The organism is Sulfurovum sp. (assembly GCF_041562805.1).
In the GTDB taxonomy this organism is placed as follows: domain Bacteria; phylum Campylobacterota; class Campylobacteria; order Campylobacterales; family Sulfurovaceae; genus Sulfurovum.
In genome coordinates, this window is record NZ_JBFFOH010000002.1 from 1 (window position 1) to 57671 (window position 57671).

The following is a 57671-nucleotide window of genomic DNA, read 5'->3' on the forward strand; positions in this document are numbered from 1 at the left end:
ACGTAAACGCCAAGTACTCAATGGAACTTCATTTTCCACTTTACAAGCAATCTCACAACCTTTACAACCCATACATAGGTTAAGGTCAACTAAGAAACCTAATTTCATGCTTCCTCCTTAAATTTAGCTAATCTTATAATAATTATAAGTATCCATTAATCTTAACAGACCAAGGATAACGCATGGATTAATATTATAGAAGTTTGGTTTAAAAAATGGTTATTTGGGTAAAGAAAGACTAAGTTTTTATTTGGATGTTTCAAAAGGAAATCAATGCATCAAAATAGTTGAAGACTGTCATCAATTAAATACGAAAAGAAAATGTAGAACCCTTCTCTTCTTCACTCTCTATCTCTAATTCTGTACGGTGTAAGGCAAGGATACTCTTAACAATGGAGAGCCCTAAACCCATAGAATTATCCCAACTGTGTGTACCTGAACGATAAAACTTTTTGGTGACTTTTGAAATATCAGAGGAAGAGATACCTGCACCTTTATCTATCACAGATATTTGACCCTCATCTATCTTGACCAAGACTTCATCTTTAGAATATTTAAGTGCATTTTCCATCAGGTTTTTAAGTACAACTTCCAAAAGTGTGCGGTCTGCATCTACCAAACAGGTACTTCCCTCTAGCTCAATTTCTCTTTGCGGGTATTTTTCTTCCAATGATGTTTTAACTTCCTGTATTAAAACATACAGATCAAAATTGCTTGGATGCAATGTTGCTTCACCACTCTCAAATTTATTCCATAAAACAAGTCTACTGAGAAGTGCTTCTATTTTTATTCCGTTATTATAGATCTTACCGAGAAATTTTTCTTGTAATGCCTGAGGAATCTCTTTGTCCTCTTCCAATGTTTGCGCATATCCCATAATGGAGGCTATAGGGTTACGAAACTCATGAGCGATCGCGGAGATCATATCCCCACGCTGACGATTTTTAAGTTTTAGCTTTGCATTATAACGCTGTTTGATCTCTTCACGTTTTTTGGAACTGTTAAGCGCTTTAATAAGATTCTGATTGATATCTTCAAACTCTTGGGTAAAAAAATGCGCTTTATAGTCTATCTTCTCTGCTTTATCCATGTTATCCAGGTATTTATTGATAATGAGCAACTCATTTTGCATACTTTTTGCACCACGATATATGGCAAATATAAATATGGAAAATCCCAATAGTAAAAGAGTTATAGCAATGAGCGCAATATCATTTTGAGGGATAAACATCAACAACAGAATACTGAAAACCACACCCGTAGCAACAGCAAGTGTCACCAGTCTCGCCATGATAAATTCTGTAAAAATCGGTCGTCTAAACATAATAATAAAAATTCCTAATTTTCTTCATCAATATCGTTCAGATAACCTAAGAAATCTTCTGTAACAAAATAACCAACCACAGATTCAAACAACTCTTGATCGGGATGCATGAAATAAAAGCTTGGGACAGCACCGGAGAAATCTTTAATACGCTTAGCAGTTTTTTTATCTGACCTTTCCACTTTCAGTAAAATATACGATTGCAATTTATCTATTACACGTGGATCTGACAATGCACCTTTTTTCATTTTTATACACCATGTACAAGATGGATCTTCTACCATGACCATCACATTTTTATGCTCTTTTTTTGCACGGTCCAAGGCATGATCCATATCTGTTTCCCAGATCAGTTTATCAAATGCACTTAAAGCTACTTCTTTTTTTTGTGTTTTTTGGGTGAGTGTATTTATATTGGACGATTTTGATTTTTCATCAGCATACCCTCCTACAAGGAAGAGACAAAAAAATAGAATACCCAATATTATTTTTCTCACGTTTAACACTTATTTTTTCTCGACACCATCAAGAGCAGCAGTAAACTTTCTTACGTTATGATATCCCAAAATCGTTTCTGTAACTGTTTTGTTTTCATTCATGAAGAAAACCGTAGGTACACCTTCTATCGGTGGTAATACTGACGTAGCAGATGGGTCCTCTCTCATCACTTTGACTACAACAAATTTTTCAAGTCTTTTCTCTACATCTTCATCTGACAATGTACGGTGTTTAAATTTTTTACACCATCTGCAGTTTTCACCTTCTACAAGGATCATTATATTTTTATGCTCTTTTTTTGCCAAGGCAAATGCTGTATCCAAATCTTTAACCCACTCTATGGAAAAAAGCGTACTTGAAAAAATCAAAAGTCCCAAGATTATATTCTTCATATTGTTCCTTTATTTAATTGAAATGTTTGACAGTATCTTTAAACACAGTGTAAAGATCTTCAACTTCTTTGATGGATGTTCTTTCATTTGGTGCATGGATCGTATCATTGATCACGCCAAACTCTACAACATCTATACCAAAAGCACCCATGAATCTAGCATCACTCGTACCACCGGCAGTAGAAAGTTTTGTCTCAATGCCAGTGACATTTTTAATACTTTCAGAAAGTTTTTTTACGATCTTAGAATCTCTTGTGGTAACAAATGGATATGAACCTTGCGTCAACTCTAAACTATAGTCCAACCCGTCAAAACATTTAGCAATGTGAAGTTTAACCTCTTCTTGTGTAGTATTAGTGGAATTACGCACATTAAACATCATTTTCAATGCACCGGGTGTTACATTTGTAACCTCCATGCCTGCACGAATATCAGTAATTACCATTTTACTTGGGGCAAAATCATCATCACCGTTATCCAGATCAATACCGGCAATTTTGTCTAAGACAGAAGCAATCTGGTGTACCGGATTGATTGCTTTTTCCGGATAGGCAGCATGTCCCTGTTTTCCGTTTAACGTTAAATATCCGTTAATGGATCCTCGTCTTCCTATCTTAATGGCATCACCAAATGTAGTCTCACACGTTGGTTCTGCAACGATGCAGTAATCCGGTAAAAAGTCTATCGCTTTGAGATGTTCAAGCATTACAACAGTACCATATTTGGCATCTCCTTCTTCATCAGAAGTAAGGAGTATGGAGAGTGTACCCTCAAAATGTTCAACATCTTTACAGGTCTGTACAAAAGCAGCCAGACCGCTTTTCATATCTTGTGTGCCACGTGCATAGATCTTACCCTCTTTTATGACCGGTACAAAAGGATTTGTATCCCAACCATCACCTGCAGGAACTACATCTACATGCCCTGCAAAACAAAGATGCGGTCCATCAGCAAACTTTTTACTTAACATCAGGTTTTTAACACCCTCTTTATTTACATAGATTGCTTCATAGCCATCAAGATACTCTTCTATGAACTTTAAAGAACCTGCATCATCAGGTGTCAAAGATTCAAAACTCAACAGTTTGAGCAATACGTCAACTACATTCATTCAGACTCCATATTATATTCTCATGTAAGATGAACAAAGTCCATCCTACATTCAGTCACTTTTGCCCAACAGGCTTATACAGGAAATCACTAAATGATTTCTCGTAAAAGCTTCGCCTTTGGCGAGAAGCAATCATTTTGCTTTCTTTTGTATAAATTTTTCTATCATCGAGAGATACTCATCTAGATTTTCAAAACGGTGATTCCCACCATACTCAACGATAATTTTCTGTTTATTATAGAGAGATTGTGCTTTAGTATAATCTAATACTTCATCCTCGCTTTGTAAAAGGAGTAGATATTCACCCTTACTGGGAGCAGTTCGTAACATTTTTAGTTGTTCCAAATAAACAGATTTAAATTCAAATACCTCTTCATCACAAAAACGTTTTTGCCACCCTGTATATGCAGCTAACGTCTCCCATGGTTGGGTTGATGGGTTAAGAAGTACTGCTTTCATGCAGTACTTCTCAGCTAGAACTGTCGCATAATATCCGCCTAATGACGAACCTATGAGGATATCGATCTTTGAAGATCTTAAAATCTCTTCTATTATATTTAGAGCATCTATAGGGGAAGGAGGCAGGTCCGGTGCGATCACACTGTCTGCACCAAAATAAGCTTTGAGAAGTGTTGATTTATTCCCTTCTCCACAAGAAGCAAAACCATGAAGATAAAGGATCTTTGACATACTATTTTTCTATATCGCCACGATACGTAACAATACCGCCAAAGTGGTTAAGGACACGGTTATGCCCATTTTGTCTAAATATATTTTGTACCTGTCCGCTTCTGCTGCCTGTACGACAAGTCAATACAACTGCTTTATCTTTCGTTTCATTAAGAAATTTTTGTGCCCATTGCTGAAAAGAAGAAGTAGGTTTAAGCATATCAACACCTTTAATGTGTCCCATGTCATACTCCATATCTTCCCTTACATCAACCAACAGGAAGTCTATTTGTCCTTCCTCTCTAGCTTCCAATAAAATTTGGAGTTCTTCTGAGTTGACATCATTTTGTTCAAGTAAAGTTTGCATGTTATTGTCTCCTGACATTAAAATAATCGCGTATTATAGTCAATCATTATTATAACCTGCTGTTAATTTAAAAATATCTTCTGCTTAACTATGTTCTGCTCTGTACTCAGGTGTACAAAAAATCTGACAATGACACACACCATTTTCAGGGATCTCTTTTTCCATCGCAGGTTTACATGGACAGATTCTATCATCTGTACTTTTGAATTTACCTGGTTTTGACTCATCTGGTTCAACCATAAAGCAAGGACAAAACCTTTTACCAAAAAGTAATTTATGACGTGCAAGTCCCATGATCACACCTTCATTCACATCTTCATTACTGTTATAGACCCATCCTCTACTTTCACATACTTTATCCGCGAACTTTTGTGTTTTTTTCAATTCAGTTTTAAACTCTTCCGAATTCATATCTAATTGCTGCATACTTTTATCCTTGATATGTCATTTTATAGTTCTAGTTATATCTTAAACTAAATTAATATATAATAAGAGAAATCATAAATTGAACTATGTAAGGCACAGTATGCAAATAGATAACACCGTTTTAGCTAAACTTGAAAAACTCTCACATCTAAAAATCGATGAGTCTAAAAAAGAAGAGGTCATAGAACAACTTTCAGGTATCCTAAATTACGTAGATAATCTTAATGAACTTGATACCGACTCACTGGATCCTTCATTTTCAACACTTGATGGTGGTACGCCTTTAAGAGAAGATACGCCTAGAGAAGCAAATAATATTGCAAAAGATATCTTGTCTCATGCGCCACAAGCTAAAGATGATTTCTTTATCGTACCCGCCATTATTGAATAGGACGGAAAATGAGCAAAGCCCATTTTACTACGCTAACGCTGAGTTTCCTTCAGCAGGATGCTCAAGTGACTAGTCACTTTTTAGGTTCTAGTTCATGTTAAAAATTTATGGTATTAAAAACTGTGACAGTGTCAGAAAAGCAATAAAATATCTTAAATCTCATGAGATAGCTTATGAATTTATAGATTTTCGTGAAACCCCAGTAGATCAAAACACTATAGCTTCATGGTTAAAACATACCGATATTAAAACCCTCTTCAATACCAGAGGCACAACCTACCGAACATTAAAACTCAAAGAACTTTCTCTTTCTGACGAAGATAAACAACTTTGGCTTGCAAAAGAGAACATGCTTATTAAACGACCTGTTATTGAGCTTGATAACAAGCTAATAGTTGGGTATAATGAGTCTCAATATCTAGAAACTATACATTAAACAAAGGATAATCATGGCTGCTTTTGATATCAAAAAACTGCTTCAAAGTGTTGTAACACATGGTGCATCAGACCTCCACCTCGTAAGTCGTACCGAACCACAAATAAGACTTGACGGTGTACTTAAACCCGTAAATCTTCCTCAACTTACAGGAGATGATATCGAAGAGATGTGTTACTCACTCATTACAGAAAAGCAAAAACAACAATTTGAAGAGTATGATGAACTTGACTTCGCACTTTTACTTCCTGGTATAGGACGATTCAGAGCGAACTATTATCGTACATTAGGTGATACTGCTGCAGCCTTCAGGATCATTCCAATCGATGTACCTTCACTTGATGATCTTGGTGCTCCTGAAGTTTACAAAAGTCTTATAAAGAGAGAAAAAGGACTTATTTTGGTAACTGGGCCAACGGGTTCTGGTAAATCAACAACACTTGCTGCGATGCTAAATGAGATAAACCTTCACGAACAAAAGCACGTCATCACTGTTGAAGATCCTGTGGAATTTATCCACCAAAACAAAAAATGTGTATTCTCACATAGAGGTGTCGGTGAAGATACGGCTTCTTTTGCAAAAGCACTCAAATATGCGATGCGTCAGGATCCCGATATCATACTCATCGGGGAAATGAGGGATAAAGAAACCATTGAAGCTGGTCTTACAGCGGCTGAAACAGGTCACCTTGTATTTGGTACGCTGCATACCTCTTCTGCCCCTGGAACTATCAACCGTATTATTGATGTATTTACAGGAGATGAACAACCACAGATCAGAGCGATGATCGCTTCTTCTTTGGTTGCGGTTATTGCACAGGCACTTCTTCCTAAGTTAGGTGGTGGTCGTGTTGCTGCTTCAGAGATCCTGGTAACCAATCACGCGATCTCAAACCTTATCCGTGAAGATAAAGTACACCAAATATACTCACAAATGCAACTGGGTCAAGGTGACACCGGTATGCAAACGCAAACACAGGCACTGCTTAAATTCCTCAAGGATGGGAAGATAAGTCGTGCCATTGCTTTACAATATGCAAATAGACCAGACGAAGTTTCAAAGCAAACAATGATGTAAGTAAAAATATCTCTAAAAGCATTTTTAGAGATATATAGATACAATACGAAGAATTTTAGTAAAAAACAGGGGATAATGATATGGATTTTTCAATGGAAAATTTTTCAATGATGGACTTTAACTACTTTGATGTCACGATTGCAGCAATCATACTGATACTTGGGATCAAAGGTTTTATGCAGGGCGTCATAAAAGAGGTATTTGGTCTTCTAGGTCTTGTAGGTGGTGTCTACTTTGCCTCTAGACTTTCTGATAAAGCTGCAACATTTATTGATACAAACTTTTTACACTTGGAAAATGCATCTTTACTTAAACTGATCGGATTTCTTGCCATCTTGATCGTTATTTGGTTGAGTGCTACTATACTTGGTTCCATATTTTCCAAACTTACAAGTGAAAGTGGTCTAGGTTTTCTCAATCGCCTTTTTGGTTTCATCGCTGGAGGAGGAAAATATTTCCTTATTTTTGCACTGATCGTAACGGCACTCTCTAATGTAACACTGGTTAAAGACAACTTGGAAAAATATGTAAATGATTCTGTACTCTATCCATACCTTACAGAAGCAGGTTCATATCTTATCAATCTTGATACATCTGCTATGGGTTTAACTGTCTCTGACACAACAAAGATCGTAGCTCCTGCAGATATGAATACTTCAGTTGAAACAAATATTTCAGTTGAAACAAATGCTTCTATAACTGAGCCCGACAACACTACAAAAAACTAAGGTTCAATATGATTGCATATCCTCTACTTTTAGAAGAGTTCCAAACACTTCTAAAAGAAAACTCACTGAAGTTCACAAAACAACGTGAACTTGTATTAAAGTTCCTTTATGAGAATGATGGGCACTTTACACCTGAGGATATTTATACTTTACTTAAAGAAAAATACCCTGACGTTAATATCGGTATTGCTACTGTATACCGTACGCTTACACTACTTGAAACGTCACATATCGCCAGTTCTATCTCCTTTGGTGTACAAGGGAAGAAATATGAACTTGGACTCAAAAAACACCATGATCATCTTATTTGTACAAAGTGTGGTGATATTATAGAATTTTTCGATGAGTCCATCGAAAATAAACAAGAAGAGATAGCCAAAAAATTCAACTTTCACATGACAGACCACACGATGAAGATCATAGGTCTTTGTGAGAAGTGTCAATAATAAAACTGAACACGTTCATAAAACACAACGTTACAAATAGTCCATAGAGTTTCTCTATAGACATTCAATAATAGACTAAAAACAGGAGACAGCTTGATATTTGAAAATCAATATATTCAAGAACGAATCAAAAAAACAGAGAAGCTAAGAGAAGAAGGTATCAATCCTTACCCTAACCAAATACAAAAGGGAACCCCTTCTACACAGTTTTTAGAAGAGTGTGCTTATATCAAAGAGCAAGAGAGTGATGAAAAAAAAGATGAGACCAAAACATACTCACTCACAGGTAGACTCAAGTTTATTCGTATTATGGGAAAAGCTGCTTTTGCCAAAATGGAAGATACAGAAGGTTTGGTTCAGATCTATTATAATAGAGATGAACTCCCGGAAGGTTTTTATAATAATATAGCAAAGAAACTCTTTGAGGTTGGAGATATCATCGAAGCAACAGGATATCCATTTGTTACGCAGACAGGGGAACTCACCCTTCACTGTAAAGATATGAAGATCGTTTCCAAAGCTATCTCTCCACTGCCTGAAAAGTTCCATGGACTACAAGATCATGAGACTAGATATAGACAACGTTACCTTGACATGATCATGAATCCGGATGTCAAAAAGAATTTTGTCATGAGATCCAAGATCGTTTCTATGGTAAGAAGATTTTTTGAAGAGAAATCATTTCTAGAAGTTGAAACACCTATGATGCACCCTATTCCTGGTGGTGCAAATGCAAAGCCATTTATCACGCATCATAATGCTTTGGATGTGGAGCGTTATCTGCGTATTGCACCTGAACTTTACCTCAAACGTCTTATCGTTGGTGGTATGGAAGCTGTCTTTGAGATAAACAGAAACTTTAGAAATGAAGGAATGGACCATACGCATAACCCTGAATTTACTATGATAGAGTTTTACTGGGCATACAAAACATATATCGAACTCATGGAGATCACTGAAGAGTTATTTGATTACCTCTTTGATAACCTTGGTCTAGAAAGAAAATTGCCATATGGTGAAGTAGAAATAGACTTTGCAACACCATTTGCGAAAATACCATATATTGAGTCACTCACAAGCATAGGTGGTGTACCCGCAGATGTTTCTACAGATAAAGAAAAAGCATTGGCTTATCTTAAAGAACACAATGTCAAAGTAGCCCCTAACCTTACATTAGGTTACCTGCAGGCTGAACTCTTTGATGAGTTTGTTGAAGGGAAGCTCATTAATCCTACTTTTATCACAGACTTCCCTGTAGATATTTCACCACTTGCAAGAAGATCTGATGACAATCCAGATATTGCAGAACGTTTTGAGCTTTTTATGGCTGGCAAAGAGATAGCCAACGGTTTCTCTGAACTCAATGACCCTATCGATCAATATGAGAGATTTAAGGGACAAGTTGATGCTAAGGAAGCTACTGGAGATGATGAAGCAATGCATATGGATACTGACTATGTTAAAGCGCTTAGCTACGGTATGACGCCAACAGCCGGTGAGGGTATCGGTATAGATAGACTTGTCATGATGCTTACCAACCAACACAGTATCCGTGATGTACTTTTATTCCCTGCTATGAAACCAGAAGCCCCAAGAGAAGAACTGGCACCCATCTGTGAAGTTGAGAATAAATGTAAAAAGTGTGGTAACGAAAATATAGATGAACTTAAACCTGCTAAAAAAGGTAAAGGTATGTTCTGTATAGATGTACCCGCATGTAAAAAAAGAATGCAAGAGAAAAGTTAAACCCTCTTGTTTCTCTTCTAAATAGAGATGATCTTCTGATGGATCAGGAGATTATCTCTACTGTTTTTTGAACTAGCACTTCCACTAACATACAACAACAATCTATTTTATTTAAAACCAAAACATCTGTACAAGATTCAACGTAAACATTGTAATGAATCCTACTTTATAAACCATCATTTCATTACGTTCTATAAACGAAATACTTTTATCAAAATAAGGTTTTACCTTCACAGGATTACTCACTTCATACTGCATTTCTGAGTAGTTTTTGTAACGTTTATCTGTATTCGGATCCAGTGACCTTAAGATCACACTCTCTAACCATTCAGGTATTTTTGGGTTGAGCTTACTTGGTGACTTGATACGTTTATCAAAAGAAGGGTTTTGAAAAGGTTCTATTTCTCCAAATGGAAACTTTTGTGTGAGTGCTTCATAAAGTGTAACCCCTATGGCATAGATCTCAGTCTGTTCATTTACAGGCGCTTGAGCAAAACGTTCCGGTGCAAGATATGATGGTGTACCAGCCCGTGTGACATTGGAGTAGGCTTCTGTAATACTTCCAAAATCCACCATTTTAAATACCAACTTACCTTTACGATCTGTCAATATGATATTTTCAGGCTTGATATCACCATGCACTAAATCATGTTTCATCAGGAAATGTGACATCTTGAGCAAAAAAACAGCCAATTCAACACTAAGGTCTACTGAGAGTGGTTTTTTTGCACTGTACTCTTTGAGTGTTGTCCCTTCTACAAAACTCATGATGTAGTAACGGTGTGTACGGTTTTTTGGAATAACTGCTTTGGGGAAAAATCCTGCTTTAAGTCTCTTAGCCATCCAAACTTCTTTAACAAACAGGTCAAGCATCACCTCATCATTCATCGCCTCATATGGTACGAACTTGATGACATACCTTAGTCCTCTTTTTTCACAAAGCCAGGTACGTTCATTTTGTATAAGTGATTTTATCAGGGTGTAGCCATCTATCACTTGCCCTACTTTGTAATGCTCCTGTACAATGAGATCACTTTGTTTCATTCTGAGTCTAGGGTCAACTTCTTTGATCTCTATCACTACGGCAGTAGTATCATCAGGGAGATCATCATGATGCAGTTTACTCGCTTTTTTTACCAAATATGAAGCACCCATTTTCATACCGGAACTAAGGTCTTCTTCTGTGAGTTCATTATAGAGTCCATCACTACAAAGCAATATCTGGTCACCTGGCTTGAGATTATTTTCAAAATAGTATGGGGCTACATTTTCCTCTAATCCCATGGCTGCCATCAGTACATTTTCCATACCCTCTTCATCCATAGAATGGTCATCTGAGAGTTGGGTAAGTTGTGCAGCTCCATCAATCGTTCTATGCAGATAGATACGACTATCTCCAACATTGGCACCATAGAGTCTGTCACCTTCTATGACCACTAACGTTAGTGTTGTCACAAGCTCTTCACGCTCATACTCTGCCATGGACTCAAGATAGAGTACTCTATTTATATTTTCGATAAAGTGTTTTATGGATTTCTCCATCGTCCAGCTTTTGGGTCTGTTCTTAAGAGAATTTATCAAGAAATTAGTGGTGTGTTTGGCTGCTTGTGCTCCCTGAAGCGCAGACCCTACCCCATCACAAACAACTGCAACAGTGATGTTTTCCATCACCTTCACTTCAAAAAAATCATCACCTTTGAGCTGTGTACCTTTTGCAAGTGTAAAACCTGATGTTTCAATGTTTTGTTTCGACATAAGTTGCCTTTGTAATTATTCTAAATTATATGATAAAGAGTATGACATAATTTAAAATAAATCATACACAGCATGACATCTCTGTCATACTGTAAGTGTGGAGTAAGATTATATAATACCGCCTGCTTTAACACCCCAAGTTGTTCTCCATCTTGTTTTTACCAATGAAATACCTGCAATCGCGATCAAAACTACAGCTGCAAATATCATGAACCCTGTAGCATATCCATCAAAAGCACCTTTTGACCAACCAAGTGTCTTAATAAGTGCTGTACCACCAAGACCACCTGCTGCACCGATGATACCGGTCATAATACCAATGTCCTTACCAAATCTTTGTGGAACAAGCTGGAAGACTGCTCCATTGGCCATACCGAGGTTTGCCATGATAAGGAAAAGAACCACGATCGCTAACCAAAATGGTAAAGGAACTAAAGCGTTCACCATAGCCAATACTGCAACCGTACCAAAGAAAATATAAAGTGATTTTACACCACCCATTTTATCGGCTATCGCACCACCTACTGGTCTAAGTACTGCACCTGCAAAGATACACAGTGCACCAAAGTAACCAGCAACTACCTTTACATTCCCCTCATCCAATACATCAAGTCCAAAAGCACTCATGTCTACCTGATATGTGTTCATCAAATAGACTTTCATATATCCTGCAAATCCTACAAAACCACCAAAGCTCACTGCATAAAAGAGGTTAAACCACCATGTATCTTTATTTTTAAGCAGTTTTCCATAATCTGAAAGTTTTTTAGGTCTTGCTTTATAGACTGATTCAGGTGCATTTTTTGCAATAAAAGCATAAGCGATAAATACCACGATAGACATTGCAGCACCTACACCAAACACAGATTCCCAACCCCATAACTCTGCAATCTTTGGTGCAAACAGGAAGTCGATCACCACACCAATATTACCGGCTCCAGCAATACCAAGTACGATACCTTGTGACTTTGGTGGATACCATTGTCCGGCCTGCGGAAGTGCCACAGCAAAAGAAGCACCTGCAAAACCAAGTCCTAATGCAACGATAAGCAAGGCGTTATATGTGATAGACTCACCCATAAAGTAAGCAGTTAAAAGTGCTGCAATAACAACAGATTGAGCCATCAGTGCTGTCACTTTAGCTCCAAGTTTATCTACACCAAAACCAAGTAAAATTCTTAAAAATGCTCCTGCTAAAATAGGAAGTGAAAGTAAAGTAGCTTTTTCTCCTGCTGTCATAATATGACCACCAAGTGCCAATGCCTCAGAAATTTCTGTACTCAATGGGCCAAGCATTGTCCACACCATAAAACTCATATCGAAATATAAAAAAGCCATGAACAATGTCGGTGTGTGACCTTGCCCTTTTAATGCTCTAAACCCTGCCATCTTTTTCTCCTTAAGATAAATATTGAGGAAGTATACAACGATACAATACTAAATATCAGAGAGATTATGATTAAATTTTAATCAATTATAATGAGGCTGTAGATAGCCTATTATATAGTTTAAAAAGTATATACAGAAATAAGATTGATTAAAAAATATACAATTACAGAACTCACGTATGACCTTTTACAGATATAATCATTGCATTATAAAGAGGATAAACATAAAGATGAATCAAAGACAAACTTTACCTATATTATTGAAAGAACAACATATTCTTTTAATCGGTGGCGGGAACGTAGCATTGCAAAAAGCAGAAGTATTGTCGCATAATAATATCTCTTTTACTGTCATATCAAAAGAGGTACATCCTAAAATAAAAACACTCTGTAATGATATACAGATCAAAGCCTTCAAAACCAAAGACATTCAAGAGACTCTCATAGTCATAGATGCAACTGGAAATGACAAAGTCACAACAAAACTTCTAGCGTATAAAAAGAAACACCCACTTTTATTGAATGTTGTAGATCAACCTAAAGTTTGTGACTTTTACTTTATGGCTCTGACTCAGAATGCACCGCTGCAGATAGCTGTTTCCAGTTCTGGTGCCAGTCCTACTGTAGCGCAGTACTTTAGGGATAAGTGTCAGGCACTCATACCTGATGATATGGAAACTTTTATAGAAGAGTTACAGGCACAAAGAGAAAAAGGTGTCATAGCAGTAGATAAAACCCTCAAAAGAATGCGTAAAATATCATCTAAAGCTTATTTAGTCGGTTGTGGACTTGGAGATCCGGAACTGCTTACCCTCAAAGCATATAATATTATAAAACGCATTGATGTCGTACTGTATGACCATCTCATCTCCGATGAGATCATGGCCCTCGTTCCCAAAGATACAAAAAAGATCTTTGTAGGAAAAGAAAAAGGGTTCCATACAAAACCCCAGGAAGAGATCAATAAACTCATACGAAAGTACATCAAAAAAGGTTACTCCGTTGCCCGCTTGAAAAGTGGTGATCCGTTTATCTTTGGTCGTGGAGCGGAAGAATTGCTCTACCTTACACAAAAAGGTATTAGCACTGAAGTGATACCAGGTATCTCTTCTGCTATCTCAGGACCACTCATGGCAAATATCCCCATTACAGCAAGAGACTATAGCAACTCCTTCACAGTAGTCTCAGCCCACTTAAAAGGCAACTCTGTCAATCTTGATTGGGTACCGATGTTAGCACATAAAGATCATACCGTCATCGTCCTCATGGGACTTACCCGTGTGAATGAGATAGTTCATGAAGCTAACAAACTTGGTATAGACAGGCAAACCCCTTGTGCCATCGTTTCCAATGCAAGTAGAAAGAGCCAAAGTGTACTCACTACTACGCTAAAAAATCTCAAGGAGGTTTCTCTTGAGGCTTCAAGACCTGCCATACTGGTCTTTGGAGATGTTATACACTATACAAACAAATTAAAAGAGAGTCAAAAATGAGTATTTTAGAAAAAGCCTTAGAGGCTAGAAGTAAAAAAGTCAATAAAGTAGAAACAACCAAAGCAATCAAAATGCCTATGGATGTACATGCTAAATTAGAAGAGATCGCTGCAGCCGGATATGAAGGTCTAGCAAAAGAAGACAGTGCCTACTTTTTAAAATGTTTTGGACTTTTTGACAAAGGTGAAGACTTTATGCTCCGTGTTCGTGTACCTGCGGGGCAATTGAACTATGAGCAAACTTTACGCATCGGTGAAGTAGCACAAAAATATGGTAATGACTACATAGACCTTACAACACGTATGCAGCTTGAACTGCGTTTCTTACAGATAGCAGACATTGCCAAAGTCTTACAGGAACTTAAAGAAGTAGGTATCTCAACGTTTCAAACAGGAGTGGACAACCCACGTAACATCGTTGCCGACCCACTTGATGGCATCGCTTATGATAACATCATAGATACAAAACCACTCATCGATGAACTACAGGATATATTTGGAGAGAATCCTGAATGGATCTCTGCATTACCTCGTAAATTTAACACAGGTATACTCGGTTCACTTTCAAATTCTTGTAATATCTTTGGGCATGACTGTTGTTTTGTCTTAGCACAAAAAGAAGGTGCATTTGGATTCAATATATACTTAGGTGCTCGTGTAGGTGTACAGGCAAAAGATGCAAACCTATTTGTAAGTATAGAAGAAGTCCCTCTCTTTTTCAAATCACTTCTTACTGTTTTTAAAACCTACGGATACAGAGACAATCGTAACAAAAACCGTTTAGTCTTCCTTATCAATGATGTAGGCATAGATAACTTTGTAGAGGCTGTACAAAAAGAAGCAGATTGTGAATTCACTACAGCCGGCATAACGATGGTACAGTCCCAATCCATTGCTTTAGGTTCGAACAAAGTGCTTGGGCGTAATGGAAAGTTTGCGTATAAACTAACTGTGCCTTCTGGTATCTTCTCTGGTACAGATATGATAAAAGTCTCACAAGCTGCTAAAACATTTGGTTCAGGAGATGTGAGACTCACCTATGATCAAAATATTTATATTATCAACGTAGCAAAAGAGTTACTTCAAGAGTTAGAATCTACAGATCTTATCAAAGCGTATGCAAAATTCAACAACCTTTATTTTAATGATATGATAGCCTGTGCAGGAACAGCTACCTGTAGTTTTGGTGTAATTCCAAACAAGCCTGATGCCATAGAAATGGCACACTTTCTCAACTCAGAAGTACCTATAGAAAATGCAAATGTCAGGATGAACTGGTCTGCCTGCCCTAAAGGGTGTGGTGTCAACGGTATTGCCGACATAGGATTTGAAGGATGTAAAGCCAAAGATGATGAGGGCAACCGTGTAGATGGTGTACATATATATGTAGGTGGAAAGATCACCCGCGTAGCCAAAGAAGCACATATTTTACACAAAGCCCTACCCTTGACTGAAGCGAAGCACCATGCAAAATACCTGCTCAAAAGCTATGCAGATTTCAAACAAAGGGGTGAAACCTATGAAGCCTTTGATGACAGATATTTAAGTGCCAACTACTCTTTTCAAGCCCTTGGTTTTTACACAAAGATAAACTATATACTCAATGAAAAATTGGGTTTAAATGTAGACTTTGAACTTGAAAATGAACCTAAAACATTTAAAAAAGAGGAGTTTGAGCTTTTTAATTTCGGATTGAAACTTTTTAAATTGCTTACAGGTGAAAAACGTTATGAAGCTGTAGAAAATTTCCAACCGGTTCTTACCAAACCTAGAAAGATAACGAGAGATGAAGTCTCCAGACTCAATCCTAAAGTACCCGCTAAACTCTCTGAAGTCATCTATAACATGACACACCAAGAAAAAAGAGAAAGAGCACAGGTTTTTTCAGAATTACTGGTAGCTCTTAAAGAGGTATAGATGGTAGAAGCACTCAGTAAACATACCCCTCTTGAAGATTTTATAAATCATAAAACAAACACGGGTATGCAGTGTGGTAACTACAGCATAGACTTACCTGATCTTGGAGAGGGAGAACAGTACCGTTTTCACTTTGATGCAACTGCCTGTGTCGGATGTCACTGTTGTGAAGTGGCTTGTAACGAACAAAATGCAAATCCGGATGACATTAAATGGCGTAGAGTGGGAGAGATGGAAATGGGTGAATTTCCAGATACCCTGCAACTCTTTAACTCTATGAGCTGTAACCACTGTATAGAACCAGAATGCCTCATAGGGTGTCCTACAAATTCATACATTAAATTTGACAACGGTATCGTATGGCATGATGACCCTTCGTGTATAGGGTGTCAATACTGTACATGGAACTGTCCCTATGAAGTACCCACCTTTAATGCAGACAGAGGTATCGTAACAAAATGTCATATGTGTGCCGATAAACTCGAAGTAGGACAAAGTCCTGCCTGTGTTCAAGCCTGTCCAAGTAATGCCATAGAGATAGAGGTATTCAATGTCAAACAATGGTTGGAAGAAGACATGGCTTCTCAAGGTGTAGCACCTCACTTACCAGACATCGAGATCACCAAGCCAACCACACGATACACGTTACCAGAACTACAAGAAGGAGAGGAACTACGTGTAGCAGATGAGCATTTACTCAAGCCTGCACATCCTGAACTCCCACTTGTCTTTATGACGGTACTGACCCAGGTTTCTTTAGGTGCCTTTTTAGCACTCTTTTTAGGACAGTTACTCTATAGTTTAGGATTTAATCTTCCTGAACCTACATTAGTTATGGCTATACTTGCATTTTTACCTGCAGCGATTGGATTGCCCCTTTCAGCACTTCACCTTGGACGTCCTATTAAAGCCATGACTGCGATGAAAAACTGGAGAACTTCTTGGCTTTCCCGTGAAGCCATTGCTTTGGGTGCATTTACAGGTTTGGCTACATTGGTTGCTGGACTATACTACCTAGATATCAAAGGCTTTACTTTACTTCTTCTAGAAGCTATCACTCTGACTGTAGGTATCTATGGTATCTATGCCCAGTCGATGATATACCGTATAAGAGCACGTCCTGCATGGAACAGAAAGTCTACGACCAAACGTTTTTTCGGTTCAAGTTATATAGGATTTTTACTTATTTCCACTGCCCTACTCGTTTCCAACGGCAAAGAAGGTGCTATGGTACTTTTAGCTATCACACTTCTTACTGGTATGGGACAGGCTTTGGTTATACTTGAAGAGGTCATGTTCTATAAACATCTAGACAAAGAAGACACACTTTATTACCAATACAACAGAAGTCGTATCCTACTCCAAGAACATTTTGGTACGGTAAAGACGTTTAGAGTCTATTCTTTAACCTTGTTTGCTTTAGCATTACCACTCTTGGCGATCTTGTTTACCGCAAGTGGGCTCATACCTTTAGCTATCGGAACTTTAGTCGTAGCTACACTCGGTGCATTCGTAAGTGAATTAGCAGGAAGATACCTGTTTTATAGAACAGTAGTACCATTGGGGTTGGCAGGAAATTTCTTTGCCGGTAACCAGAGACACTAGAAAGGAACACATAATGAGCATCATACAAAAAATAAAAAACTTTCTAGGTACAGACATCAAGGAAGATAAATACGCTTTAGTCGATGATCCTATCTTCGGAAAAGTAGCTAAAGAGAAAGCACCGGATAAATGGGTACGTTCAACTTGCGGATACTGTGGTGTAGGCTGCGGTATGTACATCGGTGTGAAAAACGGTAAAGCGGTTTACTCCAAAGGTGATCCTTTGCATCCTGTCAATATGGGTACACTTTGTCCTAAAGGGCTTAGTGAACACAAGATGGTAGAAGCGGACTCTCGTGTGCCTGCTCCTCTCATAAGAAAAGATGGAGAACTTACTCCTAGTACATGGGAAGAGACTTTTCAAAAAACCTCTGACGAGTTTAAACGCATACAAGCAGAACATGGGAAAGGTGCTGTAGCGGTCATTTCTACAGGGCAACTTCTTACTGAGGACTTTTATGCTTTAGGGAAATTTGTTCAGTTAGGCTTGGAAACAAACAACTATGATGGAAACACCACACTTTGTATGGCTTCTGCGGTCATGGGATATAAACAGACTTTTGGATCAGATGGTCCAACCGGATGTTATGAAGACTTTGAGAAAGCAGATGTGATACTACTCATAGGGGCGAACATTGCAGACAATCACCCTATTTTAAAGCTTCATATTGCAAAGAACCAGTCAGTCACCGGTAAAAAACCTATTATTATCGTCGTGGATCCACGTAAATCTAAAACCTCGCAGATGGCAGATATCTTTGTTCCGTTGGCCCCACGAAGTGACCTGGCACTGCTCAATGGTTTATGTTATATCATCATGGAACAGGGATGGGAAGATGAGAAGTTCATCAACGCACGTACCAATGGATATAAAGAGTTTAAAAAACATATTATGGCGAACTACCCTCCCCAGGAAGTAGCACAAATTACAGGCATAGATGTCAAAGATCTCTATAATCTGGCAAAAGTGTATGCCGCAGCTGACTCTGCGATGAGTGCCTGGACTATGGGTGTAAATCAAAGTAGTATAGGAACAGACACAGTCTCTGCGATCTGTAATCTTTCACTCATTACAGGAAATCTTGGTCGTGAAGGTGCTGCACCAATGTCTATCACAGGTCAATGCAATGCAATGGGTACAAGAGAATTCGGATTTACTTCTTCTATTCCTGGGTACAGAAACTATGCAAGTCCACAGGACAGAAAAGCATTTGCAGATATCATTAACGTACCCGAAGCACTGATACCTACAGCAAGAGGTTATGCCTATCCACAGATCATTGATGCGATTAACCGAGGTGAGATCAAAGCACTTTGGATCGTAGCTACCAATCCACTCGTTAGCTACCCTGATCAGAATGCCTTACGTGAAGCTCTAGCTAAACTTGATATTCTTGTCGTACAAGATGCATTTATGTCTGACACTGCACAAATTGCTGATGTTGTTTTTGCTGCAGCCACGTGGAGTGAAAAAGAGGGATGTTATACAAACTCAGAAAGACGTTGTAACTATGCTAAAAAAGCTGTAGAACCATTAGGTGACAGCAAAGCAGATCTGGATATTGTGAAAGAATTTTCTACTTACTTTGAGGGGAAACATGATCTTCTGTTTAAAGATCTAGAAACACCAAGAGATGTCTTTAACGAAATTAAACGTGTGAGCAAAGGACAACTCTGTGACTATTCAGCCATGAGTTACGAGAAGATCGAAGAACTAGGCGGTATACAATGGCCATGTAATGACAAAGCCCCAAATGGAACAAAACGTCTTTACAGTAAAGATATGGAATGTAACACAACTGACGGCAAAGCTAACCTACTGCCAGTAGATTGGAAACCACTCTCCGAAATGGCATGCGAAGGCTTACCACTTATGCTCAATACGGGAAGAACCGTAGAACAGTTCCATACCAGAACAAAGACAGGCACCATAGGTATACTAGAGTCACTTGCTCCTGAAGCATGGGTAGATATGAGTCCTAAAGATGCACAAAAACTCCTGGTAAAAAGTGGTGACCGTATAGCACTCTCTGGTACACGGGGGCGGGTTGAAGATGTCATTGTAAAGATAAGTGAAACCGTAAGAGAAGGGGATATATTCGTCCCTTTCCACTTCAATGAACAGCTTATCAACAACATTACCATCCCAGAGTTTGATCCCAAATCATTTGAACCAAATTACAAACAGTGTGCGGTTCAAGTACATTCCAAGGATGTACCTGAAGGTATCGTATACGATAAGGAAAAAATATCTGGATATTTAGAAGGTATAAAAGTATATGAAGAAGAAGTATTTAGTGATGAAAAAGTTAAAAATATTTCACCATAGGCACTTTTCCATTATGACAAGACTTCTTAGATCTCCTCTTATATACTCTAAAACCTAATGGCTTATGAGCGCGTCTCAATAACCTTATAAAATCATCTATATAGCACATTTTATAAGGTTTTAGATTCAAGAGTACAGATTTATACCTCGCAAACATCGCTACAGCGAGAAACGTTATAAAATATGTTAGATTATAAGGTTTTGATTTTCGAAATTATTACACAAGCAGTTGCTCAGTTCATATTATCTATACTACTAATACTTCAAACCAAGGGTGATAGGACATTATATTCTTCTAATAAATACTTAGACTAAAAATATTAAAATAAATAGGACATTCAAGGAACAACATGAGTAAATATCAATTTTTACCTTTAAAAGATGAAAAAGAATTTGAATCCTTAGTTAATGACCTAAGTATTGAAAAATACGGTGTTGAATTTCAAGTTTATGGAAGAAAAGGTCAAAAGCAAAAAGGGATAGATGGACTCTCTTTTTCAAAAGATGAAAAACAAATAGTTTATCAATGTAAAAATAAAATAATTACTAGAGAAGATAAAAAAATTCAAGTAGAACTTTTAAATGATATTGAAAATGAGGTAAAGTCAGCTAGTACTGAATTCCAAAGTATTGATACGTTTATTTTCGCAAATTCATTCAAGCAAGATACTGTTTTACAAGACAAGGCAATAGACCTAACTAACCAATATGGATTTACAGTTATTGTATGGAGCTGGGAAGAGATTGAAAGTTTACTTGAAAAGCATTTGAATATAGCAAAACAGTATTACCCAGAGATATTTCATAACAATATATTGTCAGAAAGTGATATTAAACATAAGTTTCAAGAAAATTCTGTGACATTACTTTCTTCAATGAATTTTTATATAGAAAAAAGTTTTATTGATATGCCCGAAATTGACAAACTAGTTGATTTTATAAATAATGAAAACTTTGATGATAAATTATTAGTTTTAACAGGTAAAGCAGGTATCGGTAAAACAGCAATATTAAGTAAGATGCAAAGTATTCTTCTAGAAAACAACACAGTTCACTTAAGTATTAAAAGTGATCAATTTGAAATAGAGAGTAAAGAGTCATTATCCAATTTTTTTGGAGTAGACAATATTTTACTTTCTATAAAAAAGTTAGCAAGAAAAGAGAAAGTCATTGTATTAATAGATCAACTTGATGCTCTGTCTTTAACTATGTCATCAAATAAAAAAGTAATCAACATAATTTTAGAGTTCATAGAACAGTTAAAATATATTGCAAATGTGAAAGTGATAGTTTCTATTAGAGAGTATGATTTAAAAAACGATCCTTTGTTTAAAAGTTTGGATGATACAAATATTATAAATACACAGCTGTTAAACTTTGACTATGTCAGTAATAAATTAAAATCTTTTGTTAAAGAATCTACAAAATTAAATAACACTTTAATTGAATTATTAAGAACACCGCTACATCTTTCGATTTTTATTGAGCTATACCCTAATGATAATAGTTGTATATCAATCAAAACTCTACAAGATTTATACAATAAGTTTTGGGAACAAAAAATTCAAGATAGGAGTTTAGATAAAGCTTTTAGACGAAATACTGTTGAAGTGTTAAAGTCAATAGTTAATAAAATGAACGAATTAAATAAAATAGAAGTTCCTAAGTTATATTTTGAGGATGAGTTTGAAGATGAACTTGCTCTTTTATTAAGTAGGGGTATTCTAAAAGAAGAAAACAGAAAAATATCTTTTTTTCATCAAACTTTTTATGATTATGTATTTGCAAGGGATTTTGCACAAAAAGACATGTCTCTGTATGAATATATATTAACAACTACTCAAGACTTAAACATAAGGGAACAGTTTAAACAGATTATTCAATTTTTAAGAGGGACAGATGAGGATAAATACTTGTCTGAACTTGAAAATATACTCTATTCAGATGAAACAAGATTCCATATAAAACTGCTATTAATCTCTTATCTTGGAAGTATAGAAAGTCCTACTGTTGAAGAGTTCACTTTTATTCAACAACTTTTTAAAGAGAAGGCAGATTATGAAAAGTATTTTATTGAGAGTTGGATATCTTCTGATTGGCTTATATATTTAAAAGAAGCAGATTTTTTTAATACTGAAAATTTTAAAAAGTACAACCTACAAAATAGATTAGAAACTTTTGTAAATAAAGAAACAGATTTGATATTTGACATATTAGATAATTGCAAATGTGAAGAGAAAATAAAAAATGTTTCAATAATCAATAGTTTAAATAGATTAGATAACTGGAGTGACACAAGTTTCGAAATATTGAAAAAATATAATAGTTTATTATATGAAGGTGACATTCATTACTATGACTTGAAAAAGCTTTATATGAGAATCTACCTACTAGATCAACAATACTCAATTAACTTATTTTTCAATTATTTGAATAATCGTATTAAGGAAGTAGATGACCATGATAAAAAAGAGTTATTAGACCATGATTGGTATGAAATATTTAATTTTTTATTGGGACAAAAAGAGATAGATATATTAAAAAGGCTTTTAGAATCAATCCAAAAAATCAGTAATAAGTTTAAAAACGAATACCCTAAAAAAGAATTTTTAATTACAGATAAAGTTTTTGATTCAATAATGTGGCAATTTGATGATTTACATAATAGTTCTTGGGGACTATATAGGAAAACACTAGATAAAGTATCTCAGTTAGCCGTAGATGACAAGGAGAGTTTTTTAAAACTTACCCAACCTTATCAAGACACTCATTATCTTGCACTCATTACATTTCTTATATTTGGATATTCTAAAGACCCTAAAGAATATAAAAATGAAATATTGAGCTTATTTACAAATGTAAAGCTTTTAGAAGAATTAGATTTCTCTTACGATAATGGATATGAGTTTGCATTACTAGTAAATAAGTCCTTTGTACTTTTTGATGAAATAGAGCAGGAACAAATTTTTAACACTATAGTCCAAGTAAATCCGCAATGGCAAAATACTTATTATGTAGGCAAATGTCACGGAACATATAAAGGGTTACAAAAATATGAACTTTTATTTCAACTTGATATAGAAGATATAAAAAAATTCGGTTATTTTAAAGAGTTTCAAGAACTGCAAAGAAAATTCCCTTGGTATAAATTTAAAAAACCTCATAAATCAAATGGTGGCTGGGTTGGAACACCATTAAGTAGTGATGCTTACTCAAAAATGAGTTTGAGTAATTGGCTTCAATCAATGAAAGTATTTAATGGTACTAAATCAAGGAATAGTACAAACAGTTTTTTAAGAGGTAGTAAAACTGAACATCATAGGCAATTTGAAAAAGAAGTGACGGAAAATCCAGATAAGTTTTTTGATTTTTTATTACAGTTGAAATCTGAAAATATTCATCCAGATTATTTATCTGCTGGATTAAGCGGACTTATAGCATCAAATTATAACGAAGAAAAAGTATTACAAATAATTCATTTATATTCAGATATTGATGATAAATGGTTAAAACGAACTATACTCAAAGCTATAAAATATTTGATTAGTAAAAATAATTTTGATGTGAGTTTATTAGATATTTTAGAATCTAATAAAGATATAAAATATGAAGGTTTAGTTAGGGATGCAACTAAGTTTCAAACTATACATGACCACATGTCTAGTTCAATAAATTCTTTTGAAGGCGATTTTGCAGAGCTATTGCCTTTAGTTTATAAACATGCATTTGAAGATGAAAATGCAAAAAAGAGAGTATTAATTTTAATTAATGAAGTTGTTGAAAATAATATTGACTTTGTAATATTTGGGTTACTAAGAACAATAGGTAAGATCGAACCTGTTGATAAATCCTTGTTTACAAAGCTCTTGGTTGATTTAATTGAAAAAGATGAAATAGGACAAGTTGCAATTTATTCTTTACAAAATTTTCATTATCTATATATGAATAAATTTGTTTCTAAAGAAGAAGTGGTAGTTTATATCAGAAAATGTATATCTTTTGCAAAAGTTGTAAAAGATAGAGAAGATTCAAGCTACATTAATAATTTGGGAATGTATTTATATTTTTACTATTTAAATGAAGATGATGAGATTTTTGAGAAACTACTTAACGAAGCAATAGATTCAAACCCCCAAGTTATTCATGGAGTGTTACGTCAAATTTTTGAACAAGAAATACGTTCAAAAGACAAAGGAAAAGTTGAAAAATCAAAACAGTTTATTCTAAGATTTAAAAACAATGAAGACAATGACTATTTTTATACACTTGATTTGCTAAAAATGAATGGATTAAACTTTATTCAAGATGATTTTGAATTTGTAAAAAGTTTAGCATCGTCTATTCATATAAAGAAAGATGTAAAAAGTTTTATTGAGTATCTTCAAAATGAATATCATGCAGATACAAATATTGCTGAAAAAATATTTGAACTTTTGGAAGAGCTTATACAAAAAATAGATTCTTCAAAAGAGACTGGATATTATGAATCAAGACCATTAATTGAGTTTATTTTGGAACTTAATACAAGAACTAAATCTGATGAACAAAAAGTAGATATTTTAAACTTGATAGACAAATTTTTAATAAGTGACACACTAAGATTTAGTACTAAGTCAGCTATTGAATAGGATTAAATAAGTACTAGTAGTGAATACTGAAGCGTTACTGAAGACAAACGTTAATTTAACCTCTAATTGGAAACCTTATAAAATATATAACTTTATAAGGTTTCTATTTTTAAAAGAATCATAATTGTATACAGGATGATATAAATGCATATACAAACTTGTTATAATAAAGAAATCCCATTTCAAAGGTAGCGTTAATATACATGGCATTTGATTTTGAACTGAGTGAATTAGCATTAGACAGAGCATACAAAAAGACACAAAATATAGTAGATGATGTAAGAGCTTCACTTCAAGAAGGTTCGGATAGTATACCTGAATCACTGATACTTGTTACAAAGCGTGAGATAGACAGGATCTTTGATGTAGATATAAAAGAGGAACATGTATGTAAAATTGTAAGTGAACTATTCTATAGTCCTGAGCTAGAAGTAGAACTTGAAAAGAGAATAGAGCATTATAATATTGTTTTGCATGTAGTTAAGACAGCACACTATTTAACAGACGAAAAGATAAAACGTACAATGAAGATACTTGAAGCATTGGATACAGATATACCAAAAGAATTGTATATAGCTAACTACGTACGAGAGAATTACCAAGAAAATCAACGTAGAAAAGCTTTAAAAGATGCAGTAAAAACTATTTTCCCATCAATTAACAATAATATCATACTAAATGAAATCGCAAATAAAGCTTTGTAGCTGAGTTTTTCTCAAACAAAAGATATTCTCCTGAATTTAGGAGTTGCAGTATGAATGGATAATAAAAACCTACCGCTATAACGACTACACTTTTCATAGGAGAATTTAGCTACTGCCTTTGCTTCTATTCTCTTTCAACGCCTTTTCGTAAAGTCTCTTATCTAATATGTTTAGAGGAATATACAGGATGATAGCTCCTAATGCTACATATCCTGCGAAAGGAGCTATCTTGATCCATAAACTATTAGATTCTTGACCTAGTTCATCTTTAATTGCATCAGCAAATGCAGCATAAGTTCCAAAGACCATTACTACCAAGAGCAAAAAGCCCATGATATTTTTCCTGATCTTGTAGTTATGTAGATAATTCATACTGTGTCCTATTTTTTAAGTGAGGGATTATATCTTTCTTTCAGAGGTTCTAGAAATAATTCTACAAGTGAAAGTTATTTCCACACGCACTTCTCGGTTTGGTTACCACACTTCTCACAAATCTCGATCTTTCGCGTGCATTTATATAACACTGCAATAATATAAATTAGTGTTATTACTGCAGATAATACCATGGTTGCTGCTAGACAAACATCATTTGGAGTACCATGGCAGCCATCAATCCCAAATATTGACCCAATAAGCAAAAGTATCACGAATGAAACTGGATAGACGACAACCATTAGAGATAGCATGATAACTTTACGCCCTATCTTTGTCTTTGTCTTGGGCTTCCCGATATGATGACACTTACTACATGTTGTCATTTATCGCTGCCTCACAGTGGTAAACAATTCTGATAATATCTCCGTGCTCATTAAGCACTTGTTTAATTGAACTATAGATTTCATAGTTATAGTGTATCAAAAAATGTCTTGTTATAAAAACCTTATATTATAATATAAGGTTTTTATTGATCAAATCATAAATATAGAACCACAAATGAAAGCAATAATGTTAATGTAGAAGGTATTGCATTTTTAGGAGACTCAAACCGTAGATAAAATGAGATGGCTCCTAATGAAGTGGCAAAAAGTAAAAAAGTCTCCTCCTCTTTATAAGACTTTTTTAATGTAAGTAGTTATAGACTATTGTAATGTCAAGGATTTAAAATGACTACGTCAAATGAATTATTAAGGTTATGCGGTTATAAACAAAACTCAAGTTCACTTCATAGGGTTCAACAGATTAAAAAAAATTACTCTGAGTTCGACAAGGTTGTAGCAGCACTGCTTGACCTTGAATCTTATTTAGAACATAGTGACTTTTATTTATCATTAAAAGATGATTTTGATTTAATAGAAATTAGAAATGATCTATGTAATGAAGATGAGTTTCTTATATTAGATGGAGAGATTGTTGCTTGGGCAAATCAACACAATATTGAATTTTTAGAAAATATTGATCATGTATCTGTCTTAGGCTTTAGGCATAGTGAATTAGAAAATGAGATGTAATACTCTTTCATTCTTTTCATAATACTCATCAATATTCACTTGTTTCGACATCATAAAAATATTTATACTATTTTAGCTGCGAATAAAAAGAATGGATATTTAGAAACGGCGAATTTGGATTTTATGTTACTGAGACAGTATTAATGCATTTATAAAAGAAAAAATATTTGCAATTTAATAATAAAATTTGCCGTTTTTGGATTTTTAAACCTCTTCTTAGATGTTATACTATTAAATATATTATTGGTTAGCATTTGCAGGGGTTAATGCATCCCACAGCATGAGTAAATTTGCCATTTAAAGAATAAAGGAAAAATGATGGAAAAAAGATTAAAAATAGGCTCTACCTTAGCAGGGATAACAATATCAATAGTCTTTTCACTACTGGGACTTACAACAACAGCATCGGCACAAATGAAAGATGTAGCCAAGTCACAGCAAATGCCTACAAAAGATGAAATGGTCGTTGCCTATTATGGTCGTCCGGGAGTAAAATCAATGGGTATACTGGGTCAATACAGTATTGATGCGCTTATCCCGATCATTAAAGCTAAAACGGATGAATATAAAAAAGTAAGCGGGAACCAAAACATAGTTCCCGGCTTTGACATCATTTACGGTATGGCAGCAGGTGATCCCGGGCGTGATAAAGACTATATCATTAATATATCAGACAAAAAGTTGATGGAATATATCGATGCAGGACAAAAACACGGTTTAGTAGTCTTTATCGATACGCAACTTGGGAAAATGACACCTTTAGAAGCTATCAGACCACTGCTGAAGTATCTTAAGTATGACAATGTACATTTAGCTATAGATCCGGAATTTGAAGTACGTGGATTGGATGTACGTCCGGGTAAACAAATTGGTCATATTTCAGGTAGTCAGGTCAATGAAGTACAGGCAGCGATGACTGACTACATGAACCAGTATGGTATCAAAGGAAAGAAGATGCTCATTGTACATATGTTCAGACATACAATGCTTAGCAATAAAAATGACCTCAAAACCTATGATAATATCGATATGATATTTAATCTTGACGGACATGGGTCACCAAAACTTAAGGTAGACATCTACAATGGTATATATAAGCACAGAATAGCAAATGAAGTTGCAGGTGGATTTAAACTCTTTTTTCAAGAAGATACTCCACGTCTAATGACGCCGGAAGAAGTTCTGGGACTGAAGTCTGTCTCCGGTACAAAAGTGAAAGAAATGCCTAAATTGATTAATTATCAATAAAAGATTGTCTATAAAATCAACCCTATTATAAGCTAATTGATAGAGGGTTCTATTATATGAATTTAAGATGATATATGTTCTAAGTATTGATCTCACAATACTTAGAACAGTTTGTTTGTTATTCGTCTTCTTTAGCAAACTTTTCATAAAGAAAACTCAAGATGGCTTCTCTACATCTAATATATTCTGGATCATGTTGAAGTTCAACTCTGTTTCTTGGACGCGTCAAATTCACTTCCAGAATCTCACCTATAGTCGCTTCAGGTCCATTGGTCATCATGATCACTCTATCACTGAGAAGTACCGCTTCATCTACATCATGAGTAATGATGATCACCGTATTTTCAACATTTTTCTGTATACGCATCAAATGCTCTTGAAGATTGGCCCTAGTTAAGGAGTCAAGCGCTCCAAAAGGTTCATCCATAAGCAACACATCGGGCTCTATGGAAAGTGCTCTTGCAATACCGACTCGTTGTTTCATACCACCAGAGATCTCACCCGGTAATTTATCTTTCGCAGGCTCCAAATTCACCATGGAAACAAATTTTTCCACACGCTCACGCAGTTCCGGTGGATCAAGTTCTGGCATCACTTTTTTCACTGCCATCTCGATGTTTTCATACACAGAAAGCCATGGAAGTAAAGAGTGGTTTTGAAACACTACGGCTCTATCCGGTCCGGGTCCTTTCACTTCATGTTCTTTAAGGGTAATATTTCCTTCAGTTTGTCTGTCAAGCCCGGAGATCATGTTAAGTAAAGTCGATTTACCGCATCCACTGTGTCCGATGATCGAAATGATCTCATTTTTCTTAATTTCCAAATTCACATCAGTCACCGCGATGTAATCTTCTTTCCCAGGAATAGGGAATCTCTTCTCAATATTTTTTAAACTTAAAAATTCACTCATTACGCTCTACCTTTTTTTGTATAATCAAAGAAGTCTGCTATTTTACCCATCATCACATCTAAAATAAATCCAACTAAACCAACCAAAATAATACCTATAATAATGTTGTCATAGGCAAGGTTATTGTATTCATCCCAAATCCAGAATCCTATACCGATACCACCAGTCAACATCTCAGCTGCAACGATAACCAACCAGGCGATCCCCAGTGAGAGTCTCATTCCAGTAAAGATATACGGTACGGCTACTGGCAAGATGATCTGTACCACTTTTTCAAGTGGTGTAAATCTTAACACTTTGGCCACGTTCATATAATCTTCACTTACAGATCTCACACCTAAAGCCGTGTTGATAATGATCGGCCAGATAGACGTAATAAAGATCGTCGAAATCGCTGTCATATTGATATCCTGGAAGATAAAAAGCAACAATGGTAACCATGCCAACGGTGATACAGGTTTAAAGATCTGTATAAACGGATCAAAAGCATACTGGGCATTTTTACTCATACCCACAAGAAGACCCAAGGGAATACCAAAGATGAGTGCCAAAGCAAATCCACCAAACACTCTTTTAAGTGACTCTAAGATCTGCCAGAAAACACCTTTGTCATCTTCATTTTCTATATAAAAAGGATCAGCCAATACACCCTCTACTTCATCACCTTCTGCATTCACACCACCAAAAGCTGATACATAGGTATTAGCAGGAGTTGGAAAATCTTCCACTATATTTGCAATACCGGTCCATACACCCAATATAGCAATAAACACCAACAGTGGTAATACGATTTTTTTTACAAGTTCATAATTCATTTTTTCTCCTTTAATGTGAACTCTTAAAAACCCTGTGATAAAAAGACATAACTATGGTCTCAACAATAGGCTTTATCTATGGATATATAAGATTTTTAAGGGTTCACACCTTTGTATTTACAAGTACCTGAAGTGGGACAATGAGATTAAATTCACATTCATAAAGGAGGTTTTTTCACCTCAGGCACTTGTAAATACAAAGCATCCTGCTTTGTATTTACGTTTATTGCTTAGTCACAAATTTAGGGTCTGCACATCCAGCTGGTCCATAAGGACATGTATACTCAGGTTGAACAGTGTTTAAACTACCTTCCCATCTATTAGCAGCTTTTAGATCTGCTTCACTTACTTTTGAATTTACTACTCCAACATCGAAGATATATTCAACTGCTTTGTTAGGATCCCATACTTTACCATCGATGAATTTATTGTACTCATCCACCCCATCTTTTTTCCAAGCTGAAGGAGGAAGTGTATAACCAACCTCGGTAGCCACTTCAGCAAACAGGTCAGGTCTATACACAGATTCGATCACTTTTTTCATATCTATAGGTTTATCGATCTGTCCCCATCTATACATCTGTGTCATAAACCACATACCGTGTGAGTAAAAAGGATACGCTGCATAATAGTTCGCAAATGTATTAAACATAGGGTTGGAACTGTCTACGCCTTTTGTATAAAGGAATGTACCACTCATAGACTTTCTAAGTACATCTTTTGGTGCTTTTACATAGTTCTTTTTAGCCAAGAACCCGATCGCTTCTTCTCTGTTTTCCCATGATGCATCAAGCCACATTTGTGCTTCGATGATCGCTTTCATTACCGCTTTGGTTGTCTCTGGGTGTTTTTCAATAAAATCAGCTCTTGCCTGAAGTACTTTTTCCGGATTATTGTTCCATATGTCATAATTCGTTACAAGGGCAGAACCTTTACCCTTAAGTACGATTCTTGAATTCCAAGGTTCACCCACACAATATCCTTCGATATTCCCTGCGATCAGGTTTGAAGGCATAGTCGGCGGTGGGAATGGTTTGATCGTACAGTCAGTATCTGGAACGATCCCGGAAGCTGCCATCCAGTAACGTAACTCATAATTGTGTGTCGATACAGGGTGAACCATACCAAAGCTAAGTGGTTTATAATCGTCACCTTCGGCTTTATGTTTCGCATCGATATACTTTTTTAAACTTGCCGCCGAAACAGGTCTTACTGTTTTATCCAAACCATATTTTTCCATCTCTTTAATAATGTTATTACCATAAGTGATCGCATTACCATTAAAGTCCAATGACAAGAGTGCTTGAAGGTGAGCATTACCGTTTATCCCTATCGTTGCAGCAATTGGCATACCTGCGAGTGCATGAGAAAAATCATATTCTCCAGAGATCACCTTTTGTTGGATCCCTGGCCATCCGCCACCCTCCTTAGCTACATGCACATTCAATCCATACTTTTTAAAGAAACCTTTTTCTTTAGCCACGACAATAGGTGCACAGTCAGTGAGTGCAATAAATCCTATCTTAATCTCTGTTTTCTCAAGTGCACCCATAGAGTAAGTTGCTGCTATACTCAAACCAAACCCTAAGCTCAATACTTTTTTTATTAACGTTTTTGCCATTTCAAAAATCCTTTTTATAGTTTTATGGTGCAAGTATAACCCATGCATTTTATTATTTATACAAACTATTGATTAATTTTTAATCATTATATATATGATAAAGTACACATAATAAAAAATATGTTTCAATGCACTTTTGATGTTTTACCCATGAAAGTAGTAGATATGAAATACCTCCATATGATATAAACTGTTTCTGCTTTCATCTTTTCCAAAACACTCAAATATTTCATAACATTTTTAGAGAAAACTTGTTATAACTACACTAATTAAACCACACAAGGAAATCCTATGAGTTATGCCATAGAAACATTTGACCCAGAAATTTTTGCTGCCATTGAGAATGAGAGAGAAAGACAAACAGATCACTTAGAGATGATCGCCTCTGAGAACTTTACTATCCCTGCTGTCATGGAAGCGATGGGTTCAGTATTTACAAACAAATATGCTGAAGGTTACCCATATAAGAGATACTATGGTGGATGTGAATATGCTGACGTAGTTGAGCAACTTGCTATAGACAGAGCATGTGAACTTTTTGACTGTAACTATGCCAATGTACAACCACACTCAGGGTCTCAGGCAAATGGAGCTGTATATGCTGCACTCATTAAAGCTGGAGATAAGATACTCGGAATGGACTTAAGCCACGGTGGTCACTTGACACATGGTTCTAAGCCAAGTTTCTCTGGTAAAAACTACTCATCTTTCACTTATGGTGTAGAGCTTGATGGCCGTATCAACTATGATAGAGTACTTGAGATCGCTAAGATCGTACAACCTAAGATCATCGTATGTGGTGCTTCTGCCTATGCAAGAGAGATAGACTTTAAAAAGTTTAGAGATATCGCTGATGAAGTAGGTGCTATCCTTTTTGCAGATATCGCTCACATTGCCGGTTTGGTATGTGCAGGTGAACATCCTAGTCCATTCCCTTATGCAGATGTTGTAACAACAACTACACATAAAACACTTGCTGGACCTCGTGGTGGTATGATCATGACAAATGATGAAGCTATTGCAAAAAAGATCAATTCTGCTATCTTCCCTGGACTCCAAGGTGGGCCACTTGTACATGTGATCGCTGCGAAAGCTGTTGGATTCAAACATAACCTCAGTGACGCTTGGAAAGTACATGCTAAGCAAGTAAAAGCTAATGCCTCTAAACTTGCTGAAGTACTTGTTGCAAGAGGATATGATGTTGTCTCTGGCGGAACAGATAATCACCTTGTACTGGTTTCATTCCTTGATAAAGATTTCTCCGGTAAAGATGCAGATGCTGCGCTTGGTGCAGCAGGTATCACGGTGAACATGAACACTGTTCCGGGTGAAACAAGAAGTCCATTTGTAACTTCAGGTGTACGTATCGGTTCTCCTGCACTTACAAGCAGAGGGATGAAAGAGAAAGAGTTTGAACTCATCGCAAACAAAATTGCTGATGTACTTGACAATATCAATGATGCTGCACTCCAGGCAACGATCAAAGAAGAGATGAAAGTACTGGCACAAGATTTTGTTATCTATGACAAATCTATCTACTAAGGTCTGAAAATAAAAATTTTAGATTTAGATCTTTTTGATGACCATTATTACATCAAAAGAAATGCGATTGTTGAACAAATACAATTTGACAATCGTACCTTTTATGCTAAGTTTGAACGCATAAATGAACCACTGACACCTCTGCTGTTTGAGCAGCACCAAAATAGACAATATAGTATCGCAGCCCCCTTACTGAAAGACAACCATACCAACTATCTACTGATCGAATATAAAGGTGATGAACACAAAAGGTTCCAGCATCTTATCAAGCACCTCTTTAAAACACTGAATCTCACTGACTATCATATCTATCAAGGTAAAGATATTGAACGATTGCAGGTATTTATTAGGGTGAGGCAGCTTCCATTGAAAGAGGCAGATGCCCAGCTTCAGACACTTTCAGATGCACTCAAAGAAAAAATGACGAAAAAATGGAAATGTTTGCCTTCATTAGCACTACCAGAAGCATATAACATTGTTACCCTACCCTATAATAGACTCTAAAATTTAAATAATATATATAAATATGATATAATCAATTCAAAATAATATCTGGAGACTTCCCCCCTATGCATGATCACAATCTTGATGACCTGATTATCGATAATATCGAACCTAAAAACAATAAAACAAAAAGCTTTTTAACCATTATCGCATTATCGATTGTTGTATTGATCGTAGCTATTATACTCACTAAAATTTTACTCAAAACCCCAAATGAAAACAGCCTTGCTTTTGAAGAAAATACCACAGAGTTGATAGCTCCAGAACTGAAACTAAAAGAAATACCTAAGCCACAAAAAGAAAAAGAGGAACCATCTCTTCCAGAGATTATTGCGAATAAGCTAACAGTACCTGCAGTTGAAACAAAAAAACCTGTAGTCATTGAAGAGCCGGCTGTAGTGATCAAAAAAGAACCAGTACTTTCAAACATAATTGATCAAGAGATCAAAGCACCTGCTCCTGAAACAAAAAAACCAGTCATAGTTCAAGCGCCATTGCCAACTCTAAAAGAAAAAGAAGCAAAAGATGCAGCTGACATAGCATACTGGAAAGCAATGCAAGAGAAGAGAAAGGCCGAAGAAACAGCCAAAGAATCAGTGACCATTAAAGAGACAACGGTAGTGATCAAAAAAGAGCAAACAGAAGAGGTTGTTCAAATCAAAGAACCGGTTAAACCTAAAAAAGTAAAAACAGCTGTAGTAAAAACACCTAAACCTGTGGTAACGCCTGTAACTACCACACCTGTTCCAAAGTCAGTATCTACAACAAAATACTATGTCCAGGTAGGATCTTTCAGAACAAACCCTAGTTCACGTTTTATTTCCGTTATTAAAAATAATGGTTTCCAATATACAATCAAACGCACTTCAGATGGCACTAGAAAACTACTGATTGGACCTTATAAAGACAGAGCTTCCGTCAATCGAGCTCTTGTCAATGTAAAAGACCGTATCAACAAAAGTGCTTTTGTAGTAAAAAGGTAAGACAAGATGCATAAAACAATACTTTTTGACCAACTCACACCTGTTGCACTCTATGGAAAAATAAAAGAAATTTTTCCAAATGAAGTCACCATGCTTTTTGAGAGTGTCGTAAATACCAATGATGGTAACTTTTCTTTCATCACTATAGGTGCAAAAGAACGCCTCAGTTATAAAGATAAGACAACCACCTATACTGATAAAACTGGTGATAAAAAAATATTAAAAGAAGATCCTTTTACCTTTTTAAAGGCTTACTATAAGGGTGTAGATCAAGCTGCTTATAAAGTAAAAGCTCAAGAGGTCGGCTTCTCTTTTGTAGATGGATTTATCGGTTTCATCGCTTATGATATGGTAAAGGTCTTTGAACCTGTGCTTGAAGAGAGTATGGATGAACTACTCGATCCACTCAATACACCTGACCTTGACCTGGTACGTCCTAAGATCATCATTGCGTACTCGCACAAGAGTGCAAAACTTACAATGATTTTAAATGATGATTCTATGAAAGATGGTATTACTGCTATTGAAGAGATCTTGAACAATACTTGTACTCCTATGCCACTTAAAGCTGTAAAACTTGAGGGAGAAGGCAGTTTCAGTATAGATGAAGAGCGTTTTAAAGCATTGGTCGTTGAATCTAAAGAAAACATACGTTCTGGAGATATATTCCAAATACTTTTAGCCAACAGATATACACAAAAAGGGAAGATAGACCCATTGAGTTTTTACAGAATACTACGTTCTAAAAATCCTTCACCTTATCTTTTTTTACTTGACTATGAAGAGTTCTCTATCTGTGGTTCTTCACCAGAAGTGATGGTGCGTTTGACAGAAGGTGAAATACTTCTACGTCCTATCGCAGGGACACGAAAACGTGGTAAAAATGCTAAAAGAGATAAAGAACTTGAACAAGAAATGCTTGATGACCCTAAAGAGTGTGCTGAGCACCTTATGCTTATAGACTTAGGCCGAAATGATGTCGGTCGTGTAGCACAGACAGGTACCGTGAAAGTGACTGATATGATGCGTGTGGAGAAATATTCTCACGTGATGCATATGGTATCAGATGTTGAGGCCATGCTACAGGAGGACAAAGATATGTTCGATCTCTTTGCTGCCACCTTTACAGCAGGAACCATGACCGGTGCTCCTAAAATAGAAGCAATGAAGCTCATAGCCCAATATGAAGGACTTAAACGTGGTTTCTACTCCGGTTCTGTGGGGTACTTCTCTTTTGATGGAAATATGGACTCGGCTATCGCTATACGTACTTCACTCATTAAACCAGATAGTATTACGTTACAGGCTGGTGCCGGTGTTGTTGCAGACTCGAAACCGGAATTAGAATACCTCGAAGTAAAAAATAAGCTGGAGGCACTGCTCGCTACGCTTAAAGAAATGGAATCACTCTAAATATGAGCAAACAACTCTTTGCCATATTTGGGAACCCTGTCTCTCACTCCAAATCTCCATTGATGCATAACCTCTCTTTTCAGGGATTGGATTTTGACGGATGTTACGCACGTTACCTACTTGAAGATGGAGAAAGGCTCAAAAAAACATTCTTTTCTCTCGGCCTTAAAGGTATTAATATTACTGTACCGCATAAAGAGTATGCTTATGATGCCTGTGATGTATTGGATCCTTTTGCACAAAAAGTGGGAGCAGTCAATACTATCGTTGAAAAAGAGGGAAAACTCTATGGATACAATACAGATGCACCAGGTTTTTTAAAAGCCATCTCAGAATTTGAAAATGTCAAAACTGTACTTTTTTTAGGTGCGGGTTGCACAGCAAAATCTACTTCAGTCATACTCAAAGAGGCAGGGTATGATGTGAGCATCATTAACAGGAGTTCAGGTAGATTAACCTACTTTAAAGAGAATGGGTTTCAAACCTATACTTTTGATAGTTTCATCCCTCAATCCTATGATCTTATCATCAACATGACTTCCGCAGGACTTGAAGATGAATCACTCCCTGCTCCTACTCAAATACTGCAAGAGGTCATACCTACAGCAAAGGCTTGTGTGGATGTCATCTATGGGAAAGAAACACCTTTTTTAAAACTTGCAAAGACATATAAAAAACCAACAAAAGATGGAAGTGATATGTTACTTTATCAAGGTATCATCGCGTTTGAATATTTTACTGAACATGCATATACGTTTGAGGAAATAAAAAAACACATGCAAAAAGCATTTATCCTATAGAGGTGCTTTCATTAGACTTCAATTAACCTTTTCTCATTAAAATAAGAGTATATAGATAACATATAAGGTAAGACATGATAAATATTTTAATGATTGAGGATGATGCTGAGTTTGCAGAGCTACTCTCTGAGTATCTTGCACAGTATGATATTAAAGTCACTAACTTTGAAGATCCTTATCTGGGTCTGAGTGCCGGTGTTAAAAAATATGACTTACTCATACTCGACCTCACTCTTCCGGGAATGGATGGTCTGGAAGTCTGTAAAGAAGTCGTAGAGAAATACGATATCCCTATTATCATCTCTTCAGCACGCTCAGACATCAATGATAAGGTAGAAGGGTTTGCACTGGGTGCAGATGACTACCTGCCTAAGCCTTATGATCCCAAAGAAATGTATGCACGTATCACCTCACTTCTTAGACGTTATTCAAAATCAAACAATAGTGAGATAGCGACTCCAAAAAGTGATTTTGAACTTAAGGGAGACACCATCTACTTTAAGGGTGAAGCACTCACGTTAACCCCTGCTGAGTTTGAGGTACTCTCCTTACTTGTCAAACATCAAGGCATGACCCAGTCACGTGAACAGATCATCAATACTGCGGGAACTATGAGCATAGACTCACAAGGAAAAAGCCTAGATGTTATTATCTCAAAAATACGTACGAAACTGGGAGACAATAAACGTATACAGGCGGTACGTGGTGTAGGCTACAAACTCGTATGATCATCATCGTATTAAAGGACGCAAAATGAACAAAGTCCATTTCACTAAGTTGACACTCTGTCAACTTACGACTCAGCATTTAGTGCCTCGATTGCACTGCAATTTAGTTGCTTGTCAGCAGTTGGCTCATGCGACTAGTCGCTTCATAAAGTATAAATCATGATCATCACTTCCCTTCGGAGCAAAATCAGAGTTGTTTTTTCTATTACACTACTTTTACTGGGTGCATTGTTTATATTTTCCATCAAATATGATCATGCTATGATAGAAGAAAGGAATGTCGCTCAAGAACAAGCCATTTCACACTATCTTTATACCTATTATTTAAAACACGGGAAGATAGATGAAGCGTATCTTGATGCTCAGAATGTCTCACTTATTACTGATAAAGGACGTGTTGTTCAGATAGAACGTTTCTTTAAAGAAAAAGGTCAACTTAAACGTTATGCTGTGGATACAATTCATTTAAAACGTATCATGATCATTAACAATGATAGATTCAAACTCATTCTTGAAAATAAAAATAAAGCGAAGTTCCCATTGAAGCGTGCGCTTATTTTTTCCGCAGTCTTCCTACTCATCGTCCTTTTATATTTATGGATCATGAAAAGTTTCCAGCCGCTATCGAAGCTGAAAAGTCAGATACAGACTTTCTCGCAAGGGAACTTGAATATCGAGTGTAAAAGTGACAAGGAAGATGAGATAGCTGAAGTGGCTAATGAGTTTGATCATGCAGTGACGATGATACGTGAGCTCTTACACTCCCGTCAACTCTTTTTACGGGCTATCATGCATGAGCTGAAGACACCCATAGCCAAAGGACGTCTCGTTAGTGAAATGCTTGAGGATGAGAAAAATAAAGCACGTATGCACAGTATCTTTGAGAGACTTAATCTTCTGATAGACGAATTTGCGAAGATCGAAAAGATCACTTCTAAGAACTTTGATCTAACGATAAAACCTTACAAGATGAGTGATCTACTTGAAGCCAGTGAAGACATGCTGATGATAGAAAATCCAAAGCGTCTCATTACCACAAGAATTGAACAAGACTATAGTTTAGATGTTGATTTTGAGCTCTTCACCCTAGTAATCAAAAACCTGCTTGATAATGGTATAAAATACAGTACAGATAAGCATATTAACGTCATCATAGATGAGAATAAAATACAGGTCATCAATAAAGGGGAAGCGCTAAAAGAGCCTTTAGAAAATTATTTCAAACCTTTTCATACCTCTAAAAAAGGTTTAGGATTAGGACTCTATATTGTAAAAAGTATTTTGGATATTCATCAAATGGAGTTAGCGTACCGACATGAAGATGGAGAAAACATCTTCACGATAGTATAGATTATTAAGATTCCTTATCTGCGCCTGAGAGCATAAATGCAAGTTCTAATGCTTGAGAAGCATTAAGTCTTGGATCACATTGTGTATGATAACGACTTGCCAGTCCTTCTGCAGTAATCGCACAAGAAGTACTACCTGTACATTCTGTTACATCATTTCCTGTCATCTCCAAGTGTATACCTGCAGCAACCGTTCCCATCTCTTTATGGATAGTCATAAACTGCTCTACTTCAGAAAGAATGTTGTCAAAATCTCTGGTCTTAAATCCAGTTGAACTCTTTTCAACATTTCCATGCATAGGATCACAAGACCATACAACATTTCTTCCTTCATCTCTCACACGCTTTAGAAGTTTAGGAAAATACTCTCTTATCTTGCTCGCACCCATACGAACGATAAGGTTTAGTCTTCCTTCTTCATTATTAGGGTTCAGGGCATCTATGAGTTCGATAAGTTCATCTTCTTCCATACTTGGTCCCACTTTACAACCAATAGGGTTCTGGATCCCTCTGAAGTATTCAATGTGCGCTTCAGTAAGATCTCTTGTTCTGTCACCTATCCATAGCATATGTGCTGAACAATCAAACCAATCACCTGTCTCAGTATCTTGCCTGGTCAATGCCTCTTCATAGTTTAGAAGCAATGCTTCATGTGAAGTGTAGAGTGTTGTTTGATGTAGCTGAAGTATAGTCTTACTGTTAAGTCCACATGCAGCCATAAAGTTCATGGCGTGATCAATTTTAGTACTAAGTTCATCATAACGTTTTCCAAGTGGATTGTCTTTAATAAAATCAAGGTTCCACTGGTGTACTTTTTTAAGATCTGCCAAACCGCCTCTTGAAAATGCACGTAAAAGATTAACTGTAGCTGCAGACTGATTATATGCTTTGATCATATTTTCTGGGTTCGGTAATCTTGCCGCTTCAGTGAATTCCATACTATTGATAATATCACCACGGTAACTTGGTAAACTTACACCATCTATCTCTTCAAAATCAGAAGATCTAGGTTTTGCAAATTGTCCGGCAATACGACCTACTTTTACTACTGGCTTACCTGTACCATACATCAAAACCATATTCATCTGAAGCATCAGTTTAAAAAGGTTTTTAATATTTTGTGCATTAAAGTTAGAGAAGCTTTCTGCACAATCTCCACCTTGAAGTAAAAATGCTTCACCTCTTCCGGCTGCAGCCAATTTCTCTTTCAAGTCTCTAGCTTCACCTGCAAAAATAAGTGGCGGGTATGAACTTAATTCTTCTTCTATTTTTTTAAGAAGTTCTTGGTCTTGGTATGTTGGTTGTTGCTTGATTGGGAATGCTCTCCAACTACTAGGTGTCCAACTCATGATATATCCTTAAAAATAAATTGGATGATTATAGCTAAAAAAGATGAAAAGTAGGTGTTGAAGTTATTCACAGGTGTGAAATAGGAGTGAATAACTCTTACTAATGATTAAAATAAGTATTACTTTTTCACAACAAAAGTCACAAAATTTGCCCACTGAAAAACCGTTTCGATGTTCTTAAATCCCGCATCTTTACACATCTGTATATTCTCTTTTATGGTAAAAGGAATGAGTACATTTTCTAAAGCTTCCCGCTTTTGTGCGATCTCATACTCACTATAGCCCTGCTCTTTTTTATATTCATAATAAATATCTATAAGGTCTTTGTCAAGCTTCTTATCTTCCAAGACCACCTTCTCAGAAAAAATAAAAATACCATCATCCTTTAACCCATTATAAAGCTTCTTCACAAGCTCTACACGCTGCATAGGGCGTATGAACTGTAATGTATAGTTTGCCACGATGATATCTTCTTCATCATAGTCATAGGTCAGCATATCTGCCAATTCCAAATCTATGTTTGCTCCAAAAGCCTGACATTTCTGTGCTGCTCTGTCTAACATGGCTTGAGAGTTATCAAGACCTTTCAGCTGCATGTCGACATCCATTTTACTGTGTAGATCCAGTAAAAACTTTGCTGTAGAAGAACCAAGATCAAGTACTTTTAACCCCTCTTCCTGTTCTGCGAGTATCAATGAGATAATCAACTTCCGAACCTCATCATAAAAAGGTACCGAACGACTCAACATATCATCAAAAACAGAAGCGACTGCTTCATCAAATTCAAACTTTTTTTCTATAGGCTTATTAAATACTTTATCTTTCATGTCGTCATTTTATCATAAATTCTATACTTACACTAAAAGTACCGATCAGTCACACCCTTCACCTATAAAGTCTTGCATCATTTTATAATATGTAGCATCTGAAGAGATATCTATGTGTCCTCTATTTTTAATCGTCATAACCTGTAGTTGATCAGTGTCAAAAGCATCTATGAGCTGTTGTGTACGTTCTTTTGTAATAACCTTGTCTTTTTGTGCAATAATAATAAGTGTTTTTGCATTTATCTCTTTTATTCTACTGAGAGAATCATACCCATCATGAAGCAGATACGATATAGGGAAAATAGGATACATTTCCTGCGCGACATTGATGATACTGTCAAAAGGAGTAATAAGTGCAAGTTTGGAAACTTCTCTGTGGGCTGCGACATAGGTAGCTATACCAGTACCTAAACTACGCCCTCCAATAGCAATACAATCATGTTTAGGCTTGACAGTATCATAGAGTTTTAATGCATCACTATAGAGCCCCTCTTCATTCGCCTCTCCTGTACTGCCACCATAACCTCTATAATCCATAAGGTAAACTGTAAAGGCAGGGAATTGTCTAGCGATCTCATCACTACTTTGTGCCATTGATTCAGCATTACCTCCAAAATAAAGTATGGCATTTTCATGCCCCTTATTTAAGACAATAATATGAATAGATTCTCCCTGGTTTTGAAATGTTATCTGCGTATATGATGTGGAGATATTTGGAGTAGGAAAATAAAGAAGTGACCTCTGATTCAGATAGAGAAATAATCCTGTTCCTACATATCCAATAAGTAAAAAGATACTTATTCTTTTCAGTATCTTCTTCACGTTAATCGCTTTTTTGCCAAACCTATATCATTGTGAATTTGTTTTTTCAATGCATCCAGGCTCTCAAACTTTTGATTGAAACGTATGAAGTCTACAAGTTGTAACGCTATCTCTCCTCTTACTTCACCGATCTCTTTATCTAAGATATGTGTCTCTACGGCATAAGAGTCATCTGTTGTAACACGGTGTCCGAAAAAACTCACAGAATTTAGCCATTGACCATCAATGAGCGTACGTGTAGCATAGACACCTTCTAATGGGAGCTGATACTCTTTTACATTTAAATTGATCGTAGGGACCAACTCTTTTTTACCCAGGCCTTGCCCCTGTATCACCTGGCCTTGTATATAGTGGATTCTACCCAGAAGTTTATTTGCCAGTTCTATTTTACCCTCACGCAAATATGCTTTGATGGTACGCGAGTGAACAGGTATCCCATCAAGGCTTACCTGATCTATGATAACTACCTCTTTATCACATAAAGTGTTGAGTGTCTGGGCATTTCCTGCTTTATTTTTACCAAAATGGAAATCATAGCCCACAACGATCGTTTCAAGTGCAGGAAAATCAACTTCAAGTTTCTGTACAAATCCTTCAGGAGTCAACGATTTTATCGTATCAAAATGGTAGAAACAACATACTTTAGAGGTAAAAAGTGACCGTTTATACCCAGGTGTCAGGTAACCGCCATTTCTTTCTATGATCACCAGTGCATCCGCTCTATCAATAAGTGCTTGATGCCCTAAATGTATACCGTCAAATGAGCCTATGGCAATACTTTTGATCTCATTTTTAAACTGCAAGTCTATTTCTCCATCTTTACAAAATGATAAAGATACTCTTGGTTACCCTCTTTTCCCTGAACTTTGGAGAGTGCCTCATATGTGAGGGACCATCCTAACTTTTCAGCTTCTGCTTCAAACTCTTCTTTTCGTCTGGCGATAGCATCAAGATCCTGTACTACTCCCTTACTGTCACGCTTCACATCTTTACCTACTTCAAACTGTGGTTTATAGAGTATAATGATATCTGTACCCTTTTGACTCAGCCTGTCTATATCATCTGTGATCTGCCGTATAGAGATGAAAGAGACATCACAAGTGATCAATTCAAAAGCATCATCACTTTGAAATTCACGTATATCTGTCTCTTCATGTAGTGAAAGCTTTTCGTTAGTACGCAGTGAAACATGCAGTTGATCTTTACCCACATCTACACATGAAAGTGTATTTGCAGCATTTTCAAGTACTATCTGAGCAAATCCACCTGTACTCGAACCTATATCTAACGCTCTTTTACCCTTCATATCCACAGGGTGTTCAGCTAGGAAGTCCTCTAATTTACGCGCTGCTCGACTCGCATAAAACTTCGTGTCTTCCACTTCAACGATACTGTTTTCATCTACTTTAGCTGAGGCTTTAGCCTTCTTTCCATCTACCATGACCTGCCCGGCCTTTATCGCATCATTTGCACGGTTACGACTTTCAAAGTAACCCTCTTCTACCAAGTATTTATCTAATCTCATTTCCTACCTCTCAAACACCCTAAAGTGGTCTACTATTTTATAATTTCTCAGAACATCTTCCTCTTTGGCTCCAGAGTTAATGTTGTGTATGATCAATGGTTCCCCATGAGCGTTTCTTTTGTCTGAACAAATACCGATATGATCCAGACTCTTTCCATTCCTTGCTTTGAGCTTCCAGACCACAATATCTCCCGGCTTGAAATTGTCATTGACCCTATATCCACGTGAGATAAGATAGGCCTGAATGTTCTTCACCCTTCTATGGTCGATATTTGGATCTAGTTTATCCGTATAGTAGAGCCCCTTGTAACGTTTTGGAAACTTCTTCTTATCCTCATAAATACGCTCCTGTAGATCAATATCCATACCTCTAAATGAACGTACCAGGACATCAGTACAAACGCCCTTAGAGATAGGAATATCTCCCATCGGGTATTTGATATACCTATACTCAGGATTGTAAGTGAGGGTCATACCTACTTGTGCACGTGAAGCTTTAACAAAAGTATCAACATTTCCAGATAAAAGCCATGTACTCCATACTAAAAAAAGTACTATAGTTCCCAGTTTCATTATAGCATCTCTCGCATCTCATCCTCAGTCAAAGTATTCACACCTAAACTCTCAGCTTTTGTCAACTTAGACCCGGCATCTTCACCATAGACCACATAGTCTGTCTTTTTACTCACAGAACCACTGACTTTGGCACCCAGTTTTTCAAGCATCTCTTTGATGATTCCACGGCTTACAGACATTGAACCTGTCAGTACTACTGTTTTATCTTTAAACGGATTTTCCTCTGCAATGATCTTCTCTTCTACAGTAGGCTGTATTTCTTCAAAAAGTTTTAAAACAAAGTCATAGTTGACACGCATGAACTCCAGTAAAGAATTTGCCATCTCTTCACCTATACCATCCAAAGCAACCACTTCTTCAAAGCTAACATCTACCACACCCAAACCAAACTCCAGAGCCAATGATTTACTTGCCACTTCTCCGATATGTTCTATTCCCATCGCAGAGATCAGTCGGTAAAGAGGTACACCCTTTGTGGCCACTATGGCATCAAGCAGGTTTTGTATACGCTTCTCTTTGAAACCTTCCATTCCTTCCAGATCTTCAAATTTCAGATGATAAAGTCCTAGAATATCTTCGATCTTATGTTCTTTAACCAGTATCTCGACGATCTTGGAACCAAGTCCGTCTATATTCATACACCCTTTTTTGGCAAAGTGAATAATAGAGTTGACGACTCTGTCCGGACAGTCCAGGTTTTGACACTTAATAAGCGTACCCTCATCAAGAAGTTCACTTTGACACGTAGGACATGCAGTTGGTCTTTCAATAGCTATTTCTGACCCATTACGTCTATCATCCAACACTTTAGTGATCTTAGGAATTACATCACCTGAGCGTATAAGTATTACGCTATCACCTACCATCAAACCTTTTCGTTCAATTTCATCAAAATTATGAAGTGTCGCACGTGCTATGATGGCGCCATCTACCTCTACAGGTTCTACCTCTGCTACAGGGGTAATGACACCCGTTCTTCCTACCTGTAGCGTTATGGCATTAACTCTAGTCACTTTTTCTACAGCAGGGAATTTGTAAGCACACATCCACTTTGGTACTTTGACTGTGTATCCCAAATCCTCTTGCTTGCTTACATCATCCACTTTAATGACCATACCATCCATCATCATTGGTATTTCATTGCGCAAAGAGATAAGATCCTGATAAAAGGCTTCTATCTCTTCTATACTGTTGCACTCCTGTGCATGCGGAGGTTCCAGGAATCCTAACTCATAGACAAGATCCATCTTTTGGGAAAGTTTTGTCTGGGTAAGTGTATTTTCACCTAAACCCCAAGGGTAAAAAACCAATCTTCTCTTGGCTGTAATAGAAGAGTCCAACTGTCTTAGGCTTCCTGCTGCAGCATTACGCGGATTTGCAAAAACCTGTTCACCCTCTTCTAGTCTCTCTTTGTTTATGATCTCAAAATCGTCTTTACGTATGACCACTTCACCACGTATCTCTATTTGACCTTCATACGCAATGCTAAGAGGTACTGAACGGATAGTACGAACATTATCTGTCACCTCTTCACCCACAACACCGTCACCACGCGTGATCGCACGGACCAACTTGCCATTTTCGTACAGCAGGTTCATACTCGCACCATCAAACTTAGGCTCACAGAAGTAGACACATTCACCTACATTTTTAACTGTTCTGTCCAACCATACCCGAACCTCATCTGTCGTAAATACATCTTCCATACTCCACATACGTTTGATATGTTTTGCCTTGGAAAACTCATCACGCACCACACCACCCACACGCTTTGTAGGGGAGTCTTCTGCCACTTGGGCAGGATTGGCTGTTTCGTAGTCTAATACTTCATGGTAAAGTTTGTCATACTCTTCATCTGTGGCTATAGGGTTGTCATCCACATAGTAAGCCTGTGCCCATTTTTTGAGGATATTGATTTTTTCTTGGTATTGTTCGTTTGTCATTTTTTATAGTTTACTTTCTCTTTTTTTCCATAGAACTTTGGGGCAGTATGTAAAATATATACATCTAAAAAAGCTTTTGCTCTGGCTAAATATTCTCTTGCTTTCATTCTATAGGCAGCAGCTGTTCCCGGGATATCTTTTGCCATAAACCCTATGACTTTTTGTCCTTTGGCTTTGGCTATAAACAACGCTCTTTCAAGATGAAATTTCTGTGAGACGATTATATAGTCTTTTAGGTCAAAAATCGCTTCAGCCCTCACCAGTGAATCAAGGGTTCTTAGACCTAAAGGGTCAAGGGTAATGTATTGACTGGGAATCCCTGCTTTCATAAGATCTTTTTGCATTTTTCCTGTTTCATTATAATACTTTGTACTATGATCTCCAGATACAACAATAGCTTTCACTTTGCCCGCTTTAAAAAGTTTTACTGCAGCACGGATTCGATAGGTATAAAAATAATTTTTACCACCACCTATCATATATTTGGCCGTACCCAACACCAAAGCAGCTTTTTTTGCCGGGACTTTGCTGATATCCTTATAAATATCTGCTTCTGCCTGTTTTGAAATGTAGATATCCATGCTAAAAAGCCCTATCAGTATGAACAGTACGATCAAAAAGATCCATTTTACAATGCGCATCAAAGCCTTATAGTATCGCTTTCAAAACGGCTAAAGCCTGTCGATGTTCAGCCACATCATGACAACGTACGATCGAAGCCCCATTTTCAACTGCTTTCAAATGGATCGCCAAGGTTCCAGGTAAACGTTCTTCCGTTGTTGTAGCAATGATCTTGTCTATCATTGATTTTCGACTTGCACCTACCAACACTTCACAGCCAAATACTTTAAAATGTGTCATGTTTTTGATCAGTGTGATATTGTGTTCCAAAGTTTTACCAAAACCTAACCCTACATCTAAAATGATATTTTCTCTGCTCAATCCCAATGCTTCACATTGACGGATGCGCTCTTCAAAGAAATCGCTGACCTCAACCATCACATCATCATAATTTGGGTCTTTCTGCATGGTTTTTGGCGCACCTTGCATATGCATGATGCAGAGTTTCGATTCATATTTCACTGCGAGTCTTATGATATCTTCATTACTTGCACCTGTAATATCATTGATGAGACTGAATCCGCTGTTAAGTGCATATTCTATAACATCCGGTGTGTAACTGTCTACAGAGAAAATAGCTTTTTCATACAATTTTTCAGACTTTATAATGTCACAAATGGGCTTGATGCGTACCAACTCTTCTTCTGCACTCACTGCATCCGCACCCGGACGGGATGACACAGCACCAATATCAATGATACTTGCCCCATCGTCTATCATTGTATGTATCTGATTAATCGCATCTTCTGCCTGAAATCTGCTTCCGGCAAAAAAACTGTCATCGTTCGCATTGATCACACCCATGATCTGAGTAGGATAGGTTTTGACAGAAAGAAACTTCTTAAGCTCTGCCGCAACTGTTTTAAGTCCAAAAGGTTGCGCCAACTCTTTCTTAGAGAGTATTTCTATATGTTTTCTTGTACCGATCAATATGCAGTCATAGGTAGGTTTTTCACAAAGTATCACGCCCCCGGGAACAGCAAGATCTGCACCAATGCTGAGAGCATCCTGTTTGAGTATGTTTGCTGCGGGTGTTTTAAGATCCTGGATAAAGAAGTAGAGAAGCTCCATCTTCTTTGCCATGATACTCACACCGCCACTCTCTACCTTAAGTGCTTTGAGGGCTGCCTTTTTATCTGTTATATGTCCAAGCTGATATAGTTTCATAGCGCGCCCCCTGTAAATTACAGCTATATTTTAGCGTTTTTTTCGAGCCAGTAGTTTTAATAGTAGTGTATTGAGTAGAAATTGAGGTGGTGATCCCATATCTAAAGCTATAAAAGCATTTGAAAATAAAGTAAGCGTCTTCTCATCCAAATTATACCCTTGTGATCGGATAGCTTCTTTACTTATCCCTTCTATAATATACTTCATAGCCTTGGCATCAGTACGTTTATGTGTTTGGACAAATGTATATACACTGTCTAAAGATAAAGATCTTAGATCTAAACCCAGATCTTCATCTTTTTTAATTTCACTAAGTACGGTGATAGGTAAACGTGATTTGATCGTATCTAAAATAGTTGACTTACTTTCAGTCACTATAATAAACTCTTTATTTTTCGGTGGCTCTTCTATCACTTTCAGAAGTTTATTTTGCACTAACGGAGAAAAGGTTTTAGCTGCAAGTATAATGATGGTGATCTCTGTACTTGACATATATGCTTTTTCAATAGCAAGCTTTGCGTCAACTACAGAAAATGTCTCTTTTTCGGTAGCAATTCTATGTATCTTATATCCACTGGGTGCATCTTCTTGAGCAGTAGCGATCGTCTCTGCAATACTTGGTGATATAATTTCTATAATGTATTCATGACTACGAAGCTTTTCAAGCTCTAAAATCGTATTTTCAATCTGTGCAGTGATAATAACCTGACTGACTAATCTCATGATTCTAAGTCTAAGTCCCCGAATAATGCTGCGGAGAGTGTGTTGTCAAAAAGCTTAAAAAGCTGTAAGAGTTTAATATCCAATAAGGTATCTGAACTGCGGAATGCAAAACTGTCTTGTACCTCTTCATCCATCACCCATAAAAAACTGTCATCATTTCTGTAAGCGAGTTTTGTATAAGGATGGTCACCTTTACCGATATACCAAATATAATATCCGTTCGGATAAGAGATATCCAACATATCTTCAAGCAGCTGTATATCTTGTGTTGATTTCATGCTTTGAAGCTGCGGGAAACAACTTGATAGACAATAGAAAGGAAGCAGTGGTCTGTTTTTCTTCAGATCATTGATATTACGCAAAATATATTTACCAAACCACTCATAAGATTCATCGGTAATGAGAAGAGCCGTTTTACCTTCTATACTTTGGGAAACAGCACTCTTCGCTAAAGGTGCCCACTCGTAACGGTATTCTTCCATCCATGAGAACGAGGACTCTTCTCCACGTATGGTTTCCAGTGTCCACTTTAAAAGCTGTTGCATTACGCTACTTATCTAACTCATATGCTTCATGAAGTGCACGGATAGCAAGCTCACCATACTTCTCATCTATCACCATAGAGACCTTTATCTCCGAAGTAGCTATCATCTGTATGTTGATGTTGCTGTCTGCAAGTACAGTAAATGCTATAGCTGCTACACCAGAGTGTGATTTCATACCCACACCAACAACCGATACTTTACATACATGTTCATCAAAATCCATACCCTGGATATCATGATCAAAACTTGCCATCAGCTTTTTGGCATTCTCATGCTCACTTTGAGCTACTGTAAAACCTAAGTTCGTTGAACCGTCAGTACCCATATTCTGAATGATCATATCTACATTAATGTTCTCTTTTGCCAACATTGTAAATATCTCTGCTGCGATCCCTGGTCTGTCGGAAACACCTCTAAGTGTTACTCTTGCTTGGTTTTTGTCAAGGACAACACCACTTACTAATACTTCTTCCATACTGTTGCTCTCCTTTGTGATAAGCGTACCTTCATTATCGCTAAAACTACTTTTAGCGTATAGTTTTACATTAAGTTTTTTTGCCAGTTCAACTGAACGGTTCTGTAACACCTTCGCACCCAATGATGAAAGCTCTAACATCTCATCATATGAGATAGTGTCAAGCTTCTTTGCATTGGGTTCTATGCGTGGGTCTGTCGTGTAGATACCATCTACATCAGAATAGATCTCACACTGATCAGCCTTCAATGCTCCAGCTAACGCAACAGCAGAAAGATCCGAACCACCACGACCCAGTGTTGTCACTGAACCATCTTTGTTGATACCCTGAAAACCTGCTACAACAACGATCTTACCCTCGCCTATTGCATTGTGCATCGCAGTGGGGTCGATAGCCTCTATACGTGCATACGTATGTGCATTATCTGTAACAATACCTGCTTGACGTCCGCTCATTGCTACGGCTGCATATCCTTTTGACTGTAATGCTATAGAGAGTAATGCAGCAGTAACACGCTCACCCGAACTGAGCAACATATCCATCTCTTTTTTTGCTGGGTTTTGCGTAAAATGCTCTGCATAACCTATCAATTTATTGGTTTCACCACTCATCGCAGAAACAACTACGACAATGTCGTCACCTGCTTCTTTTGCTTTTGCTACACGGTTGGCCACATTTTCGATGCGATCTAAATCTCCAACACTTGTACCACCATATTTATGTACAACTAACATCTATATCAAACCCTCTTCTATAAAATAGTCGATCACTCTACGATACACTTTACGTTTAAAGTAGGTCACCTTTTTAAATAACTGTTCATACTCTACGAACTCATACTCTTCAAACTCAGGGATATCATATGCCTGTAGATTGATAATTGCACTCTCTTTAAGACGTACCAAAAAGTATTTTTGGGTTTGCCCGTCAAAAGGGTATGTTTTACCTCGTGATGTTTTTGGGAAGTCATAAGAGATCCACTCTGGAAATTCTCCTATTACTTCTACATGATCACAGCCTATCTCTTCCAGCAATTCTCTCTTCAAAGCCTCTCGAGGTGTTTCACCCTCATCGATACCCCCTTGAGGGAATTGCCACGCATTCTTTATATCACTTCTATGTGCTACAAAAAATTCACACTTATCCGGATATTTGGAAGAGAGTATTACAGCTGCAACATTGGGCCTATAGCTCTTTTTCTTTTGCATACTTACTCATTTCACTAATTTAATTAAATAGGCCGCAACAAAACTAAAATTCTGATATTTACGTTAGTACTGTGCTTCTTTCAAAAGAAGCGATAGAGACTTGTCTCTTCTGATAAGCAGTACTAAATTGTATTTTTACTCTAAATCTACTAAAGTTTATCTATACATTCCTAATTTTCTGATATTATTTTACCTAAAATGCGGTTACAAACATTTGAAAAACATTCAAAAAGTGAGAAAACTATTTGCTAATTTATCTCCATATCCCCTACTGTGATTCTAAGTGTCACTACTGTAGCTTTAACACCTATGTCGATAAATTTGAAACCCAGTCCATGTATATGGATGCCCTTTATCAACAACTCTCTTTTGAACTGGAGCGTTTTGACGCAAAACCGCAAAGTGTAGAAACACTTTTTATTGGTGGGGGTACGCCTTCAACCATAAACCCTGAACTATATGCCCCCATTTTTAAACTGCTTCATCCCTATCTGAAAAGAAATGCTGAGATCACAACAGAAGCAAACCCGAACTCTGCGACCAAAGAGTGGCTGAAAGGCATGAAAGACCTTGGTGTCAACCGTGTCAGTTTTGGGGTACAGAGTTTTAATGCACAAAAACTCAAAGCACTCAATCGTGCCCATAATCCTCAGCAAGCCAAAGATGCTATACATTATGCTAAAGAACTTGGATATGAGCATCTCTCCTTAGATTTGATATACAACTACCAGGGTGACACTAAAACACTTCTTTCAGCTGACATAAAAGAGGCTTTTTCTCTACCTATAGACCACATATCTGCCTATGAACTCACTATAGAAGACGGTACAAAATTTTCAACTACCCCTGAGGTAAGGCAGGAAGATGAAAATCTTGCTTTTTTTGTGACTGAGGAGATAGAAAAACGAGGATTCAAAGCGTATGAGATCTCCAATTTCGGTACATACCAAAGCAAACATAACAAGGGCTACTGGGAACTTAAAAACTATATTGGTGCAGGTGCTGGAGCAGTAGGATTCTTAAAAGACAGACGTTATTATCCTCAAACAAACATCGATGCCTATGTGGAAAACCCGCTCAACATTACAGAAGAACCATTGACACCAGACGAACTACTGACAGAAAAAATATTTTTAGGTTTACGAAGTTCTCTAGGTATTCAAAAATCCCTTCTCTCAGACGAGATGATAGAAAAAGCAAATATACTTTGTAAAAAAAAGAAACTTCTTTGTGATACTGAACATTACTATAATGACAATTTCTTCCTGAGTGATGAACTCGCACTCTACATTTTAGGATAATTTGATAAAATACAACAATTAAACTACAAGGCACACTATGTTTGGCATCGGATTTACCGAGTTACTTCTTATTTCTATCATTGCTATACTCTTTTTAGGGCCGGATAAGTTACCTTCAGCGATGATTGAGATCGCGAAATTTATCAAAAGTGTTAAAAAGACTGTGGGTGAAGCGAAGAGTTCTCTTGAAGAAGAGATGAAGATCGCAGATCTCAAAGAAGAAGCACTGAGCTACAAAAAACAACTTGATGATGCAACAAGCGAACTTAAAAATTTTAAAAATATAGACTTTGATGATTTTGATGATGTCACATATGATGATGAAATTTCAACAAAGTCAGCTAAAGCCTTAGCAAAACCTTCTAAAACTGATGATTCTTCGAAAGAAAAAAAGACTGATGAAGACGAAGCAGTTGCCACACAGGTTGAGGCAAAAAATGAGACTGTGACATTCAAAAAAATACCAAAAAAGAAAAAGAAAAAAGAAGTGACTGATGAAACGACTGACAGCCCGAAAGATAATGCATAATGTTTAGTGAACTTAGACCCCATCTCGTAGAATTACGAAAAAGACTTGGACTTTCTGTTCTCTCCGTATTTGTTGCATTTATCGTTGCATTTGTATTTCATGAAGCCATACTAGAATGGGTCACAGCACCTCTCAACGAAGCTTTGGCAGAAGTCGCACACCTTTCAAAAAAAGCTGCTGACGGTATGGTAACCACACACCAGGTCGGTGGTGCATTTTTCGTAGCACTTAAGGTTTCATTTTTTGCAGCTATATTGGGGGCATTACCATTTATACTCTATCAACTCTGGCTCTTTATCGCACCTGGTTTATACAGTAATGAGAAAAAAATGGTACTTCCTTTTGTGATCGGTGGATCTGTGATGTTCCTTGTAGGTGTACTATTTGCGTACTATGTGGTTACACCATTTGGATTTCAGTTCCTCATTACCTTTGGTTCCTTCCTCTATACACCACTGATCAACATTGAAGATTATGTTGGCTTTTTTACAAAGATCATGATGGGCTTTGGTATAGCATTTGAACTTCCGGTCTTTGCCTACTTCTTGGCACTGCTTGGATTGGTAACAGACCAGACTCTCAAAGACTTTTTTAAATATGCAGTACTTATCATCTTTGTGCTTGCAGCATTGCTCACACCCCCGGATGTACTTACTCAGCTACTTATGGCTGCACCACTGATACTTTTGTATGGTGCTTCTATACTCATTGTACGTGCGGTGAACCCTCACATAGTAGATGAGGATGAAGAAACAGAAGAAGAGAGTGAAGAGAAAGAAACTTCTCAAAGTGATAAATAACGATTGAGATGAAAGAAGAACTGCTAACTAAAAATTATGACTATGACCTCCCAGAGGGGTTCATAGCTACTACACCTGTTCATCCAAGAGACCATGCAAAACTTCTGGTATATGACAGAAAGACAGACACCGTTACCCATACCACGTTTCAACACCTACTGGACTTTTTACCTAAAGAGTGTGATGTCCTTCTCAATGATACACGAGTCATAAAAGCACGTATCTTTGGCCATAAAAAGTCTGTAAACAATCAAGGAGGAGGTAAGGTAGAACTTCTTTTTAACAAACCCCTCGATGCACACCATTATCTTGTACTCATTAGAGGGAAGGTCAAGATAGGAACAGAGCTTTTGTTTGATGATACCTTGGTGGCCACTGTCACTGGTTTTAATGATGATGGTTCACGTATCGTCACTTTTACCCATCACGGCAAAGAAATACGTTTTGAAGAGTTGGTCCTTGTTTTGGATGACATAGGACATATTCCTTTACCCCCATACATGCAAAGAGAAGACAATGAAGAAGATGAGACAGACTATCAAACGCTCTTTGCCAAAAATGCAGGTGCCGTTGCTGCACCTACTGCCTCACTTCATTTTACCCCTGAACTCTTTGCTGCATTGGAAGAAAGACATAAGACACATAAAGTCACACTCCACGTTGGAGCAGGTACTTTTAAGCCTGTAGAAGCTGAAGAGATCCTGGATCATCCTATGCATTCAGAATATTTTGACATCCCCCGATCATCTGCTAAAGTACTGGACAGCACAACACCTGTTTTGGCTATAGGTACAACCGTGACAAGAACGATCGAGTATTATGTACGGACCCAAAAAACACAAGGAGAATGCGACCTCTTCCTGAACCCTTCCAATCCACCTCAGAGAGTCACCCATCTACTCACCAATTTTCATTTACCAAAAAGTACGCTTATTATGTTAGTCAGCGCTTTTATAGGAAGAGAAAAAACGTTACACTTATATAATGAGGCCATAGAGAAAAAATATAGGTTTTTTTCTTATGGGGATGCAATGTTAATACTCTAGAAAGGTCTAGCCATGACAGTGATCTGGAAATATATTTTTATATCTATATCAACCCTATTTATCTTTAGTGGATGCGCACAAAAGAAACCCTACAACTATCCAAATTATGAAATTATCAAACCGGAAAAAACCTGTAACCCCAATAGAAAAAACATTCAAGATCTACTAGACTCTTATCTGGGAAAACCTTACGTATGGGCAGAAGAAGGTCCACATGCATTTGACTGTTCAGGGCTCGTATATAACATCTATGGATCTATGGGTATTGACGTGCCTCGTGTAGCAAGAGAGCAGGCAAAGATGGGTAAACATGTTCCTTTCAAAAACCTGCATTATGGTGACCTCATTTTCTTTGGCTCAACCAATAAAAGAAGTAAATATATCAACCATGTAGGTATCTATCTCGGAGAAGGCTGGTTTGCACATGCCAGCAGTAAAGACAGAAAAGTCACCATTAGTCACTTTGATAAAGAACCTGTCTACGTCAAACGGATGAAAGTATGTAAACGTTATTTGAGTGAAGATGAGCGTGCAAAATATATGAATTGTGATGTCCCCTTACAAGAGATGAAGATTACAAGTTCACGCTATACTACACCATGGCAGCCAGGGATGAAACTGCCTAAAAAAGCTGTACCGAGCTAATGCTTTGATTCAAGCTAATTTAAATGCATTCATCTATAATACATCTATGAAAAGAATTATTTATGTAGCATTTACTTTGACTTTCTTATACTTACTAACAGCATGTAAACCTAACCCTCATCCTAAGAATCCCGATTATGCCATTCAAAAACCTACAGTAAAGTATGAACCTAACAAGAAAAGTCTTGATAAAATGGTGAAAGAACTTCAGGGACGTCCTTATGTTTGGGCAGAAGAAGGTCCAAATCAGTTTGACTGTTCCGGTTTTACCTACTACATGTACGGAAGTATGGGTATAGAGATACCTCGCGTGGCAAGAGAACAGGCTAAAGTGGGAGATGAGATCAAGATGCATGAGTTGGTCTATGGTGACCTCATCTTCTTTGACACAGATAACAACCCTAAAGGAAAGATCACCCATGTCGGTATGTATCTGGGTGACGGATGGTTCACACATGCGAGTACTACAGAATATGAGATCGTCTACTCCAACCTGAATACATCTCCATATTATAAAAAAAGATTACGTATCTGTCGAAGATATCTACCTGAGTCAAAAGAGAAGCTCGCAATGAGAGATGCAAAACCCTGGAAGGCCAAAAAAGTGATAAAAGAGAAAGCTCCACGTATCATGCCTAAAAAAATACAGGCATCTGCTATAGGAAATTTCTATGTGCAAGTCGGTTCATTTTCAGGGCAGCCGTCAGATGATCTACTCTATAAAATCACAAGAGCCGGATATCATTATAAGATCATAAAGTTCCCTGTCAATGGTCAACAAATTGCTAAACTGCTTATAGGACCATACCGTAAAAGAGCTGATGCAGTTGAACTGTTGGCAAGTATCAGAACGCATATACAAAAAGATGCTTTTATCGCAGAGATCCGTTAATGGCCTCTTTCTATAAAAAAGTGGCTCTATCTTAACGGGTTTTTAAAATAGTGAAACTGCTAAGATGCAGAGATATATTTATCTATAGAACGCTTTAACTTTTTAATCTCAAAGATATACTTCGCATTAAAATTGACAAGCATATCGTATTTTTTGTAGAGTAGTTGCTGTAATATCTCTGTTACCAATATATGCATATCTTCTGCACCGATGGTACCTGTCAATCCTCTCATATCTACACATAACATCTTTACCTGCTCATAACGATGTTCCTGTATCAATTTAACAAAAATTTCATCACTGGTACCATACGCTGTAGAAAATTCCTTCAAAACTTCAAGATAGAGTGCTTCACTGTTACTGGCATGCTTGATACCCTTTACTATATCGAGTCCTTCATAAGTAATGTCCTCTTCACATTCAATTGCTTTTACTTGAGATGCCTCTGTAGATGTATCAGAGAGATATATGGAAAGCGCTGTATAGAGTTTTCCTATATTAAGTGGTTTGGCTAAAAAGGCATTGATACCGCTGTTGAACATTTTTTGAATTTCACTGTCTAAGACCAATGCCGTAAATGCAACGATAGGCAAGTCATCAAACTTCTTGTCAAGACGTATCATCTGTGTAGCTGCATACCCATCCATGATAGGCATATTGATATCCATAAGCACCAGATCAAATTGCTCTCTGCTTTCCTTCACCATATCCACAGCTTCTTGTCCATTATTTGCGACAGAGATATGCATACCCGAAAGGTGTAGTAAGTTGATCAATACTTTCTGATTGATAAGATTATCTTCCACAATAAGTATATTTTTATCAGAGAAATCTCTAAAGCTGTTCTTTGTAATACCTTTTGTCTCAATGATGTGCGCCTTATGTGTTTGTATGCGTTGGATATCAGCCTTTTTTTCTTCTTTCATATCAATAGGCGTTTTGATATTATAGATATCTACGATCATTTCAAAAATACGTTCTTGATTGAGTGGTTTGAAAAGATGTGTATCTATCACCTCATTCACAAAACTTTTTTTATCAGATTGCAGTAATGAATTGAGTGCGATGACCTTCAGCTCTTTTTCCATCTTAATTTTTTTGAGATATTCAACCAATCTGACACTAAAAAGACTCTCATGTAAAACAACAATATCAAAAGAGGTAAGATTAGGAATATTTTTCATAAATTCCTCTATAGAAAGTACCTTCACTTCATGTCTGAAATATGCGAACATTTTTCTGATAGCCAAAGCAGAATTATAATTTGTATCAACAATAAAAACTTTTTTCTCAATCAGTATTTTCTCTGGTAATCTATATTTTCTCTGATTGGTTTTTTCCACGATATCAAAAGGTAAGAAAAGTGTAAAGGTACTTCCTTTCCCTTCGATACTATGCACAGAGAGTTTTCCACCCATCATATTGACCAATTCATTGGCCACATAAAGGCCAAGCCCTACATACATACCTGTCTCTTCATCATAATACGGTACAAATAGGTCTTCTAATGCCTCAGGGTCAAGTCCTCTACCTGTATCAGAGAACTGGAACTGCAACTCAACATGTTCATCAAAGGTATCAAACATGGATATCTCTAATTTGATCTCATCCAAATCTCCCTGTTCCAAAATATGTTCAAGTATACTTTTGAGAGTTTGTCCTAAATGCAGTGAATCCCCGACTAAACGACGTGGTATATTTTTATCGATATCAAAAATAAGTTCAACTTGACTCCCCGAAAATTGCGTACAGATAGTACCTGACAATTCATTCAGTACGTTGTTAATGTTAAACACTTCATTGACTATTTCAATTTTTTTTGATTTTAATCGAAGAAAATCTATCAGTGCATTGGTGACATCTAAAAGTTTAGTTTCAACATTAG

Annotated in this window: 54 protein-coding genes and 2 pseudogenes (1 of these 56 running past the window's edge); 28 read left to right on the forward strand and 28 right to left on the reverse strand. The window is 36.9% G+C overall.

Annotated elements, in window-relative coordinates:
* The 8 genes and pseudogenes from ABYK33_RS00400 to ABYK33_RS00435 all read right to left on the reverse strand — a co-directional run.
* Positions 1–108: pseudogene (locus tag ABYK33_RS00400) on the reverse strand (4Fe-4S dicluster domain-containing protein); the annotation flags it as partial.
* A 196-nt stretch (positions 109–304) separates the two neighbouring features.
* Positions 305–1324, reverse strand: a complete 1020-nt coding sequence (locus ABYK33_RS00405) for a sensor histidine kinase (RefSeq protein WP_373030919.1) — start codon at positions 1322–1324, stop codon at positions 305–307.
* A 14-nt stretch (positions 1325–1338) separates the two neighbouring features.
* On the reverse strand, positions 1339–1821 hold the full coding sequence (locus ABYK33_RS00410) for a thioredoxin family protein (RefSeq protein WP_373030920.1): 483 nt from the start codon (positions 1819–1821) through the stop codon (positions 1339–1341).
* A gap of 9 nt (positions 1822–1830) precedes the next feature.
* Positions 1831–2214 (reverse strand): thioredoxin family protein, encoded by a 384-nt coding sequence (locus ABYK33_RS00415; protein ID WP_373030921.1) that lies wholly within the window; start codon positions 2212–2214, stop codon positions 1831–1833.
* Between the two features lie 13 nt (positions 2215–2227).
* Positions 2228–3325 (reverse strand): succinyl-diaminopimelate desuccinylase, encoded by a 1098-nt coding sequence (gene dapE / locus ABYK33_RS00420; RefSeq protein ID WP_373030922.1) that lies wholly within the window; start codon positions 3323–3325, stop codon positions 2228–2230.
* A gap of 132 nt (positions 3326–3457) precedes the next feature.
* Entirely contained in the window at positions 3458–4015 is a 558-nt protein-coding gene (locus ABYK33_RS00425) for a YqiA/YcfP family alpha/beta fold hydrolase (protein WP_373030923.1), read from the reverse strand.
* A gap of 1 nt (position 4016) precedes the next feature.
* A complete protein-coding gene (locus ABYK33_RS00430; protein WP_373030924.1) occupies positions 4017–4361 on the reverse strand; it encodes a rhodanese-like domain-containing protein in 345 nt (114 codons plus the stop codon).
* 84 nt (positions 4362–4445) lie between these two features.
* A complete protein-coding gene (locus ABYK33_RS00435; protein ID WP_373030925.1) occupies positions 4446–4787 on the reverse strand; it encodes a ferredoxin-thioredoxin reductase catalytic domain-containing protein in 342 nt (113 codons plus the stop codon).
* Between the two features lie 100 nt (positions 4788–4887).
* Here ABYK33_RS00435 and gatC point away from each other — a divergent pair, with 100 nt between their 5' ends.
* The 6 genes from gatC to lysS all read left to right on the forward strand — a co-directional run bounded on the left by gatC (position 4888) and on the right by lysS (position 9612).
* Entirely contained in the window at positions 4888–5178 is a 291-nt protein-coding gene (gene gatC, locus ABYK33_RS00440; RefSeq protein ID WP_373030926.1) for an Asp-tRNA(Asn)/Glu-tRNA(Gln) amidotransferase subunit GatC, read from the forward strand.
* Positions 5179–5272: 94 nt separating this feature from the next.
* On the forward strand, positions 5273–5614 hold the full coding sequence (locus ABYK33_RS00445; protein ID WP_373030927.1) for an arsenate reductase family protein: 342 nt from the start codon (positions 5273–5275) through the stop codon (positions 5612–5614).
* Between the two features lie 13 nt (positions 5615–5627).
* Complete coding sequence (locus ABYK33_RS00450; protein WP_373030928.1) at positions 5628–6692, forward strand: type IV pilus twitching motility protein PilT; 1065 nt, start codon at positions 5628–5630, stop codon at positions 6690–6692.
* A gap of 92 nt (positions 6693–6784) precedes the next feature.
* Positions 6785–7420 carry a CvpA family protein gene (locus ABYK33_RS00455; RefSeq protein ID WP_373030929.1) on the forward strand — a complete coding sequence of 212 codons (636 nt, stop codon included), beginning with the start codon at positions 6785–6787 and terminating at the stop codon, positions 7418–7420.
* 8 nt (positions 7421–7428) lie between these two features.
* Positions 7429–7866 (forward strand): Fur family transcriptional regulator, encoded by a 438-nt coding sequence (locus ABYK33_RS00460; RefSeq protein WP_373030930.1) that lies wholly within the window; start codon positions 7429–7431, stop codon positions 7864–7866.
* 93 nt (positions 7867–7959) lie between these two features.
* Complete coding sequence (lysS, locus tag ABYK33_RS00465; RefSeq protein WP_373030931.1) at positions 7960–9612, forward strand: lysine--tRNA ligase; 1653 nt, start codon at positions 7960–7962, stop codon at positions 9610–9612.
* 111 nt (positions 9613–9723) lie between these two features.
* Here lysS and ABYK33_RS00470 read toward each other — a convergent pair whose 3' ends face one another.
* Both ABYK33_RS00470 and ABYK33_RS00475 read right to left on the reverse strand, forming a co-directional pair.
* Complete coding sequence (locus ABYK33_RS00470; protein WP_373030932.1) at positions 9724–11367, reverse strand: protein phosphatase 2C domain-containing protein; 1644 nt, start codon at positions 11365–11367, stop codon at positions 9724–9726.
* Between the two features lie 108 nt (positions 11368–11475).
* Positions 11476–12756 carry a nitrate/nitrite transporter gene (locus ABYK33_RS00475; protein ID WP_373030933.1) on the reverse strand — a complete coding sequence of 427 codons (1281 nt, stop codon included), beginning with the start codon at positions 12754–12756 and terminating at the stop codon, positions 11476–11478.
* A 229-nt stretch (positions 12757–12985) separates the two neighbouring features.
* Here ABYK33_RS00475 and cobA point away from each other — a divergent pair, with 229 nt between their 5' ends.
* The 6 genes from cobA to ABYK33_RS00505 all read left to right on the forward strand — a co-directional run bounded on the left by cobA (position 12986) and on the right by ABYK33_RS00505 (position 25430).
* Positions 12986–14248, forward strand: coding sequence for a uroporphyrinogen-III C-methyltransferase (gene cobA / locus ABYK33_RS00480; RefSeq protein WP_373030934.1), 1263 nt, complete (start codon positions 12986–12988; stop codon positions 14246–14248).
* The gene (locus ABYK33_RS00485; RefSeq protein ID WP_373030935.1) at positions 14245–16164 is read left to right on the forward strand and encodes a ferredoxin--nitrite reductase; all 1920 of its coding nucleotides are present in this window, start codon (positions 14245–14247) and stop codon (positions 16162–16164) included. Before cobA ends, ABYK33_RS00485 begins: the two co-directional genes overlap by 4 nt.
* Positions 16165–17769, forward strand: coding sequence for a DmsC/YnfH family molybdoenzyme membrane anchor subunit (locus tag ABYK33_RS00490; protein WP_373030936.1), 1605 nt, complete (start codon positions 16165–16167; stop codon positions 17767–17769).
* Positions 17770–17782: 13 nt separating this feature from the next.
* The gene (locus tag ABYK33_RS00495) at positions 17783–20098 is read left to right on the forward strand and encodes a molybdopterin oxidoreductase family protein (RefSeq protein WP_373030937.1); all 2316 of its coding nucleotides are present in this window, start codon (positions 17783–17785) and stop codon (positions 20096–20098) included.
* A gap of 350 nt (positions 20099–20448) precedes the next feature.
* On the forward strand, positions 20449–24726 hold the full coding sequence (locus tag ABYK33_RS00500) for an NACHT domain-containing NTPase (protein WP_373030938.1): 4278 nt from the start codon (positions 20449–20451) through the stop codon (positions 24724–24726).
* 203 nt (positions 24727–24929) lie between these two features.
* The gene (locus tag ABYK33_RS00505; protein ID WP_373030939.1) at positions 24930–25430 is read left to right on the forward strand and encodes a hypothetical protein; all 501 of its coding nucleotides are present in this window, start codon (positions 24930–24932) and stop codon (positions 25428–25430) included.
* Positions 25431–25535: 105 nt separating this feature from the next.
* Here the strand turns inward: ABYK33_RS00505 and ABYK33_RS00510 are convergent, their stop codons facing one another.
* Entirely contained in the window at positions 25536–25802 is a 267-nt protein-coding gene (locus ABYK33_RS00510; RefSeq protein ID WP_373030940.1) for a hypothetical protein, read from the reverse strand.
* A 731-nt stretch (positions 25803–26533) separates the two neighbouring features.
* Between ABYK33_RS00510 and ABYK33_RS00515 the strand changes: the two genes are divergently transcribed.
* Together ABYK33_RS00515 and ABYK33_RS00520 are read left to right on the forward strand one after the other, a co-directional pair.
* On the forward strand, positions 26534–26878 hold the full coding sequence (locus ABYK33_RS00515; RefSeq protein WP_373030941.1) for a hypothetical protein: 345 nt from the start codon (positions 26534–26536) through the stop codon (positions 26876–26878).
* Positions 26879–27196: 318 nt separating this feature from the next.
* A complete protein-coding gene (locus ABYK33_RS00520; protein ID WP_373030942.1) occupies positions 27197–28126 on the forward strand; it encodes a hypothetical protein in 930 nt (309 codons plus the stop codon).
* Between the two features lie 118 nt (positions 28127–28244).
* On the opposite strand, the gene ABYK33_RS00525 is transcribed toward ABYK33_RS00520, so the two are convergent.
* The 3 genes from ABYK33_RS00525 to ABYK33_RS00535 all read right to left on the reverse strand — a co-directional run bounded on the left by ABYK33_RS00525 (position 28245) and on the right by ABYK33_RS00535 (position 31472).
* Entirely contained in the window at positions 28245–29036 is a 792-nt protein-coding gene (locus ABYK33_RS00525) for an ABC transporter ATP-binding protein (protein ID WP_373030943.1), read from the reverse strand.
* Complete coding sequence (gene ntrB / locus ABYK33_RS00530) at positions 29036–29851, reverse strand: nitrate ABC transporter permease (RefSeq protein WP_373030944.1); 816 nt, start codon at positions 29849–29851, stop codon at positions 29036–29038. The genes ABYK33_RS00525 and ntrB overlap by 1 nt, the downstream gene beginning before the upstream one ends.
* Positions 29852–30074: 223 nt before the next feature.
* The gene (locus ABYK33_RS00535) at positions 30075–31472 is read right to left on the reverse strand and encodes a CmpA/NrtA family ABC transporter substrate-binding protein (RefSeq protein ID WP_373030945.1); all 1398 of its coding nucleotides are present in this window, start codon (positions 31470–31472) and stop codon (positions 30075–30077) included.
* Positions 31473–31763: 291 nt separating this feature from the next.
* On the opposite strand from ABYK33_RS00535, the gene ABYK33_RS00540 reads away from it, so the two are divergent.
* The 8 genes and pseudogenes from ABYK33_RS00540 (at position 31764) to ABYK33_RS00575 (ending at position 38792) form a co-directional block, all read left to right on the forward strand.
* The gene (locus ABYK33_RS00540) at positions 31764–33014 is read left to right on the forward strand and encodes a serine hydroxymethyltransferase (protein ID WP_373030946.1); all 1251 of its coding nucleotides are present in this window, start codon (positions 31764–31766) and stop codon (positions 33012–33014) included.
* A 15-nt stretch (positions 33015–33029) separates the two neighbouring features.
* Positions 33030–33206: pseudogene (locus ABYK33_RS00545) on the forward strand (DUF1882 domain-containing protein); the annotation flags it as partial.
* A gap of 174 nt (positions 33207–33380) precedes the next feature.
* Positions 33381–33518, forward strand: a complete 138-nt coding sequence (locus ABYK33_RS00550) for a hypothetical protein (RefSeq protein ID WP_373030947.1) — start codon at positions 33381–33383, stop codon at positions 33516–33518.
* A gap of 65 nt (positions 33519–33583) precedes the next feature.
* Positions 33584–34501 carry an SPOR domain-containing protein gene (locus tag ABYK33_RS00555; protein WP_373030948.1) on the forward strand — a complete coding sequence of 306 codons (918 nt, stop codon included), beginning with the start codon at positions 33584–33586 and terminating at the stop codon, positions 34499–34501.
* Between the two features lie 6 nt (positions 34502–34507).
* Complete coding sequence (locus ABYK33_RS00560; RefSeq protein WP_373030949.1) at positions 34508–35914, forward strand: anthranilate synthase component I family protein; 1407 nt, start codon at positions 34508–34510, stop codon at positions 35912–35914.
* A 2-nt stretch (positions 35915–35916) separates the two neighbouring features.
* Entirely contained in the window at positions 35917–36714 is a 798-nt protein-coding gene (locus ABYK33_RS00565; protein WP_373030950.1) for a shikimate dehydrogenase, read from the forward strand.
* 74 nt (positions 36715–36788) lie between these two features.
* Positions 36789–37442 carry a response regulator transcription factor gene (locus tag ABYK33_RS00570; protein WP_373030951.1) on the forward strand — a complete coding sequence of 218 codons (654 nt, stop codon included), beginning with the start codon at positions 36789–36791 and terminating at the stop codon, positions 37440–37442.
* A gap of 159 nt (positions 37443–37601) precedes the next feature.
* Complete coding sequence (locus tag ABYK33_RS00575; protein ID WP_373030952.1) at positions 37602–38792, forward strand: ArsS family sensor histidine kinase; 1191 nt, start codon at positions 37602–37604, stop codon at positions 38790–38792.
* 4 nt (positions 38793–38796) lie between these two features.
* Here ABYK33_RS00575 and ABYK33_RS00580 read toward each other — a convergent pair whose 3' ends face one another.
* The 13 genes from ABYK33_RS00580 to ABYK33_RS00640 all read right to left on the reverse strand — a co-directional run bounded on the left by ABYK33_RS00580 (position 38797) and on the right by ABYK33_RS00640 (position 50573).
* Complete coding sequence (locus tag ABYK33_RS00580) at positions 38797–40140, reverse strand: class II 3-deoxy-7-phosphoheptulonate synthase (RefSeq protein ID WP_373030953.1); 1344 nt, start codon at positions 40138–40140, stop codon at positions 38797–38799.
* Between the two features lie 119 nt (positions 40141–40259).
* Positions 40260–40967 (reverse strand): carboxy-S-adenosyl-L-methionine synthase CmoA, encoded by a 708-nt coding sequence (gene cmoA / locus ABYK33_RS00585; protein ID WP_373030954.1) that lies wholly within the window; start codon positions 40965–40967, stop codon positions 40260–40262.
* A 45-nt stretch (positions 40968–41012) separates the two neighbouring features.
* Positions 41013–41789 (reverse strand): alpha/beta hydrolase, encoded by a 777-nt coding sequence (locus ABYK33_RS00590; RefSeq protein WP_373030955.1) that lies wholly within the window; start codon positions 41787–41789, stop codon positions 41013–41015.
* Positions 41786–42592 (reverse strand): bifunctional riboflavin kinase/FAD synthetase, encoded by an 807-nt coding sequence (locus tag ABYK33_RS00595; protein WP_373030956.1) that lies wholly within the window; start codon positions 42590–42592, stop codon positions 41786–41788. Before ABYK33_RS00595 ends, ABYK33_RS00590 begins: the two co-directional genes overlap by 4 nt.
* A gap of 2 nt (positions 42593–42594) precedes the next feature.
* Entirely contained in the window at positions 42595–43314 is a 720-nt protein-coding gene (locus tag ABYK33_RS00600; protein WP_373030957.1) for a TlyA family RNA methyltransferase, read from the reverse strand.
* A gap of 3 nt (positions 43315–43317) precedes the next feature.
* Complete coding sequence (locus ABYK33_RS00605; RefSeq protein ID WP_373030958.1) at positions 43318–43887, reverse strand: DUF1287 domain-containing protein; 570 nt, start codon at positions 43885–43887, stop codon at positions 43318–43320.
* Positions 43887–45833, reverse strand: coding sequence for an NAD-dependent DNA ligase LigA (ligA, locus tag ABYK33_RS00610; RefSeq protein ID WP_373030959.1), 1947 nt, complete (start codon positions 45831–45833; stop codon positions 43887–43889). Before ligA ends, ABYK33_RS00605 begins: the two co-directional genes overlap by 1 nt.
* A complete protein-coding gene (locus ABYK33_RS00615; RefSeq protein WP_373030960.1) occupies positions 45830–46474 on the reverse strand; it encodes a vancomycin high temperature exclusion protein in 645 nt (214 codons plus the stop codon). The genes ligA and ABYK33_RS00615 overlap by 4 nt, the downstream gene beginning before the upstream one ends.
* Before the next feature lie 7 nt (positions 46475–46481).
* Positions 46482–47621, reverse strand: coding sequence for a dihydropteroate synthase (gene folP, locus ABYK33_RS00620; protein ID WP_373030961.1), 1140 nt, complete (start codon positions 47619–47621; stop codon positions 46482–46484).
* A gap of 30 nt (positions 47622–47651) precedes the next feature.
* Positions 47652–48344 carry a DNA polymerase III subunit delta' gene (locus tag ABYK33_RS00625; RefSeq protein ID WP_373030962.1) on the reverse strand — a complete coding sequence of 231 codons (693 nt, stop codon included), beginning with the start codon at positions 48342–48344 and terminating at the stop codon, positions 47652–47654.
* On the reverse strand, positions 48341–48889 hold the full coding sequence (locus tag ABYK33_RS00630; RefSeq protein WP_373030963.1) for a HobA family DNA replication regulator: 549 nt from the start codon (positions 48887–48889) through the stop codon (positions 48341–48343). The genes ABYK33_RS00625 and ABYK33_RS00630 overlap by 4 nt, the downstream gene beginning before the upstream one ends.
* Before the next feature lie 4 nt (positions 48890–48893).
* Positions 48894–50099, reverse strand: a complete 1206-nt coding sequence (locus tag ABYK33_RS00635) for an aspartate kinase (RefSeq protein WP_373030964.1) — start codon at positions 50097–50099, stop codon at positions 48894–48896.
* Positions 50100–50573: an RNA pyrophosphohydrolase gene (locus tag ABYK33_RS00640; protein ID WP_373030965.1), complete on the reverse strand. Its 474-nt coding sequence runs from the start codon at positions 50571–50573 to the stop codon at positions 50100–50102.
* A 245-nt stretch (positions 50574–50818) separates the two neighbouring features.
* Here ABYK33_RS00640 and hemW point away from each other — a divergent pair, with 245 nt between their 5' ends.
* Genes hemW through ABYK33_RS00670 form a run of 6 tightly spaced genes read left to right on the forward strand, consistent with a single transcriptional unit; the run spans position 50819 to position 55786 of the window.
* A complete protein-coding gene (gene hemW, locus ABYK33_RS00645) occupies positions 50819–51874 on the forward strand; it encodes a radical SAM family heme chaperone HemW (RefSeq protein WP_373030966.1) in 1056 nt (351 codons plus the stop codon).
* A 37-nt stretch (positions 51875–51911) separates the two neighbouring features.
* Entirely contained in the window at positions 51912–52403 is a 492-nt protein-coding gene (gene tatB / locus ABYK33_RS00650; RefSeq protein ID WP_373030967.1) for a Sec-independent protein translocase protein TatB, read from the forward strand.
* A complete protein-coding gene (gene tatC / locus ABYK33_RS00655; protein ID WP_373030968.1) occupies positions 52403–53203 on the forward strand; it encodes a twin-arginine translocase subunit TatC in 801 nt (266 codons plus the stop codon). The genes tatB and tatC overlap by 1 nt, the downstream gene beginning before the upstream one ends.
* Positions 53204–53211: 8 nt before the next feature.
* The gene (gene queA / locus ABYK33_RS00660) at positions 53212–54249 is read left to right on the forward strand and encodes a tRNA preQ1(34) S-adenosylmethionine ribosyltransferase-isomerase QueA (RefSeq protein WP_373030969.1); all 1038 of its coding nucleotides are present in this window, start codon (positions 53212–53214) and stop codon (positions 54247–54249) included.
* Positions 54250–54261: 12 nt separating this feature from the next.
* Positions 54262–54894 carry a C40 family peptidase gene (locus tag ABYK33_RS00665; RefSeq protein WP_373030970.1) on the forward strand — a complete coding sequence of 211 codons (633 nt, stop codon included), beginning with the start codon at positions 54262–54264 and terminating at the stop codon, positions 54892–54894.
* Positions 54895–54898: 4 nt separating this feature from the next.
* Positions 54899–55786, forward strand: a complete 888-nt coding sequence (locus ABYK33_RS00670; protein ID WP_373030971.1) for an NlpC/P60 family protein — start codon at positions 54899–54901, stop codon at positions 55784–55786.
* A gap of 59 nt (positions 55787–55845) precedes the next feature.
* Here the strand turns inward: ABYK33_RS00670 and ABYK33_RS00675 are convergent, their stop codons facing one another.
* On the reverse strand, positions 55846–57671 hold the 3' portion of the coding sequence (locus ABYK33_RS00675; protein WP_373030972.1) for a response regulator. The gene runs 346 nt beyond the window's last position; the window shows 1826 of its 2172 coding nt (coding positions 347–2172); its start codon lies beyond the right edge, outside the window; the stop codon is at positions 55846–55848.

What these genes read in the sequence shown, in the direction of transcription:
- ABYK33_RS00405 (WP_373030919.1), bottom strand. Translation starts at nt 1,324, where the DNA reads ATGTTTAGACGACCGATTTTTACAGAATTTATCATGGCGAGACTGGTG.
- ABYK33_RS00415 (WP_373030921.1), bottom strand. Translation starts at nt 2,214, where the DNA reads ATGAAGAATATAATCTTGGGACTTTTGATTTTTTCAAGTACGCTTTTT.
- dapE (WP_373030922.1), bottom strand. Translation starts at nt 3,325, where the DNA reads ATGAATGTAGTTGACGTATTGCTCAAACTGTTGAGTTTTGAATCTTTG.
- ABYK33_RS00425 (WP_373030923.1), bottom strand. Translation starts at nt 4,015, where the DNA reads ATGTCAAAGATCCTTTATCTTCATGGTTTTGCTTCTTGTGGAGAAGGG.
- ABYK33_RS00430 (WP_373030924.1), bottom strand. Translation starts at nt 4,361, where the DNA reads ATGCAAACTTTACTTGAACAAAATGATGTCAACTCAGAAGAACTCCAA.
- ABYK33_RS00435 (WP_373030925.1), bottom strand. Translation starts at nt 4,787, where the DNA reads ATGCAGCAATTAGATATGAATTCGGAAGAGTTTAAAACTGAATTGAAA.
- gatC (WP_373030926.1), top strand. Translation starts at nt 4,888, where the DNA reads ATGCAAATAGATAACACCGTTTTAGCTAAACTTGAAAAACTCTCACAT.
- ABYK33_RS00445 (WP_373030927.1), top strand. Translation starts at nt 5,273, where the DNA reads ATGTTAAAAATTTATGGTATTAAAAACTGTGACAGTGTCAGAAAAGCA.
- ABYK33_RS00450 (WP_373030928.1), top strand. Translation starts at nt 5,628, where the DNA reads ATGGCTGCTTTTGATATCAAAAAACTGCTTCAAAGTGTTGTAACACAT.
- ABYK33_RS00455 (WP_373030929.1), top strand. Translation starts at nt 6,785, where the DNA reads ATGGAAAATTTTTCAATGATGGACTTTAACTACTTTGATGTCACGATT.
- ABYK33_RS00460 (WP_373030930.1), top strand. Translation starts at nt 7,429, where the DNA reads ATGATTGCATATCCTCTACTTTTAGAAGAGTTCCAAACACTTCTAAAA.
- ABYK33_RS00470 (WP_373030932.1), bottom strand. Translation starts at nt 11,367, where the DNA reads ATGTCGAAACAAAACATTGAAACATCAGGTTTTACACTTGCAAAAGGT.
- ABYK33_RS00475 (WP_373030933.1), bottom strand. Translation starts at nt 12,756, where the DNA reads ATGGCAGGGTTTAGAGCATTAAAAGGGCAAGGTCACACACCGACATTG.
- cobA (WP_373030934.1), top strand. Translation starts at nt 12,986, where the DNA reads ATGAATCAAAGACAAACTTTACCTATATTATTGAAAGAACAACATATT.
- ABYK33_RS00485 (WP_373030935.1), top strand. Translation starts at nt 14,245, where the DNA reads ATGAGTATTTTAGAAAAAGCCTTAGAGGCTAGAAGTAAAAAAGTCAAT.
- ABYK33_RS00490 (WP_373030936.1), top strand. Translation starts at nt 16,165, where the DNA reads ATGGTAGAAGCACTCAGTAAACATACCCCTCTTGAAGATTTTATAAAT.
- ABYK33_RS00495 (WP_373030937.1), top strand. Translation starts at nt 17,783, where the DNA reads ATGAGCATCATACAAAAAATAAAAAACTTTCTAGGTACAGACATCAAG.
- ABYK33_RS00500 (WP_373030938.1), top strand. Translation starts at nt 20,449, where the DNA reads ATGAGTAAATATCAATTTTTACCTTTAAAAGATGAAAAAGAATTTGAA.
- ABYK33_RS00505 (WP_373030939.1), top strand. Translation starts at nt 24,930, where the DNA reads ATGGCATTTGATTTTGAACTGAGTGAATTAGCATTAGACAGAGCATAC.
- ABYK33_RS00510 (WP_373030940.1), bottom strand. Translation starts at nt 25,802, where the DNA reads ATGAATTATCTACATAACTACAAGATCAGGAAAAATATCATGGGCTTT.
- ABYK33_RS00515 (WP_373030941.1), top strand. Translation starts at nt 26,534, where the DNA reads ATGACTACGTCAAATGAATTATTAAGGTTATGCGGTTATAAACAAAAC.
- ABYK33_RS00520 (WP_373030942.1), top strand. Translation starts at nt 27,197, where the DNA reads ATGGAAAAAAGATTAAAAATAGGCTCTACCTTAGCAGGGATAACAATA.
- ABYK33_RS00525 (WP_373030943.1), bottom strand. Translation starts at nt 29,036, where the DNA reads ATGAGTGAATTTTTAAGTTTAAAAAATATTGAGAAGAGATTCCCTATT.
- ntrB (WP_373030944.1), bottom strand. Translation starts at nt 29,851, where the DNA reads ATGAATTATGAACTTGTAAAAAAAATCGTATTACCACTGTTGGTGTTT.
- ABYK33_RS00535 (WP_373030945.1), bottom strand. Translation starts at nt 31,472, where the DNA reads ATGGCAAAAACGTTAATAAAAAAAGTATTGAGCTTAGGGTTTGGTTTG.
- ABYK33_RS00540 (WP_373030946.1), top strand. Translation starts at nt 31,764, where the DNA reads ATGAGTTATGCCATAGAAACATTTGACCCAGAAATTTTTGCTGCCATT.
- ABYK33_RS00555 (WP_373030948.1), top strand. Translation starts at nt 33,584, where the DNA reads ATGCATGATCACAATCTTGATGACCTGATTATCGATAATATCGAACCT.
- ABYK33_RS00560 (WP_373030949.1), top strand. Translation starts at nt 34,508, where the DNA reads ATGCATAAAACAATACTTTTTGACCAACTCACACCTGTTGCACTCTAT.
- ABYK33_RS00565 (WP_373030950.1), top strand. Translation starts at nt 35,917, where the DNA reads ATGAGCAAACAACTCTTTGCCATATTTGGGAACCCTGTCTCTCACTCC.
- ABYK33_RS00570 (WP_373030951.1), top strand. Translation starts at nt 36,789, where the DNA reads ATGATAAATATTTTAATGATTGAGGATGATGCTGAGTTTGCAGAGCTA.
- ABYK33_RS00575 (WP_373030952.1), top strand. Translation starts at nt 37,602, where the DNA reads ATGATCATCACTTCCCTTCGGAGCAAAATCAGAGTTGTTTTTTCTATT.
- ABYK33_RS00580 (WP_373030953.1), bottom strand. Translation starts at nt 40,140, where the DNA reads ATGAGTTGGACACCTAGTAGTTGGAGAGCATTCCCAATCAAGCAACAA.
- cmoA (WP_373030954.1), bottom strand. Translation starts at nt 40,967, where the DNA reads ATGAAAGATAAAGTATTTAATAAGCCTATAGAAAAAAAGTTTGAATTT.
- ABYK33_RS00600 (WP_373030957.1), bottom strand. Translation starts at nt 43,314, where the DNA reads ATGAGATTAGATAAATACTTGGTAGAAGAGGGTTACTTTGAAAGTCGT.
- ABYK33_RS00605 (WP_373030958.1), bottom strand. Translation starts at nt 43,887, where the DNA reads ATGAAACTGGGAACTATAGTACTTTTTTTAGTATGGAGTACATGGCTT.
- ligA (WP_373030959.1), bottom strand. Translation starts at nt 45,833, where the DNA reads ATGACAAACGAACAATACCAAGAAAAAATCAATATCCTCAAAAAATGG.
- ABYK33_RS00615 (WP_373030960.1), bottom strand. Translation starts at nt 46,474, where the DNA reads ATGCGCATTGTAAAATGGATCTTTTTGATCGTACTGTTCATACTGATA.
- folP (WP_373030961.1), bottom strand. Translation starts at nt 47,621, where the DNA reads ATGAAACTATATCAGCTTGGACATATAACAGATAAAAAGGCAGCCCTC.
- ABYK33_RS00625 (WP_373030962.1), bottom strand. Translation starts at nt 48,344, where the DNA reads ATGAGATTAGTCAGTCAGGTTATTATCACTGCACAGATTGAAAATACG.
- ABYK33_RS00630 (WP_373030963.1), bottom strand. Translation starts at nt 48,889, where the DNA reads ATGCAACAGCTTTTAAAGTGGACACTGGAAACCATACGTGGAGAAGAG.
- ABYK33_RS00635 (WP_373030964.1), bottom strand. Translation starts at nt 50,099, where the DNA reads ATGTTAGTTGTACATAAATATGGTGGTACAAGTGTTGGAGATTTAGAT.
- ABYK33_RS00640 (WP_373030965.1), bottom strand. Translation starts at nt 50,573, where the DNA reads ATGCAAAAGAAAAAGAGCTATAGGCCCAATGTTGCAGCTGTAATACTC.
- tatB (WP_373030967.1), top strand. Translation starts at nt 51,912, where the DNA reads ATGTTTGGCATCGGATTTACCGAGTTACTTCTTATTTCTATCATTGCT.
- tatC (WP_373030968.1), top strand. Translation starts at nt 52,403, where the DNA reads ATGTTTAGTGAACTTAGACCCCATCTCGTAGAATTACGAAAAAGACTT.
- queA (WP_373030969.1), top strand. Translation starts at nt 53,212, where the DNA reads ATGAAAGAAGAACTGCTAACTAAAAATTATGACTATGACCTCCCAGAG.
- ABYK33_RS00665 (WP_373030970.1), top strand. Translation starts at nt 54,262, where the DNA reads ATGACAGTGATCTGGAAATATATTTTTATATCTATATCAACCCTATTT.